At 71.9% G+C, this 55910-nt stretch carries 54 protein-coding genes (1 of these 54 only partly in view); 17 read left to right on the forward strand and 37 right to left on the reverse strand.

Annotated elements, in window-relative coordinates; translation table 11 throughout:
• A protein-coding gene (locus ACFFR3_RS38655; protein ID WP_364377687.1) for an AfsR/SARP family transcriptional regulator crosses the window boundary here: on the reverse strand, window positions 1-280 show its 5' portion. 2303 nt of this gene lie to the left of the window's left edge; the window shows 280 of its 2583 coding nt (coding positions 1-280); the start codon lies at window positions 278-280; the stop codon falls past the left edge of the window.
• A gap of 23 nt (window positions 281-303) precedes the next feature.
• Window positions 304-1008 carry a Mut7-C RNAse domain-containing protein gene (locus tag ACFFR3_RS38660; RefSeq protein ID WP_379484817.1) on the reverse strand — a complete coding sequence of 235 codons (705 nt, stop codon included), beginning with the start codon at window positions 1006-1008 and terminating at the stop codon, window positions 304-306.
• 39 nt (window positions 1009-1047) lie between these two features.
• Here ACFFR3_RS38660 and ACFFR3_RS38665 point away from each other — a divergent pair, with 39 nt between their 5' ends.
• Window positions 1048-1953 (forward strand): TAXI family TRAP transporter solute-binding subunit, encoded by a 906-nt coding sequence (locus tag ACFFR3_RS38665; RefSeq protein WP_345399175.1) that lies wholly within the window; start codon window positions 1048-1050, stop codon window positions 1951-1953.
• Between the two features lie 48 nt (window positions 1954-2001).
• Here the strand turns inward: ACFFR3_RS38665 and ACFFR3_RS38670 are convergent, their stop codons facing one another.
• The 6 genes from ACFFR3_RS38670 to ACFFR3_RS38695 all read right to left on the reverse strand — a co-directional run bounded on the left by ACFFR3_RS38670 (window position 2002) and on the right by ACFFR3_RS38695 (window position 9020).
• On the reverse strand, window positions 2002-3324 hold the full coding sequence (locus tag ACFFR3_RS38670; protein WP_364377683.1) for a sensor histidine kinase: 1323 nt from the start codon (window positions 3322-3324) through the stop codon (window positions 2002-2004).
• On the reverse strand, window positions 3321-3986 hold the full coding sequence (locus ACFFR3_RS38675) for a response regulator transcription factor (protein WP_364377682.1): 666 nt from the start codon (window positions 3984-3986) through the stop codon (window positions 3321-3323). Before ACFFR3_RS38675 ends, ACFFR3_RS38670 begins: the two co-directional genes overlap by 4 nt.
• Before the next feature lie 9 nt (window positions 3987-3995).
• On the reverse strand, window positions 3996-5306 hold the full coding sequence (locus ACFFR3_RS38680) for an MFS transporter (protein WP_364377680.1): 1311 nt from the start codon (window positions 5304-5306) through the stop codon (window positions 3996-3998).
• 231 nt (window positions 5307-5537) lie between these two features.
• Window positions 5538-7649 carry a glycoside hydrolase family 6 protein gene (locus tag ACFFR3_RS38685; protein ID WP_379484746.1) on the reverse strand — a complete coding sequence of 704 codons (2112 nt, stop codon included), beginning with the start codon at window positions 7647-7649 and terminating at the stop codon, window positions 5538-5540.
• Window positions 7650-7749: 100 nt separating this feature from the next.
• Entirely contained in the window at window positions 7750-8733 is a 984-nt protein-coding gene (locus ACFFR3_RS38690; protein WP_345399187.1) for a GNAT family N-acetyltransferase, read from the reverse strand.
• 41 nt (window positions 8734-8774) lie between these two features.
• On the reverse strand, window positions 8775-9020 hold the full coding sequence (locus tag ACFFR3_RS38695; RefSeq protein ID WP_345399190.1) for a DUF2630 family protein: 246 nt from the start codon (window positions 9018-9020) through the stop codon (window positions 8775-8777).
• A 38-nt stretch (window positions 9021-9058) separates the two neighbouring features.
• On the opposite strand from ACFFR3_RS38695, the gene ddaH (ACFFR3_RS38700) reads away from it, so the two are divergent.
• The 5 genes from ddaH (ACFFR3_RS38700) to ACFFR3_RS38720 all read left to right on the forward strand — a co-directional run bounded on the left by ddaH (ACFFR3_RS38700) (window position 9059) and on the right by ACFFR3_RS38720 (window position 16254).
• A complete protein-coding gene (gene ddaH, locus ACFFR3_RS38700) occupies window positions 9059-9805 on the forward strand; it encodes a dimethylargininase (protein WP_345399193.1) in 747 nt (248 codons plus the stop codon).
• A gap of 183 nt (window positions 9806-9988) precedes the next feature.
• Window positions 9989-11695 (forward strand): 2-isopropylmalate synthase, encoded by a 1707-nt coding sequence (leuA, locus tag ACFFR3_RS38705; protein ID WP_364377670.1) that lies wholly within the window; start codon window positions 9989-9991, stop codon window positions 11693-11695.
• 140 nt (window positions 11696-11835) lie between these two features.
• On the forward strand, window positions 11836-13212 hold the full coding sequence (locus ACFFR3_RS38710; RefSeq protein ID WP_379484747.1) for an MDR family MFS transporter: 1377 nt from the start codon (window positions 11836-11838) through the stop codon (window positions 13210-13212).
• Window positions 13209-15647, forward strand: coding sequence for a PEP/pyruvate-binding domain-containing protein (locus tag ACFFR3_RS38715; RefSeq protein ID WP_379484748.1), 2439 nt, complete (start codon window positions 13209-13211; stop codon window positions 15645-15647). Before ACFFR3_RS38710 ends, ACFFR3_RS38715 begins: the two co-directional genes overlap by 4 nt.
• A gap of 10 nt (window positions 15648-15657) precedes the next feature.
• A complete protein-coding gene (locus ACFFR3_RS38720) occupies window positions 15658-16254 on the forward strand; it encodes a TetR/AcrR family transcriptional regulator (protein ID WP_345399200.1) in 597 nt (198 codons plus the stop codon).
• Here the strand turns inward: ACFFR3_RS38720 and ACFFR3_RS38725 are convergent.
• The 3 genes from ACFFR3_RS38725 to ACFFR3_RS38735 all read right to left on the reverse strand — a co-directional run bounded on the left by ACFFR3_RS38725 (window position 16235) and on the right by ACFFR3_RS38735 (window position 18249).
• Window positions 16235-17086, reverse strand: coding sequence for a hypothetical protein (locus ACFFR3_RS38725; RefSeq protein WP_345399203.1), 852 nt, complete (start codon window positions 17084-17086; stop codon window positions 16235-16237). The genes ACFFR3_RS38720 and ACFFR3_RS38725 overlap by 20 nt on opposite strands.
• Window positions 17087-17184: 98 nt before the next feature.
• Window positions 17185-17508: a PadR family transcriptional regulator gene (locus ACFFR3_RS38730; protein WP_345399206.1), complete on the reverse strand. Its 324-nt coding sequence runs from the start codon at window positions 17506-17508 to the stop codon at window positions 17185-17187.
• A gap of 24 nt (window positions 17509-17532) precedes the next feature.
• The gene (locus ACFFR3_RS38735; RefSeq protein WP_379484749.1) at window positions 17533-18249 is read right to left on the reverse strand and encodes a TetR/AcrR family transcriptional regulator; all 717 of its coding nucleotides are present in this window, start codon (window positions 18247-18249) and stop codon (window positions 17533-17535) included.
• A 114-nt stretch (window positions 18250-18363) separates the two neighbouring features.
• Between ACFFR3_RS38735 and ACFFR3_RS38740 the strand changes: the two genes are divergently transcribed.
• From ACFFR3_RS38740 to ACFFR3_RS38750, 3 genes are read left to right on the forward strand one after another with little or no spacing between them, the layout of a single operon-like run.
• Window positions 18364-18717, forward strand: a complete 354-nt coding sequence (locus ACFFR3_RS38740) for a YrdB family protein (RefSeq protein WP_364377661.1) — start codon at window positions 18364-18366, stop codon at window positions 18715-18717.
• Between the two features lie 2 nt (window positions 18718-18719).
• A complete protein-coding gene (locus tag ACFFR3_RS38745) occupies window positions 18720-19631 on the forward strand; it encodes an NAD-dependent epimerase/dehydratase family protein (protein ID WP_345399215.1) in 912 nt (303 codons plus the stop codon).
• Window positions 19628-20515 (forward strand): Gfo/Idh/MocA family protein, encoded by an 888-nt coding sequence (locus ACFFR3_RS38750; protein WP_345399218.1) that lies wholly within the window; start codon window positions 19628-19630, stop codon window positions 20513-20515. Before ACFFR3_RS38745 ends, ACFFR3_RS38750 begins: the two co-directional genes overlap by 4 nt.
• Here the strand turns inward: ACFFR3_RS38750 and ACFFR3_RS38755 are convergent, their stop codons facing one another.
• From ACFFR3_RS38755 to ACFFR3_RS38770, 4 genes are read right to left on the reverse strand one after another with little or no spacing between them, the layout of a single operon-like run.
• On the reverse strand, window positions 20516-21337 hold the full coding sequence (locus ACFFR3_RS38755) for a trypsin-like serine peptidase (RefSeq protein ID WP_364377657.1): 822 nt from the start codon (window positions 21335-21337) through the stop codon (window positions 20516-20518). It abuts the gene before it with no gap.
• A 57-nt stretch (window positions 21338-21394) separates the two neighbouring features.
• A complete protein-coding gene (locus tag ACFFR3_RS38760; protein WP_379484750.1) occupies window positions 21395-22399 on the reverse strand; it encodes an acetamidase/formamidase family protein in 1005 nt (334 codons plus the stop codon).
• A complete protein-coding gene (locus ACFFR3_RS38765) occupies window positions 22396-23763 on the reverse strand; it encodes an APC family permease (RefSeq protein ID WP_364377653.1) in 1368 nt (455 codons plus the stop codon). Before ACFFR3_RS38765 ends, ACFFR3_RS38760 begins: the two co-directional genes overlap by 4 nt.
• 52 nt (window positions 23764-23815) lie before the next feature.
• Window positions 23816-24892 (reverse strand): substrate-binding domain-containing protein, encoded by a 1077-nt coding sequence (locus ACFFR3_RS38770; protein ID WP_364377651.1) that lies wholly within the window; start codon window positions 24890-24892, stop codon window positions 23816-23818.
• A 48-nt stretch (window positions 24893-24940) separates the two neighbouring features.
• Here ACFFR3_RS38770 and ACFFR3_RS38775 point away from each other — a divergent pair, with 48 nt between their 5' ends.
• Window positions 24941-25387 (forward strand): MarR family winged helix-turn-helix transcriptional regulator, encoded by a 447-nt coding sequence (locus tag ACFFR3_RS38775; RefSeq protein ID WP_345399239.1) that lies wholly within the window; start codon window positions 24941-24943, stop codon window positions 25385-25387.
• Between the two features lie 105 nt (window positions 25388-25492).
• On the opposite strand, the gene ACFFR3_RS38780 is transcribed toward ACFFR3_RS38775, so the two are convergent.
• Window positions 25493-25696 carry a hypothetical protein gene (locus tag ACFFR3_RS38780; RefSeq protein ID WP_364377649.1) on the reverse strand — a complete coding sequence of 68 codons (204 nt, stop codon included), beginning with the start codon at window positions 25694-25696 and terminating at the stop codon, window positions 25493-25495.
• A 75-nt stretch (window positions 25697-25771) separates the two neighbouring features.
• Complete coding sequence (locus ACFFR3_RS38785; RefSeq protein ID WP_364377647.1) at window positions 25772-27049, reverse strand: Glu/Leu/Phe/Val family dehydrogenase; 1278 nt, start codon at window positions 27047-27049, stop codon at window positions 25772-25774.
• A gap of 214 nt (window positions 27050-27263) precedes the next feature.
• Here ACFFR3_RS38785 and ACFFR3_RS38790 point away from each other — a divergent pair, with 214 nt between their 5' ends.
• Together ACFFR3_RS38790 and ACFFR3_RS38795 are read left to right on the forward strand one after the other, a co-directional pair.
• Entirely contained in the window at window positions 27264-28814 is a 1551-nt protein-coding gene (locus ACFFR3_RS38790; protein ID WP_364377645.1) for an alkaline phosphatase D family protein, read from the forward strand.
• A 16-nt stretch (window positions 28815-28830) separates the two neighbouring features.
• A complete protein-coding gene (locus ACFFR3_RS38795; RefSeq protein ID WP_364377643.1) occupies window positions 28831-29547 on the forward strand; it encodes a class I SAM-dependent methyltransferase in 717 nt (238 codons plus the stop codon).
• Window positions 29548-29587: 40 nt separating this feature from the next.
• Here ACFFR3_RS38795 and rocD read toward each other — a convergent pair whose 3' ends face one another.
• From rocD to ACFFR3_RS38810, 3 genes are all read right to left on the reverse strand, one after another.
• Window positions 29588-30805, reverse strand: a complete 1218-nt coding sequence (gene rocD, locus ACFFR3_RS38800) for an ornithine--oxo-acid transaminase (protein ID WP_345399254.1) — start codon at window positions 30803-30805, stop codon at window positions 29588-29590.
• 1 nt (window position 30806) lies between these two features.
• Entirely contained in the window at window positions 30807-31604 is a 798-nt protein-coding gene (ddaH, locus tag ACFFR3_RS38805) for a dimethylargininase (RefSeq protein WP_345399257.1), read from the reverse strand.
• A gap of 125 nt (window positions 31605-31729) precedes the next feature.
• Entirely contained in the window at window positions 31730-32215 is a 486-nt protein-coding gene (locus ACFFR3_RS38810) for an Lrp/AsnC family transcriptional regulator (protein WP_345399260.1), read from the reverse strand.
• A 92-nt stretch (window positions 32216-32307) separates the two neighbouring features.
• Here ACFFR3_RS38810 and ACFFR3_RS38815 point away from each other — a divergent pair, with 92 nt between their 5' ends.
• Window positions 32308-34662, forward strand: coding sequence for a GH1 family beta-glucosidase (locus tag ACFFR3_RS38815; protein ID WP_345399263.1), 2355 nt, complete (start codon window positions 32308-32310; stop codon window positions 34660-34662).
• On the opposite strand, the gene ACFFR3_RS38820 is transcribed toward ACFFR3_RS38815, so the two are convergent.
• Window positions 34659-35636, reverse strand: a complete 978-nt coding sequence (locus ACFFR3_RS38820) for an isopenicillin N synthase family dioxygenase (RefSeq protein ID WP_345399266.1) — start codon at window positions 35634-35636, stop codon at window positions 34659-34661. The two genes, ACFFR3_RS38815 and ACFFR3_RS38820, sit on opposite strands and share 4 nt — an antisense overlap.
• 99 nt (window positions 35637-35735) lie before the next feature.
• Here ACFFR3_RS38820 and ACFFR3_RS38825 point away from each other — a divergent pair, with 99 nt between their 5' ends.
• Window positions 35736-36920 (forward strand): hypothetical protein, encoded by a 1185-nt coding sequence (locus ACFFR3_RS38825; RefSeq protein WP_345399269.1) that lies wholly within the window; start codon window positions 35736-35738, stop codon window positions 36918-36920.
• Between the two features lie 39 nt (window positions 36921-36959).
• Here the strand turns inward: ACFFR3_RS38825 and ACFFR3_RS38830 are convergent, their stop codons facing one another.
• From ACFFR3_RS38830 to ACFFR3_RS38850, 5 genes are all read right to left on the reverse strand, one after another.
• The gene (locus tag ACFFR3_RS38830; protein ID WP_379484818.1) at window positions 36960-38360 is read right to left on the reverse strand and encodes a glycoside hydrolase family 16 protein; all 1401 of its coding nucleotides are present in this window, start codon (window positions 38358-38360) and stop codon (window positions 36960-36962) included.
• 151 nt (window positions 38361-38511) lie between these two features.
• Window positions 38512-39228, reverse strand: a complete 717-nt coding sequence (locus ACFFR3_RS38835; RefSeq protein WP_345399275.1) for a vWA domain-containing protein — start codon at window positions 39226-39228, stop codon at window positions 38512-38514.
• Window positions 39228-39974, reverse strand: a complete 747-nt coding sequence (locus ACFFR3_RS38840; protein WP_379484751.1) for a hypothetical protein — start codon at window positions 39972-39974, stop codon at window positions 39228-39230. Before ACFFR3_RS38840 ends, ACFFR3_RS38835 begins: the two co-directional genes overlap by 1 nt.
• 131 nt (window positions 39975-40105) lie before the next feature.
• A complete protein-coding gene (locus ACFFR3_RS38845) occupies window positions 40106-40825 on the reverse strand; it encodes a DUF5941 domain-containing protein (RefSeq protein ID WP_364377628.1) in 720 nt (239 codons plus the stop codon).
• Entirely contained in the window at window positions 40822-42378 is a 1557-nt protein-coding gene (locus ACFFR3_RS38850) for a CDP-alcohol phosphatidyltransferase family protein (RefSeq protein WP_364377626.1), read from the reverse strand. The genes ACFFR3_RS38845 and ACFFR3_RS38850 overlap by 4 nt, the downstream gene beginning before the upstream one ends.
• Window positions 42379-42529: 151 nt before the next feature.
• Here ACFFR3_RS38850 and recO point away from each other — a divergent pair, with 151 nt between their 5' ends.
• Window positions 42530-43264: a DNA repair protein RecO gene (gene recO, locus ACFFR3_RS38855; protein ID WP_345399287.1), complete on the forward strand. Its 735-nt coding sequence runs from the start codon at window positions 42530-42532 to the stop codon at window positions 43262-43264.
• Window positions 43207-44034 carry an isoprenyl transferase gene (locus ACFFR3_RS38860; RefSeq protein ID WP_364377623.1) on the forward strand — a complete coding sequence of 276 codons (828 nt, stop codon included), beginning with the start codon at window positions 43207-43209 and terminating at the stop codon, window positions 44032-44034. Before recO ends, ACFFR3_RS38860 begins: the two co-directional genes overlap by 58 nt.
• A 50-nt stretch (window positions 44035-44084) precedes the next feature.
• Here the strand turns inward: ACFFR3_RS38860 and ACFFR3_RS38865 are convergent, their stop codons facing one another.
• Together ACFFR3_RS38865 and ACFFR3_RS38870 are read right to left on the reverse strand one after the other, a co-directional pair.
• On the reverse strand, window positions 44085-44357 hold the full coding sequence (locus tag ACFFR3_RS38865; RefSeq protein WP_364377621.1) for a hypothetical protein: 273 nt from the start codon (window positions 44355-44357) through the stop codon (window positions 44085-44087).
• Window positions 44358-44433: 76 nt separating this feature from the next.
• Window positions 44434-44982: a CGNR zinc finger domain-containing protein gene (locus tag ACFFR3_RS38870; RefSeq protein WP_364377619.1), complete on the reverse strand. Its 549-nt coding sequence runs from the start codon at window positions 44980-44982 to the stop codon at window positions 44434-44436.
• 92 nt (window positions 44983-45074) lie between these two features.
• Here ACFFR3_RS38870 and ACFFR3_RS38875 point away from each other — a divergent pair, with 92 nt between their 5' ends.
• Window positions 45075-46064 (forward strand): DMT family transporter, encoded by a 990-nt coding sequence (locus ACFFR3_RS38875; protein WP_379484752.1) that lies wholly within the window; start codon window positions 45075-45077, stop codon window positions 46062-46064.
• On the opposite strand, the gene ACFFR3_RS38880 is transcribed toward ACFFR3_RS38875, so the two are convergent.
• From ACFFR3_RS38880 to ACFFR3_RS38920, 9 genes are all read right to left on the reverse strand, one after another.
• Window positions 46051-46440: a Fur family transcriptional regulator gene (locus ACFFR3_RS38880; RefSeq protein ID WP_345399302.1), complete on the reverse strand. Its 390-nt coding sequence runs from the start codon at window positions 46438-46440 to the stop codon at window positions 46051-46053. The genes ACFFR3_RS38875 and ACFFR3_RS38880 overlap by 14 nt on opposite strands.
• Window positions 46437-47309, reverse strand: a complete 873-nt coding sequence (locus tag ACFFR3_RS38885) for a metal ABC transporter permease (RefSeq protein ID WP_364377846.1) — start codon at window positions 47307-47309, stop codon at window positions 46437-46439. The genes ACFFR3_RS38880 and ACFFR3_RS38885 overlap by 4 nt, the downstream gene beginning before the upstream one ends.
• On the reverse strand, window positions 47309-48088 hold the full coding sequence (locus tag ACFFR3_RS38890) for a metal ABC transporter ATP-binding protein (protein WP_345409624.1): 780 nt from the start codon (window positions 48086-48088) through the stop codon (window positions 47309-47311). The genes ACFFR3_RS38885 and ACFFR3_RS38890 overlap by 1 nt, the downstream gene beginning before the upstream one ends.
• Window positions 48085-49014, reverse strand: coding sequence for a metal ABC transporter substrate-binding protein (locus tag ACFFR3_RS38895; protein WP_379484753.1), 930 nt, complete (start codon window positions 49012-49014; stop codon window positions 48085-48087). Before ACFFR3_RS38895 ends, ACFFR3_RS38890 begins: the two co-directional genes overlap by 4 nt.
• Before the next feature lie 315 nt (window positions 49015-49329).
• The gene (gene fdhD / locus ACFFR3_RS38900) at window positions 49330-50202 is read right to left on the reverse strand and encodes a formate dehydrogenase accessory sulfurtransferase FdhD (protein ID WP_345399304.1); all 873 of its coding nucleotides are present in this window, start codon (window positions 50200-50202) and stop codon (window positions 49330-49332) included.
• Window positions 50195-51037, reverse strand: coding sequence for a 2Fe-2S iron-sulfur cluster-binding protein (locus tag ACFFR3_RS38905; RefSeq protein ID WP_345399306.1), 843 nt, complete (start codon window positions 51035-51037; stop codon window positions 50195-50197). The genes fdhD and ACFFR3_RS38905 overlap by 8 nt, the downstream gene beginning before the upstream one ends.
• On the reverse strand, window positions 51034-52863 hold the full coding sequence (locus ACFFR3_RS38910) for an NAD(P)H-dependent oxidoreductase subunit E (protein ID WP_379484754.1): 1830 nt from the start codon (window positions 52861-52863) through the stop codon (window positions 51034-51036). Before ACFFR3_RS38910 ends, ACFFR3_RS38905 begins: the two co-directional genes overlap by 4 nt.
• A gap of 4 nt (window positions 52864-52867) precedes the next feature.
• On the reverse strand, window positions 52868-54769 hold the full coding sequence (locus tag ACFFR3_RS38915; protein WP_379484755.1) for a molybdopterin oxidoreductase family protein: 1902 nt from the start codon (window positions 54767-54769) through the stop codon (window positions 52868-52870).
• A 38-nt stretch (window positions 54770-54807) separates the two neighbouring features.
• Window positions 54808-55785, reverse strand: a complete 978-nt coding sequence (locus tag ACFFR3_RS38920; protein WP_364377606.1) for a 2-dehydropantoate 2-reductase — start codon at window positions 55783-55785, stop codon at window positions 54808-54810.
• Between the last annotated feature and the right edge of the window lie 125 nt (window positions 55786-55910).

A 55910-nucleotide genomic window follows, 5' to 3' on the forward strand; every position in this document is an offset into this window, starting at 1 on the left:
GGCCGTCGCCCAGCGCCAGCACGTACGAGCCGGACACGGTCGTGATCACGTCTTTGCCGATCAGCCGCCGCAGCTCGCCCACATAACCGCGGACCAGGGAGTCGGACCTGTCGCCGCCCTCGCTCGCCCATAACAGCCCGCGCAGCCGCTCGACCGTCAGCGGACGGCCCGCGTGCAGCAGGAACAGGGCGAGCAGGTCGCGGTGCTTGCGCACGGTCGGGGTGCGGTCGCGGCCCTCGGCGTCGAGCACCGCGAGCGGCCCCATGATGCGGAACTCCATGCGACCCTCCATCGTCGCCCGGCTCACGCGGACCAGGCGGTGGCCATGCGGACGATCTCCTCCAGGTGGCCGCTGTGCGCGCCGTGCCAGTAGACCTGGCCGCACGAGCCACAGCGGCCGTAGGCGTCGTAGGAGCGCCGGGTGCCCGCCTCCAGCAGCGGCTCCACCTCGTCCTTGGTCACCGGCCGCAGCACGCCGTTGCAGGCGGTGCAGCGCGTCCACGGGCGCAGCGGCGGCGCGAACCGCTCCAGCAGGTCGCGCAGCTGGTCGGACGGGGCCGAGCCGCGGATGTACGCGCCCAGCCAGAGAGCGCGGCGGCGCAGCAGGCCACGGTCCTGGGTGAGCAGCACCCGCCGCTCCTCGTTGGCCTGGACCACGAGCGCCGGGTCGTCCATGTCGTTGTGGTAGGCGGTGTCGACGCCGAGCAGCCGCAGCCGCCGCGCCAGCGTGCCGAGATGCACGTCGAGCAGGAACCTCGGCTCGCCTGGCAGCGGCTGCGGGCGCGGCACCGGGTGCACCTCCACCTCGTCGCCCGGCGCGAGCAGGTGGGACGGCGGGACGCCCCGGCCGCCCGCCAGCATCGGCCCCACCTCCGTCAGCGGCACGCCCAGCGACTCGACGTGGTGGCCGAGCGTGGCGGTGCCGTCGGGGGTGACCTCCTGCCACTCCTGGCGGCGGCTCGCGGGCAGGAACATCGTCAGATCTGGGGAGATGCGCAGGCGTGCGATCGTCACACGTCCATTCTCCGCCACCGGATAGCGTGAATCATGCCCGTTTCCCGACGCTCCTTCCTCGGCCTGGCGCTGCTCGCCGCCGGCTGCTCGGGCGGCGGCGTGGACCTGCCGGAGTTGCGGCTGGCCACGGGCCTGGCGGGCGGTCCCTACGGCGCGCTCGGCGACCGGCTCGCCGAGGAGCTGCGGCGTGACGGGCGGCGGGTTCGGGTGCTGCGCACCGCCGCCAGTGTGGAGAACCTCACGATGATGACCGACGGGCGGGCCGACGTGGGGTTCGCGCTGGCCGACAGCGCCGACGACGCCGTCCGCGTACGCCGGCAGCCCGTCTCCGCCCTGGCCCGCATGTACATGAACTACGTGCACCTGGTCGTCGCCAAGGACTCCGCGATCACCGGGCCGGGGCAGCTCGCCGGGCGGGCCGTGTCCATCGGGCTCGACGGCTCCGGCACCGCCGTCACCGCCGCCCGCGTGCTGGCCGTCGCCGGGCTGGAGACCCCGCCCCGCGTCTCCAGGCTCGGGCTCGACCCGTCGATCAAGGCGCTGCGTGACGGGCGGGTCGAGGCGTTCTTCTGGTCGGGCGGGGTGCCCACGCCCGCCCTTGAGGCGCTGCCCGACATCCGCCTGGTGCCGCTCGAGTCGCTGGTGCCGGAGCTGCGGCGCCGCTACGGGTCCGTCTACGAGCACGCGTCCGTGCCCGCCGGCGCGTACGGGGCCGTCAGGGCGGTGCCGACCGTGGGCACGCCCAGCTACCTGATGTGCCGCACCTCGCTGCCCGAGGACACCGCGTACACGATCACCGAGACGCTCTTCCTGGCCCGCGACCGGCTCCAGGCGCCGTCGGCACCCGGCGGGCGGCTGGACAGGCGCTACGCCATCGGCACCGGCGTCGTGAGCCTCCACCCGGGCGCCGCGCGCTACTACCGCTCGGTCTACGGCTGAGCAAGGTGCGGCGCTTGCGCTACGGCTGAGCAAGGTGCGGCGCTTGCGCTACGGCTGAGCAAGGCGGAGCTCCACGACCAGGCCGTGGGGGTCGGCGGGCAGCAGGTGCAGGGTGGCGCCGCAGGCCCTGGCCAGCTCGGCCGCGATGGCCAGCCCGAGCCCGCTGCCCGGCACGTTCGCGTGGGAGCCCGAGCGCCAGAAGCGGCCGAGCGCCTCCGCGCGCTCCCCCTCCCCGAGCCCTGGGCCGTCGTCGGCGACCCGCAGCACCCCGCCGTCGAGGGCGACGGTGACCGTGCCACCCGCGGGCACGAACTTCTGGGCGTTGTCGAGCGCGATGTCCGCGATCCTGGCCGCCGCCTCGGGAACGACCTTGCCGGAGACCTCGGTCACCAGCCGCACGCCCTTGGCCGCGTACACCTCGCGCCACGTCGCCAGGCGCGGCCCCAGCTCGATGTCCTTGCCGCCCACCCCCGCGCCCGCCTCCACCTTGGCCAGCGCCAGCAGGTCCGCCACCAGCAGCGACAGCCGGTCCAGCTCCGCCATCGCCTCGGCGTACTCGGCGGTGCCCTCGCGGCGCAGGTGCGGCTCCAGGTTCTCCAGCCGCAGCCCGAGCACCGTCAGCGGGGTGCGCAGCTCGTGCGAGGCGTCGGCCACGAACGCCCGCTGCCGCTCCATCGCGCCCGCCACCGCGTCGGCCATCGCGTTGAACCGCTCCTCCAGCCGCCGCAGCTCGGACGGGCCGATGCCGGGATGCGCCCGCGCGTCCAGCCGCCCCTGGGCGATCGCCTGCGTGGTGCGGTCGAGCTCGGTGACCGGGCGCAGGATCCAGCGGGCCAGCCGCCTGGCCGCAAGCACCGCGTACGAGACCGACGCCAGCGTGCCCAGCGCCAGCGCGCCCCACACCAGCGTCACGTCGCCGCGCGCCTGATCCGTGGGCGTCTGGAGCAGCACCACGCCCGACAGCTGCGCGTCGCGGCCGGCCGGCTCGGCCAGCAGCACCGTACCCGGGCCGAACGGGCTGATCGTCGGCAGGTCCTCCGTCGTACGGCCGGACAGCGCGAGCCGCAGCGCCTCGCCGTCGTCCACGGTGAAGTCGCCCGCCGTGAGCAGGGCCGTGCCGTCCCTGTCGCGGACGCGGACGGCGGCGCCATAGAGGGCGGCGTAGCGGTCGACCTCGGCGATCAGAGCCGTGTAGTCGTCCTCGCGAGCCGCCTGGTCGGCCAGCTCGGCGAAGCGGGTGGCGTCGGCGCGGCGGTCGAGCAGCAGCCGGTTGGTCCGGTGGGAGGCGTACGCCAGGCCCAGCGGCACCGCCAGCGCCGCCACCAGGAACACGATCAGCGTCGTGAACGTGCCGACCAGCCGGGCGTTCACGCCGTCGAGCCCAGCCGGTAACCCGTGCCGCGCAACGTCTCCACCAGGCCGGGCCGGCCCGTCTTCGCGCGCAGGTTGGCCACGTGCACGTCCAGCGAGCGGGACGCCGACAGCAGCGGATCGCCCCAGATCTCGTCCAGGATCTCCTCGCGGCCCCGCACCACGCCCGGCTCACGGGCCAGCATCGCCAGCAGGTCGAACTCGCGCCGCGTCAGCGTCACCGGCGCACCGGCCACCGTGACCTGGCGGCCCTCCAGATCGATGCGGACGTCGCCGACCCGCACCACCTCGTCGCGCGGCGGGCGCGGGCGGGTGCCCCGCCGCATCACCGCCTCCATGCGGGCCATCAGCTCCACCGTACGGAACGGCTTGACCAGGAAGTCGTCGGCCCCCGACCGCAGGCCGCGCAGCACCTCCCGCTCCTCCGTACGGGCCGTCACCACGATCAGCGGCACCGCCGAGACCCGCCGCAGCCTGCGCAGCACGTCGAGCCCGTCCATGTCGGGCAGGCCCAGGTCGAGCAGCACGAAGTCGACGCCCCCCGCCAGGCGGAGGGCGTCGACGGCCAGCCCCGCCCTGGTGACCTGATGGCCGTGCCGGGCGAGCGCCGTGGTCAGCGCGGAGGCGAGCCGATCGTCGTCCTCCACCAGGAGAACCCGCATGTGGCCAGGTTAGACGCGGGCGGGCACCGACTCGGCCGCCGCCTCGCTGCGGGACAGCGCGGCGTCCCTGGTCTCGCGCATGAACAGGTAGACGACGAGGGACACGGCGGCGCAGCCGGAGACGTACCAGTAGAAGCCCGACTCGATGCCGGCGTCCTTGAACCACAGCGCGACGTACTCGGCGGTGCCGCCGAACAGGGCGTTCGCGATCGCGTACGGGAGCGCGACGCCCAGGGCGCGCACGTGCGTCGGGAACAGCTCGGCCTTCACCACCGCGTTGATCGAGGTGTAGCCCGTGATGATGATCAGGCCGATCAGCGACAGCGCCAGCCCGCCGCCGAACCCGCTCACCTGGCCCAGCGCCGTCATCAGCGGCACCGTCCCGACCATCGACCCGATCCCGAACGTGATCAGCAGTGGCCTGCGCCCGATCCGGTCCGACAGTGACCCCGCGAGCGGCTGCAGGCACATGAACACGAACAGCGCGCAGAAGCTCACCAGCGTCGCCGTCTCCTTCGGCAGGCCCGCCGTGTTCGACAGGTACTTCGTGAGGTACGTCGTGTACGTGTAGTACGCCACCGTGCCGCCCATCGTCAGCGCGATGACCAGCAGCGCCTCCTTCTTGTGGGCCAGCAGCTGCGCGATCGTGCCCCGCCGGGCGGGTGCCGCCTCGCGCTCCTCCTCGTCGTACGCCTCCGTCTCCAGCAGGTTGCGCCGCAGCCAGAACACCACCGCCGCGGCCACCGCGCCCACCAGGAACGGGATCCGCCAGCCGTAGGAGTCGAGCGCCTCCTTGGACATCGTGTTCTGCAGGACGATCTGCAGGCCGAGGCCGACGAGCTGGCCCGCGGTCATCGAGACGTACTGGAAGCTCGACGCCATGCCGCGCCGGCCCTTCGGGGTCGCCTCGGTCAGGTACGTGGCGCTGGCCGCGTACTCGCCGCCCACCGACAGGCCCTGCAGCAGGCGGGCCACCACCAGCACCAGCGCACCGACGTAACCGACCGAGTCGTACGTGGGGGCGACCGCGATCAGCAGGGCGCTGGCCGACATCAGCGTGACGGTGAGCGTGAGCGCCGCCTTACGGCCCTTCCTGTCGGCGTAGCGGCCGAGCAGCCAGCCGCCCAGCGGGCGCATGAAGAAGCCGACGGCGAAGATGGCGGCCGTGTTGAGCAGCTTGGCCGTGGTGTCGCCCTCGGGGAAGAAGGACGCCGCGAAGTAGACGGCGAAGCTGCTGTAGACGAACCAGTCGTACCACTCGACGAGATTGCCGACAGATCCGCCGAGCACGGCCTTCCACGGCACGCGTGCCTTGCTCACGAAGAACCTCCTGGAGGGCTCTGGGGGGAGTGGGTGCTGGCCAGAGCCTTACGGCGGAAGGTTGTTCGGACAAGATGGCCGGGGCCAGATCTAACGTCCGCTTAACATGACTTCTTACCTGCGCTTAACCGGCCCGCAACACGGGCCGGGGCCTTGGAGGGGTGTGGGTGGCGGTGGCCCGCCACCGGGCCGGGGCTGGGGCTGTGAGGGGGGTGACGGCGGGTCGGGGTGTCAGTCGAGGGGCGGGTCGGCGTTCTTCGCCATCTCCAGGCCCAGCACGTCCCACCACTCGCCGGACGGCGGTGACACGACGCCGCGTTCCGGGTCCTTCTCGCCGTCCGTGCCGCGCGTGCACCGGCCGCCGGAGACGCCCGGCCTGGAGATCCACAGGTACGCGTCCACCAGCTCCTCGCCCGTCTCCGTGGTCGGGCGGGGGCCCACGCCGCGGCCCGGCGGGTTGCACCACGTCTGCGGGTCCTTATAGTGCTCGTCCGGCACCCAGGTCCCCTGGCCGTTCCTGCTGGTGTCCACCACGAAGTGCGGCATCGCCGCGGGGTCGGCGTCCGCGGCCTCAGGGCAGCCCGAGCCGCCCGACCTCACGCGGACGCCGATGCAGGCGGACAGCTCCTTGCCGTACGCGACGGTCGGCTCGGTGGCGGTGAAGGCGGCGGTGTTGAGGAAGAAGCCGTCGGCCCGCTCGACGCCCGCTCCGATCAGCCGCTCGGCCATGACCTCGGTGCCCGGCCAGTGCGCCTGGGCGCCGTCGAGGTAGACGGCCGTGCCGGGGTTCGACTTGAGCGTGGCCACGGCGGCGCGCAGGGCCTGGTAACGCGGCTCGGGGGAGCCGCCGGGGTCGCAGTTCTTGGTGCCGGGGATGCGGACCAGGCTGCCGGGTTCGAGGATCACCACCGCCTTGGACGGGCCGATCGTCCTGGCGATCCCCTCGATCCACTCCTGGTAGCCCTTGAGCTCGGTGTCGGCGGGCGGCCGGCAGTCGCTGCCCGGCAGGTCGTCGACCATGAAGACCGGCACCGCGCCCGCCTGCCCTGACGCCGTGACCGCCGCCGCCACCTTCGGCCTGACCCCAGGATCGGCGACCCGGATGGCGTGGGGGACCGCCGCCAGCCGGTCCATCAGTGCGGCGTCCTTCGGGCGGTCCTTGCGCCAGCGGCCGGCCTGCTCGCTCGCGAACGGCTCCTTCGGCGAGTAGAAGGCCACGGTCCCACCGGCCCGCAACGGGTTCCCCGCCCCGCCGCCACCGCCTCCCGGCGTGCTCTTCGCCGTGCCGCCCGTCGCGCCCGTCGTCCGGCTCGCGCCCGTGGCGGACGTCCTCCCGTCGGCACCTGGATCGCCCGACCCCCTGACCGCCATCGCCACCGAGAACCCGGCCACCGCCACGACCGCGACGGCCGCCGCCAGCACCCACTTCCGCTGCCCCGACGCCGCCGTGAGCGCTCCCTCGTTCTCGGGCACCCACCTGCCGGTCTCTTGGAGCGGCTCGGCGACCGGCGCACGGGAGCCGGCCACCTCCGGCCGGGCCGCGCTCTCCGGGCCGGTGCTCAGCCGGTCCATGAGGTCCTGCGCGGTGGGGCGCTCGGCGGGGTTCTTGGACAGCGCGGCGACCACCAGGTCGTGCAGCGGCCCGGGCAGCCCCGACAGCTCGGGCGGGTCGTTGATGACGCGCAGCAGCACGTCGGGAACGGATCCGGTGCCGAACGGCGAGACGCCGCTCGCCGCGTACGCGACCGTGCAGCCCCAGGAGAAGATGTCCGACGCGGGCCCCACGGTGACGCCCGACACCTGCTCGGGCGACATGTACGACGGCGTCCCCACGATGGCGCTGCTCATCTCGGAGTCCACGAGATGCGCGATGCCGAAGTCGATCACCTTGGGCCCGACCTGCGACAGCAGCACGTTCGACGGCTTGAGGTCGCGGTGCACGACCCCGGCCCCGTGGATGGCGCGCAGGGCCATCGCCATCGCGGCGGCGAGCCCGTCGAGCGCCGACCCCTTGAGCGGCCCCGACTCCTGCACGGCCGCGCCCAGGCTGGGGCCCTCGACGTATTCGGTGACGAGGTAGGCCACGTCGCCGAAGACGTCGGCGTCGAGCACGGGCGCCGTACAGAACCTGGCGACCCGCTGCGCGGCGGCCACCTCGCGGGCGAACCTGCGGCGGAAGCCGGCGTCGGCGTCCATCCTGGCGTGGATGACCTTGACCGCGACCCGGCCGCCGGGGCCCTCGCCGAGGTAGACGACCCCCATGCCGCCCTCGCCGAGCCGGCCCAGCAGGGTGTACGGCCCCACCTGCCGCGGATCTCCGTTCCTCAGCGACTCCAAGGTCATAATGCGTCAGGTTAGCCCCGGCGCGGCGGCCGGGGCCATGCTTATGCGATCTTCACAGCGATCGTCACAGCGATCTTCACAGCGATCTTCACAGCGATCTTCACAAGGGCAGCCGCCACTCGTGCCACTCGTCGAACAGCTCGAACCCCATGGCCTCGTTGATGGCCAGCATGTGGGCGTTGGAGACGGCGTTCCAGGTGATGATCCGGTCGAGGTGCGGCTCGTGCTCGCGCAGCCACAGCAGGTTGGCGACCTTGAGCAGCAGCCCGAGCCGGTGGCCGCGGTGCTCGCGCAGCACGGTGGTGTCGGCCTGGTGGCCCCAGCCGTTGTCGCGGGCGCTGTCGAGCAGGATGCGGGTGTAGCCGGCGGGGGCGCCGTCGGACGTGCGCCGGGCGATCGTGGTGTAGCTGGTGCGGCCGGTCAGCGGGATGGACTCCTCGCGCTGCCGCAGCCGCTCGACGGAGTGGACCTGGTCCTCGACGCCGGGGTCGCGCGGGGCGTCGTTCATGCCGCCCATCACCGCGGCCAGGTCGGGCAGCAGCTCGGGCCCGGCCGGGCCGATCCACTGCTCCAGGTGGTAGCCGGGCACCTCGGGACGCATGCGGCGCAGCGCGTCCCAGTCGGCGGCGCGCAGGTCGAGCGTGCGGCGGGCCTCGTTCATCGCCACCGTCATGCCGCGCGCGGCGGCGAAGCGGGCGGCCGTGCCGGTGGTGATCGTCTCGGTCAGCAGCAGTGTCCTGCCGTTCGCGCGCATCCGGTCGAGCGCGTGCGCGAACAGGGCGGTGCCGAGGCCGCGGCCCTGCGACTCGGGGCGCACGGCGAGCGGGAAGAGCCAGCCGATGTGCCGGTTGTCGGTCTCGTACAGCTCCAGTCCGTAGCCGCCCGCCACCTTGCCGCCGTCGGTCGCCGCCCACGCCTCGTAACGCTGGCCCGCCCCGCCCCTCCTGATCAGATGGGAGAACCAGGCCAGGCCGGGCTCAGGGCCGCGGTCGTCGCCGCTCGCCGCCTCGGCCGTGATGTACGCCTCGTGCAGGCCCTCGATGAGGCCGCCCGGCTGCTCCGGGTCGATCGGCTGGATGCGCATGGAACCAGGAGACCGCACGGCTCCGCCCCGAGGCGAACGATTTATTGCCGGTAGTTCTCCACCTCGCGGGGCGGCCTGGCGGTGGCGCCGTCGGGGTCCTCGCCCGCGCCGCGCCTGGCCCTGCGCTGCCTGAGCAGGTCCCAGCACTGGTCGAGCGCCGTCTCCAGCTCCTTGATGCGCGCCTGCTCCTCGTCGGTGGTCACCTGACCGGCCGTGAGCCTGCCGCGCAGCTCGTGCTCCTCGTCGACCAGGGCGCTGATCCTGGTCAGAATCTCGTCGTCACGCATGTCCAAGACTCTAGTCAGTGCGTGATAGAACACGCCCTATGTCAGGCATTGCGCTGGTAAGGAAGCCCGGTCCCCGCGTCGCCGAGGGCATCGTCACCCATCTCGCGCGCGAGCCGGTCGATCCCGAGCGGGCCGCCGTCCAGCACGACGCCTACGTCGCCGCGCTGGCCGAGGCGGGCTGGCGGCCGGTGTACGCGCCGCGCGCCGACGACCTGCCCGACGCGCCGTTCGTCGAGGACGCGGTGGTCGTGTCCGGCCGCCTCGCGGTGCTGACCAGGCCGGGCGCCGAGGAGCGGCGGCCCGAGGTGGAGTCGGTGGCGGAGGTGGTGCGCGGCCTGGGCCTGCCGTCCGTGCGCATCGCCCCGCCCGCCACCCTCGACGGCGGCGACGTGCTGCAGGTCGGCTCCACCGTGTACGTCGGCAGGTCGGCCCGCACCAACGACGAGGGCGTCGCGCAGCTCGCCGCCCTGCTGCCGGAGCGCAGCGTCGTGCCCGTCGAGCTCAAGGGCGTGCTGCACCTGAAGTCGGCCGTGACCGCGCTGCCCGACGGGACGCTCATCGGCGATCCGCGCCACGTGGACCTGCCGGGCCTGCTGGTGCCGGAGGAGGAGGCGGGCGCGCACGTGGTGCCGCTGGGCGGGAACCGGGTGCTGCTGTCCGCCGCGGCCCCTCAGACAGGGACGGTGCTCGAACAGCGCGGCTATATGGTGATGAAAGTGGATATTTCGGAATTTGAGCGGTTGGAAGGCTGCGTGACCTGCCTCAGCGTGCTCGTGGCGGACTGACGTTCTCAGGATGTGAGAACCTGCGCGGCCCACGGCGAGACGTCTGGTAGCGTGCATGGCATGCTGCGCGGGCTGCTTCTTAGCTGCCGCGGCGGGGGCCTGTAGAGGCCGGCTCCCTCGCCGCGGAGCCAGTCGTGCGCGTCGGCCGCTTTTCTTCCGAAGACCGACGAGGAGCACCGACTCATGACCGCTCAGCAGCCCAGCCGCATGCCCGTCCATCGTTATCAGCCGTTCGAGCCCATCCGGCTGACCGATCGCACCTGGCCCGACCAGGTCATCACCAAGGCGCCCCGCTGGTGCGCGGTCGACCTGCGCGACGGCAACCAGGCCCTGATCGACCCGATGGACTCCCACCGCAAGCTCCAGATGTTCGAGCTGCTCGTACGCATGGGCTACAAGGAGATCGAGGTCGGCTTCCCGGCGGCGTCGCAGACCGACTTCGACTTCATCCGCACGATCATCGAAGAGGGCCGCATCCCCGACGACGTGGTCATCCAGGTGCTGACGCAGGCCAGGCCCGAGCTGATCGAGCGCACCTTCGAGTCGATCGAGGGCGCCAAGCAGGCCATCGTCCACCTGTACAACTCGACCTCCACCCTCCAGCGCCGCGTCGTGTTCGGCCAGGACAAAGACGGCATCACCGCCATCGCGGTCGAGGGCGCCAAGCTGGTGAAGAAGCTCGCCGACGCCACCGACGTCGACGTCCGCTTCCAATACTCGCCCGAGTCGTTCACCGGCACCGAGCTCGAATACGCCGTCGAGGTGTGCGACGCCGTCAACGAGGTGTGGCAGCCCACCCCCGACCGCAAGGTCATCATCAACCTGCCCGCCACCGTCGAGATGGCCACCCCCAACGTCTACGCCGACCAGATCGAGTGGATGCACCGCAACCTCAAGCACCGCGACTCGATCGTGCTGTCGCTGCACCCGCACAACGATCGCGGCAGCGCCGTGGCCGCCGCCGAGCTGGGCTACATGGCGGGCGCCGACCGCATCGAGGGCTGCCTGTTCGGCAACGGCGAGCGCACCGGCAACGTCTGCCTGGTCACGCTCGGCATGAACCTGTTCTCCCAGGGCGTCGACCCCGAGATCGACTTCAGTGACATCGACGAGATCCGTCGCATCACCGAATACTGCAACCAGCTGCCCGTGCACCCGCGCCACCCGTGGGGCGGCGAGCTGGTCTACACCGCCTTCTCCGGCTCCCACCAGGACGCCATCAAGAAGGGCTTCGAGCACCTCGAGCGCGACGCGGCGGCGGCCGGCGTGCCGGTCGACGAGTTCACCTGGGCCGTCCCCTACCTGCCGATCGACCCCAAGGACATCGGGCGTTCCTACGAGGCCGTCATCCGGGTCAACAGCCAGTCCGGCAAGGGCGGCGTCGCGTACATCATGAAGGCCGACCACCAGCTCGACCTGCCGCGGCGGCTGCAGATCGAGTTCTCCAAGGTCGTGCAGGCGCGCACCGACAGCGAGGGCGGCGAGATCAGCCCGGCCGCGATGTACGACATCTTCCGCGACGAATACCTGCCCAATCCCGCCAACCGCTGGGGCCGGCTCAGCCTCATGGCCCACCGCCACCAGTCCACGGTCGACGACAAAGACCGCATCAGCGCCGACGTGCGGCTCGACGGGGAGATCCGCGAGATCGACGGCACCGGCAACGGCCCGATCTCGGCCTTCATCGACGCCATTGCCGGTGTCGGCATCCAGGTGCGCGTCCTCGACTACGTCGAGCACGCGATGACCGCCGGCAGCGACGCCAAGGCCGCCTCCTACCTGGAGTGCGAGGTGAACGGCCAGGTCCTGTGGGGCGTCGGCATCGACACCAACGTCACGACCGCCTCGCTCAAGGCCATCATCTCGGCCGTCAACCGCGCCTCCCGCTGACCTGCGAAAGCCCGAGCCCTCACGGCGGTGAGGACTCGGGCTTTTTCACGTCCTGGGAAATGACCGGATAGTGAACGTTGCGTTTCTTTGGGGTGGATCCTATGCTCGGTAGAGAACGAGACGTTCTCTAAGGAGCGGCCATGGGGCTCGTGCTGTCGGGGCTGATGCTGTGCATGCTGCTCGGCGCGCTCGATCAGACGATCATGGCGCCGGCGTTGCCCGCCGTGGCGGCCGGGCTGGGCGGGCTCGACCAGATGTCGGCCGTCGTCAGCGCCTACCTCGTGGCCGCGACCGTCGTCATGCCGGTCTACGGGAAGCTCGGCGATCGGTACGGGCGCAAGCCGGTCATGCAGGCGGCCATCGTGATCTTCGTCGCCGGGGCCGTGCTGTGTGCGCTGGCCACGTCGATGCCGCAGTTCATCGCCTTCCGGGCGGTTCAGGGCATCGGCGGTGGCGGGCTGATGATCGGGGCGCAGGCGATCATCGGGGAGGTGGTGAGCCCGCGCGAGCGGGGGCGCTACCTGGGGCTCATCGGCGCCGCGTACCTGGTGGCGGCCGTGGGCGGCCCGCTGATCGGCGGGTTCTTCATCGACCGGCTGAGCTGGCGGTGGATCTTCGTCATCTACCCGCCCCTGGGGCTGCTCGCGCTGATCGTCCTGACCGCCACGCTCAAGCTGCCGAGGCCCGTCGGCCGGGCGCCGCTCGACGTGGCGGGGGCCGTCACACTGGGCGTGGCCGTCGTGGGCGTCGTCCTGCTGGGGGAGAGCGGCAACCCCGCCTACCTCGGGCTGGCGGCGGCCGGCGTGGCCGGCTGGCTGCTCAGCGCCCGCTACGCGACCGACCCCATCCTGCCGCTGCGGCTGTTCAGGGACCGGGCGTTCGCGGTGCCCGTGGCGATCAGCTTCGTCGTCGGGTTCGCGTTGTTCGGCGCGACGTCGTACCTTCCCGCGTACGCGCAGATCGCGCTGCACACGAGCGCCACCCGCGCCGGGCTGATGGTGACCGCCCTCATGGCCGGCGTGCTGCTCACCACCATCGTCTCCGGCCGGCTCATCACCAGGACCGGCGTCTACAAGCCCTACCCCGTCGCGGGCACGATCCTCGCCGCGGCCGGGCTCGGGCTCATCGGGCTGGCCGGCGCCTCACCGGCCGGGCTCGTGGCGGCGATGGCGCTGACCGGGCTGGGGGTGGGGCTCGTCATGCAGGTGATGGTGACGGCCGCCCAGAACGCCGTCCCGTACGAGGACCTGGGCACCGCCACCTCGTCGGTCACGTTCCTGCGTCAGATCGGCGCCTCCGCCGGGGTCGCGCTGGTCGGCGCCCTGATCACGCTGCGGTCGGGCATCTCGGGGAGCAATCCGGCCACGCTGCCGGAAGGGATGCGCGAGACGTTCGCCGCCGCGGTGCCGCCGGTGTTCGCGGCCATGGCGCCGCTGTTCGTCGTCGCGTTCTTCCTGGCCCTGGCCCTGCCGGCGCGCCCGCTCCGCACCACCGCCTACGTCGAGGAGAGACAGTGAAACTGGTCGCACCCCTGAACGCCTTCGGGCGCGCCGACCTGGCCACGGCCGGGGGCAAGGGCGCCAACCTGGGTGAGCTCGTCAGGCACGGCCTTCCGGTGCCCGACGGGTTCGTGATCACGACGCACGCGTACGAGCTGGTCGCCCGCGGTCGTGACACCCGCGAGCACTTCGAGACCGTCGAACCCCCCGACGAGCTGCGGAAGGCCATCACCGAAGCGTACGCGCGGCTCGGCGGCGGGCCGGTGGCCGTGCGGTCGAGCGCGACCGCCGAGGACCTGCCGGGGGCGGCGTTCGCCGGTCAGCAGGACACCTTCCTCAACGTGGTCGGGGAGCAGGCGCTGCTCGACGCGGTACGCCGCTGCTGGGCATCCCTCTGGACCGACCGCGCCGTCGCCTACCGGGCCCGCCTGCGCCTGGACGACTCCGAGGTGCGGATCGCGGTCGTGGTGCAGCGGATGGTGGAGGCGGAGACGGCCGGGGTGATGTTCACCGCGAACCCGGTCACCGGTGACCGCACGCAACTGGTCGTCGACGCGGGCCGGGGGCTGGGGGAGGCGGTCGTGTCGGGGCTGGTCACCCCTGACCACTACGTGCTCCGGCCGTCGGGCGAGGTCGTGGACTTCAGGCCGGGCCGCGGCGAGGTCGTGGTCCGCAGCGCGGAAGGCGGCGGCGTCGTCCACGAGAGCCCGGCGGGGGCCGGTGGGCAGGGCGGTGGGCAGGGCGATGGGCAGGGCGGTGGGCAGGGCGGTGGGCTGGGTGCCCGGGCCGAGCGGGGGCCGGTTCCGGGCACCCCTGGATTGCTGACCGATGAGGTGCTGCGGGAGCTGGCCACGCTCGGGGGGCGGGTGGCCGAGGTGTTCGGGCGGCCGCAGGACATCGAGTGGGCTCATGTGGCGGGGCGGCTGCACCTGCTCCAGGCCCGGCCCATGACCGCGCTGCCGCCGCCTCCGCTGGGGCCGCTCGACGGCATCCAGCGCAAGACGGCCGAGATCCTCATGGAGTACCTGCCCGAGCGGCCGTACCCGATGGACATGTCCTCCTGGCTGCCCAACGGGCCTGCGGGGCAGATGAGCAAGGTGTTCGCCGCGTACGGCATCCGCAACCTCATCCACGAGGCGCTCCAGGAGGAGGACGGCGTCGTCTACCGGATCGTTCCCGTCAGGCCGGGCTTCGAGCGGAAGGTGCTGACGGCGCCGTTCCGCGCGCTGCGCAAGGCCAGGAGGTACGACCCCGCCCGCTGGACCGAGGACCCCCGCTTCCAGGCGTACCTGAAGGATGTCGAGAAGCTGCGCGCCCTCGACCTGGAGGAGCTGCCGTGGGAGGAGCTGCGGCGGGTGCCCAGGCAGGCGATGGACCTGGTGGGGCCGGTGGCCGACCTGCGGATCGACTACCTGCCTGGCGTCGGGCTGGCGCTGCTGCGGCTGATGCTGGGGCTGACGCTGCTCGGGCGCAGGAAGATGTTCGGCGAGCTGTTGCTGGGCGCGCCCACCCGCACCTCCGACGCCAACCGGGCGCTGGAGCGCCTGGCCGAGACGGCCCGCCGTACCGGGGCCCTGAAGGCGGAGCGGCCGCCCGCCGAGCTCGCCACGGAGGTCGCCCCGGAGTTCGCCGCGGAGCTGGCGGATTTCATGGCCGAGTACGGCCACCGCGAGACCGCGAGCCCCATCCTCATCACGCCGCCCACCTGGGCCGACGCCCCCGAGGTGGTGCTCGACCTGGTGCGGGTGCTGGCGGCGGCGCCGCCCAAGGAACGGGAGGAGCAGGCGGGGCCACCCGTGAGACCACGGTGGCTGGCTCGCCGGGTGGCGGCGGCCCGCGCGGGCATGGTCTTCCGCGAGGACAGCCACTTCTCGTTCATGATGCCGGCGCCGGTCATGCGCAGGGCGCTGGTGGAGATGGGCCGCAGGCTGGCGCAGGCGCGCCTGCTCGACCGCCCCGAGGACGTCTTCCACCTGCGGCTGGAGGAGCTGGAGTCGCTGCGCGGCACCGACGACCCGGCCGCCGCCCGGCTGCGCGACGTGGCCAGGCGGCGGGCGGCCAAGCGGGAGGAGCTGTCCGGGGTCAGGCTCATCGACCCGGCGGCCGTCCACCCCGTCACCGACCCCGGCCCCGCGCTGCTGACCGGCGCGGCGGCGGGCGGCGGCACGGCCACCGGGCCGGTCAAGGTGATCGCGAGCGTCGCCGAGTTCGGCCGGCTGGAGCCAGGCGACGTGCTGGTCTGCCCGTACACGAACCCGTCGTGGACGCCGTTGTTCCAGCGCGCGGCGGCGGTCGTCGTGGACACCGGCGGCGCCGCCTCGCACGCCGCCATCGTCGCGAGGGAGTACGGCATCCCGGCCGTCATGGGCACGGGACGCGGCACGTCGGTGCTGGAGGACGGCCTGCAGGTCACCGTCAACGGTGACACCGGCACCGTCACGGCCGCTCCCTAGAATGCCTGCCATGGTGACCGACCACCGCAAACAGCCGCGCCGCCGGGGCGAGGCCCTGAGCGCCGCGATCTTCCAGGCCACGCTCGACGAGCTGTCCGAGGTCGGTTACGCCGGACTGACCATGGAGGGGGTCGCGGAGCGGGCGAGGGCCAGCAAGGCCTCGCTCTACCGGCGCTGGCCCAGCCGCATCGAGCTGGTGATGGATGCGGTCTACCGGTCGCTGCCGTCGCCCGGCTCCGCGCCCGACACCGGCAACCTGCGCGACGACCTGGTGGCGCTGCTGACCACCACCTCCAACGCCCTGTCGGGCCCTGCGGGCGAGGCGATGCGCGGGCTGCTCGGCGAGGCGCTGCGCGGCGAGTCGCCGCTGGGCTCGATGCGGCGCAACACGCAGGGGAGGGGTCGGCGGCTGATGGAGGAGGTGGTGCAGAGGGCGATCGAGCGCGGCGAGGTGGACCCGTCCGACGTCACGCCGCGCCGCATCGACGCCGGTCACGCTCTGCTGCGCCACCACTTCCTGTTCGAGGGCCTGCCGTTCCCCGACGGCCTCGTGGTGCAGATCGTGGACGAGGTGCTCGTCCCGCTGCTCAAACCGTCGTCCCGCTGAGCGAGGGGATGTCCACGGCGCCCGTCCTGCCCCTGGCGAGGGTACGGCCCGCCACCAGAGCGGTCATGGAGACGCCGATCAGCGCGCCCGCGGCCACCGGCGTCACGAACGCCGGTGCCGCCTGGCCCAGCACGAGCAGCACGGCCACGGCGAGCCACGCGAGGCCGTTCATCAGCGCGGCGACGGCAAGGGACCGCCCTGCGGCGAGCACGGCCGGCCCGAACGCCGGAGCAGCCGAGGCGATCAGCGGCAGCGGCAGCACCAGCGCCATGAGGATCGGCACGAAGAACCCGCCCGTCATCGCCGTCCCGAGCGGCCCGACCGGCTGCCGGAGCAGGAGGACGGCCACCAGCGCGGCGGGGACGGCCAGCAGGCCCGCCGTCCGCAGCATCCGCCGCGCGGTGGCCCTGGCCGCCTGATCGTGGGAGGAGTGGACGCGGACGGCGGAGCCGAGCTGCCAGAGCGACAGCAGCGCCGTCACGCCCGCCGCGACGAAGAGCGACGTCGCCGTGCCGCGCAGCTGCTCGGCGATCGGGCCCGCGGCCGCCGCCCGCGCCCACACGCCGGGCAGCTCGCCGAGGCCGGGCCGCCACAGGAACCACAGCAGGAAGCCGCCCGTGACCAGCGACACCGCGAGCGGCACGCGCAACGGGCCCGCGCCGGGGATGCGCCGGTGGTGCAGCCAGGCGTCGGCCGCCCCGGCCAACAGATCCGCCACCGTGCGCGGGCGTACCGGCCGGGCGGTGACCAGGTCGCCCACCTCGTCGCCGTACCGCTCCCGCCACGCCTTCGGATAGAGACGCAGCGCCGCCTCAGCCAGCCACCGCAGCACACCGGCCCCCGTTTCCCCGCGCGGAGGAACGCCGCCTCCGCCGGTCGTGTTCGTCGAAGAGGAGCGTCCCCGCCTCGGGGGACGCGGGCGGGCAGGAGTCATGCCGGCCCCAGCGCCACGCGCGTGCTGCCGGCCCGCTCGATGCGGCGCAGCGTGGCGAGCTGCTCGCCGAGCGCGGCCCGGCCGCCGGGTGTGATCCGGTACGGCTTGCGCCGCTCGGCAGAGGCGACCGGCTCGATCCAGCCGCGCTCCTCCAGCCGCATCAGCGCGCCGTAGAGCGTGCCCGGCTCCAGTGAGGTGCCGGAGAACTCCTCGATGTCGCCGATCATCCGGTAGCCGTGTTTCTGCCCCTCCGCGAGGCTGATGAGCACCAGCAGCGCCACGTCCGTGAAGCGGCCGAGCTCCTGTGTCCTGCGAGCCATGTATTCAGTAAAACTTAGTAAGTCTCACTGAGCAAGCCCCAAGGTGCCCGCCGTCAGCCGCATGGCATGCTCGAAGGCGGCCTCCCGGTGCTCGATGGTGTTGTCGAACTGGCCGAACACCTCGAACGTGACCCAGCCGTACAACGTGCTCCACGCGGTGACCGCGCGCCAGACCACGGCGTCGGGCACCTCGGGCATCAGCTCGCGGATGGTCGCGGCGTCCCCCGCCAATTCCTGCGCCAATTCCTGCGCCGGCTCCTGCGGCGCCCCGCCGGAGGGCGGCCGGATCGCGCCGGCCCGCCAGGCGTCGGACACGAGGCGGCCCAGCACGACGACGTCGCGTACGCGGGCGTCGATCGTGGCCTGCGGCGCCTGGTAGCCGGGCACGGGGGAGCCGTAGATGAGCGCGAACTCGTGGGGGTGCGCCAGGGCCCAGCCGCGGACGGCGCGGCAGACCGCCAGCCATCGGCCGAGGTGGTCGTCGCGGGCCACTTCGGCCTCGCCGGTCTCGACGGCCTCGCCGAGCGCGTTGTAGCCGTCGATGATCAGCGCGGTGAGCAGGTCATCGCGGCTCGGGAAATAGCGGTAGATGGCCGACGACACCATGCCCATCTCGCGGGCGACGGCCCTCAGGGACAGGCCGCCGGCTCCCTCGGTGGCGAGCCTGCGCCGTGCGATGTCGGTGATCTCCTTGGTGAGCTCGGCCCTGACGCGTTCTCTTGCGGTGCGGCTGGCGGTCATGCCGAGCAGATTATCAGAGCGGTGCCAAAAAACGAGAGCACTGCTCTTGACGATTGGCGCTCTTTTGAGAGAGCATTGCTCTCGTAAGAGAACGCCGCCCCAGGAGGCCCCCCGATGTCGTCCCTCGCTAAAAGCGCCAACATGCTCCTGATGTTCCTCCTGGAGATGGGGGTGCTGTTCTCCGCCGGTTACTGGGGCTTCACCCTGAGCCCTAACTGGGGCGTGAAGCTCCTCGCCGGGCTCGGCGCGCCCGCGCTGTTCATCGCCGCGTGGGCGTTGTTCGGGGCGGGCGGCGGCGAGAACGCCGTCTACCCGCTGACCGGCCTGGCCCGCGCCGCGCTGGAGATCCTCTGGTTCGGCGGCGGCGCCCTGGCGCTCTACGCCTCGGGCCTGGTCACCCCGGCGCTCGTCTTCTTCGCGCTCTTCGTCGTCAACGCGGTTCTCCGCCTCATCTGGAACGAGGTCTGATCATGGGCAAGCACGTCGTCGTGGGCTCCGGCCAGGTCGGTACGCACCTGGCGAGGAAGCTCCTCTCGCGCGGCCACGAGGTCGTGGTCGTGACCCGCTCGGGCCGCGGCCCCGACGGGGCCGTCAAGGTGGCCGCCGACGTGGCCGACAAGGCCAGGCTCACCGAGCTCACCGAGGGCGCCGACGTCCTCTACAACTGCGTCAACCCCCGCTACGACCGCTGGCCGGTCGACTGGCCGCCGATGGCCGCCGCGTTCCTGGCCGCCGCCGAGGCCACCGGCGCCGTCTACGTGCTGCTGGGCAACCTCTACCCGTACGGGCCCGTCACCGGCCCCATGACCGAGGACCTGCCGCTCGCCTCCACTGACCCCAAGTTCCGGGTGCGGACCAAGATGTGGCAGGACGCGCTGGCCGCGCACGAGGCGGGCCGCATCAGGGCCACCGAGGTCCGCGCGTCCGACTTCTTCGGGCCCGGCGCCACCGACCAGTCCTACCTGGGCGACCGGTTCCTCAAGCCGCTGCGCGCGGGCAGGACGATCCCGCTGGTGTGGCCGGCCGACGTGCCGCACACGTGGTCGTACCTGCCGGACGTGGCGGAGGCGCTGATCACGGCCGGCGCGGACGAGCGGGCCTGGGGCCGCCCCTGGCACGTGCCGAGCGGGGAGCCGCTGACCTTCCGGCAGGTGGGGGAGCGCATGGCCGCGCTGCTCGGCAGGCCCGCGCCGCGCATGTTCCAGATCCCGTGGCCGGTGATCAGGGCGGCCGGGCCGTTCTCGTACATGATCGGCGAGCTGGCGCACGTCCGCTACCAGTTCACCGAGCCGTTCGTGATGGACTCGTCGGCCTTCCAGCGGGCGTTCGGCGTCGCGCCTACCCCGATCGACGAGGCGCTCAAGGCTACGCTCGACGCGTGAAGATTGCCATGATCGGGCTGGGCGACATCGCGGAGAAGGCCTACCTGCCCGTGCTCGCCGCGCAGCCCGCACTCGACCTGCACTTGTGCACCCGCAACCAGGCCCGCCTCGACCGGCTCGGCGACGCCTACCGCATCGCCGCCCGCTACACCGGCGTAGATGAGGTGATCAAGGCGGGGGTGCGGGCGGCGTTCGTGCACGCGGCCACCGAGGCGCACCCGGGGATCGTCGAGCCGCTGCTCGCGGCCGGGGTGCACGTCTACGTGGACAAGCCCATCGCCTACACGCTGGCCGACGCGGAGCGCCTGGTCCGGCTGGCCAGGGACGAGGACAGGTCGCTCATGGTGGGCTTCAACCGGCGTCACGCCCCCGGCTACGCCGAGCTGGTCGCCCATCCGCGCCGCCTGGTGCTGATGGAGAAGAACCGGCTCAACCATCCCGACACGCCGCGCCGGGCGATCTTCGACGACTTCATCCACGTGGCCGACACGCTCAGGTTCCTCGCGCTCGGCCAGGTCACCGACACCACGATCAGGACCCGCGTCCACGACGGGCTCATCGAGCACATCGTGCTCGAGCTGTCCGGCGACGGCTTCACCGCCATCGGCGTCATGAACAGGATGAGCGGCGCCAGCGAGGAGACCTGCGAGGTCATGGGCGACGGCACCAAGCGGCGGGTGGTCAACCTGGGCGACGTGATCGACTACGAGGGCGGCGAGCGGCTCGTCCGCAGGCCCGACTGGGTGCCGGTGGCCAGGCAGCGCGGCATCGAGCAGATCTGCCTGGAGTTCCTGGCCGCCGTACGCGAGGAGCGCCGCATCGACGCGGGCGACGCGCTGGCCACCCACGCCCTCTGCGAGCGGATCGTCGAGCACACCGGCTGATCAGTGGGGCCGCGCGAGCATCGTCTCGTCGGCCCTGGCGAACATGCGGCCGAAGACCTTGCCGCCCAGCCGGGTCAGCACGGTGTAGCCCTCGGCGTCGCGCAGCGGGCTCGATGACGACACCACGCCCGCGATCGCGCCGCCGTACAGCGCGGGGCCGCCGCTGCCGCCCGCGGTGGCGTGGCAGTTGTGGGTCACCATCAGCCCTGGGCCCTTGCGCACGGCCTCGACGGTGTCGCCGACGCACCGGTACAGCGTCGTGCCGGGGTAGCCCTTGCCCGCCGGGTAGCCGAGCAGTTCGAGGCCGCGCAGTTCGGTGCCGCGCGCGGTGGGCATCGCCTTCAGCCCGCGCCCGGTGACGGCCTCCAGCGGGCGCTTGCGGCGGGCGACGCCGACCAGCCCCACGTCGTACGGCAGCAGGTCCGGCGAGTACGGCCGCGAGCGCCACCTGGCCGGCACCCACGTGCGCACGACCGGCCAGACGCCCAGCTTCGGCCGCCCCCGGTCGAAGCCCGGCAGGAACGCGAGGTGTTCGAGCAGCCGCCCGTCGCGGTAGAGGCAGTGCGCCGCCGTCAGCACCAGGCTGCGGCTGCGCGAGCCGATCACCGTCCCCCCGCACAACACGTCGGTCTTGGCGACGGGGTCGCGGCCGAGCAGCACCCCCGTCAGCCGCCGCGCCCCCGTGTAGGGGCGCGGGACCGGCGCGTAGCCCAGGCGGTCACCATCGGGGGTGAGGACGCTGGAAGCGGGAACGTCGCGTTGGGACACCTCGGTGACGGCGGCTGGATCGAGCAGGACCAGGGACAGCACCAACCTGAGCACCCTCACACCCTATGGGGAAGATGATCAGTGCCCTGACCTGCGACATCAATGTTTACCCTAACTTGTGTACGCGGAACCCAGTGCCCGCAGCCGGGCGTGCACGTCCTCGTGGACGGAGGTCCGGCCGAGGTACGCCTTGGGCAGTTTGGCGACCATCGTGTAGTTGGTGTCGCAGACGTTCCCGACCGGCGCCTGCCCGGCCTGGCTGACGAGCTGGTAGGCGTCGAGCGTGTCGAGGCCGGTCAGCTCGGAGGTCCAGGTGACGAGGTCGTGCTGGCTGATGCGGTAGGCGTCCTCCAGCGGCCGGGCCGAGCCGGTGGACATCAGGTGCCGGTCGTCCTCCAGCCGCGGCCACGGCGTGGAGACGCCCTTGATCAGCTCGACCGCGACCACGGTGTTCATGGCCGACTCCACGGCGGTGCCGCACACCTCGCCGTGCCCCTGCAGGCCGTGGCCGTCGCCGACGGAGAACAGCCCGCCCTCCACGTTGACGCCGAGGTAGACGGTGACGCCCGCGCGCAGCTCGGGGGTGTCCATGTTGCCGCCGTGCGCGTCGGGGGTGATCGACATGCGGACCTCGTTCGCGCCCGGCGCCACGCCGACCGTGCCGTGCATGGGGTCGAGCGGCAGGTCCACGCTGAAGTCGCTGTTGCGGGCGTGGTAGACGGCCACGTTCCGCTCCAGGTCGATGTCGTAGCGCCAGACCCGCTCCTCCAGCGGCGGGTGCAGCATGGCCGTGGTGTGGGTCGCGGTCAGCGCGCCGAAGTGGGGGAACGTGGTGGAGACCGCCCAGTCCCTGGCCGGGGTGATCGAGACGAAGTGCAGCGCCAGCGTGTCGCCCGGCTCGGCGCCCTCGACGTGGAAGGGGCCTGTCACGGGGTTGAGGTAGGGGAACTCGCACACCTGGGACGGCAGGTCGTCCACGGTACGCACCCGGCCGCCGAAGCAGTCCTCGGTGTAGATCTCCAGGATCGTGCCCGGCCGTACCTTGCCGACGGCCGCGCGCCCCCCGAAGGTGTAGCTCAGCTCTTCCGGCGAGGGGTGGTAGGAGACGACGTTCACTTGACCTCCGTGGGAAGTTCGGGCCGGCGTCCCACCACGTAGGAGACGCCGATGACGACCAAGCCGATCGCGAGCCAGACGCCGCCGACCCACTGCGCGGCGACGTTCTGGTTGATGACGACGGCCACCAGCACCGCGAAGCCGATCGCGGGCGCGACGAGGTGCGCCCAGATGTTCCGGCTGCGCTTCTTGATCATGTAGTGGACGACCACGGCGACGTGGAGCATCAGAAACGCGCTCATCGCACCGAAGTTGACCAGGGAGGCGAGCTCCCCGATGCCATTGTCGCGCAGGCTCATGAAGACGCCGAGCGTGACCGACACGGCGGCGACGGCGAACGTCGCGTTGACCGGCACCCTGTGCTTGGGATGCACCTTCGCCAGGAAGGCGGGCAGCTGCCGGTCGCGGGCCATCGCGAACAGCAGCCGCGAGGTGGCGGCCTGGGCGACCAGCGAGTTGGCGAAGCCCCAGGCGATGGCGGTGGCGACGGCGGTGAGCACGGACAGCCAGGGCCCGCCGGCGAAGGCCGCCGTGTCGTAGAAGGCGTTGCCGGTGAGGTCGCCTTCGGCGATCAGCTGTTCCCTGTTCGGGGTGAGCAGGGCGGCCACCCACGTCTGCACCACGAACAGCACCGCGGCCACGCCCAGCGCGGCGACCATGGAACGGCCGAGCCTGCGCGCGTCCTCGCGGTTCTCCTCGGCGAGCGTCGAGATGCCGTCGAAGCCGAGGAACGACAGCACCGCCACCGACGCCGCGGCGAACACGACGGTCCAGGTGAAGGAGGAGGAGTCGAAGAGCGGGGTGAGCGCGCCCGCCTGCGCCTTGCCCTGGGCCAGCGCGACGCCGCCGACCACCAGGAAGATCGCCAGCACGGCCAGCTCGGCGACCAGCATGATCCGGGTGATCCTGGCCGTCATCTGGATGCCCAGGTAGTTGACGACGGTGTTGAGAAGCACGAACGCCACCAGCCACGCCCAGACGGGGACGGCCGGGACGAACGAGTTCATCGCCGTGCTCGCCACCAGATACAGCAGCGAGGGCACGAGCACGTAGTCCAGGAGGATCGCCCAGCCGGCGAAGAAGCCGACGGGGGCCGCGATGCCGCGCCCCGCGTAGGTGTAGACCGAGCCTGCCATCGGGAACGCCCTGGCCATCTGCGCGTACGACAGCGCGGTGAACGCCATCGCCACGAGCCCGATGACGTACGCCAGCGCCACCATGCCGTGCGAGATGGAGAAGACGTTGCCGAAGATGCCGAAGGGCGCGATCGGCACCATGAAGATCAGGCCATAGATCATCAGGTCGGCGAAACCCAGGGAACGCTGGAGTTCCTGGCGGTAGCCGAACTGCTCGACTGTGCTCATGCACGGCTCCTAGCTGCTAAGGGGGCGATTGGCACCTTAGAGCCAAAGCTTTCTACTGAAAAGATTTCTCCAGAAAGAAATCAAGGCCGTCGGCCCTGCCGAGGTGAACGGGGTGGCGCACCTGGTGGTCGAGCAGCGTCAGCGTGCCCCGCGCGCTGGTGATCGTGGTGCCGTCGGCCACCGCGTCCAGCGCGGGCACCGCCAGCGAGCCGGCCCGCGCGCACAGCGCCGCCAGCATCGCCACCGCCTCGTAGCAGCCGTGGCCGTGCGCGTTGAGCAGCGGCGCGTCCGCGCCGAACCGGGCCGCGTAGCGCTCGGCGAAGCCCTGACCGGCCTCCGTGGGCAGGTTGCGGAAGTAGCCCATCGAGGCGTACAGGCCGCCCGTGACGTCGCCGCCGATGCCCAGCAGGCCGTGCTCCTCCAGCGCCCCGCACAGCCGCACCGCGCTCAGCCCCGCCGCCGCGTACGCCCGGTTGAAGGCCACCAGGTCGCTGCCGATCAGCGTCAGCAGGATCGCGTCAGGCCGGGCGCCCGCCACCCGGTCCAGCCAGTGCACCGCCTGTCCGTACGCGACGAGGCTCTCGCCCACCACCGTGGCGCCCGCCGCGCGCAGCCGCCCGCGCGCCCTGGCGTGCACCAGGCGCGGCCAGATGTAGTCGTTGCCCAGCAGGTACCAGCGGCGGGCGTGGGAGGCGGTCAGCCGATCGATGCCGGGGACGAGCTGCCTGTCGGGGGTCTCGCCCAGGAAGTAGACGCCCGGCGCGCGGCCGCCGCCCTCGTACGGAGGCGCGTACACGAACGGCACCCGCCCCGCGATCGCCGCCACCACCGCCACCCGCACGTCGCTGGCGTGCGCCCCGGCCACGGCGGAGATCGTGCCGGACCGTACGAGACCGGCCACCTCGTCCGCGACCTGCGGCGCGGGCCGCCCGCCGTCGATGAGCACCAGCTCGACCGGCCGGCCCAGCATGCCGCCCCTGCCGTTGATCTCCTCGGCGGCCAGCACCGCGCAGTTGATCGCGCAGGGGCCCATCAGGCCGAGCACCCCCGACACGGGGACGACCAGCGCGATCCTGATCGCGTCGGAGGGGAGGAGCCGCGCTTCGAGAGGATCGACCGTCGCCGCCACGCCGACGAGTATCCTCCTCTACAACCCCCCGACGAAAGGACCCCTTCGATGACCACTCATGGGCTCGGGTCCTCACTCGCCTACTTGCTGAGCCGTGCGGAGCGCAGCGTCAACCGGGGGCTCGCGGCGGCGCTCGCCGGCGAGGGGGTCACCGTCGAGCAGTGGCGCATCATGCGGGCGCTGGCCGACGGGCGGGGCGAGTCGATGGGCGAGCTGGCCGAGGCGGTGCTGATGCCGCACCCCACGCTGACCAAGGCCGTCGACCGGCTCATCGACCGCGCGCTGGTCTATCGCGGCCCGGCCAAGGGCGACCGGCGGCGGGTGGCGGTGTTCGTCTCAGGGCGGGGGGCCGAGCTGCTGGCCCGCATCGACGGCGCCGTGGCCGAGCAGCAGGGGCTGATCGCGCTGGCGTTCGGCGCCGAGCGCACCGAGCAGCTCATGCGTGATTTGGAGAGCCTGGTCGCCGCCCTCGACCACGCCGAGCTGAAGGCCTGAGCAGGCAGGCGGGCCGCCGGCCGGGCCTTGAGCCCGCAGAACGCCGCCGCCCCGGGACCGCCCCGGCTCCCCGGATCGCCCCGGCCCCCCGGCCGCCTGAGGGCGTCAGCTGCCCTCGCGTTTCTTGGCGGAGTCGGCCCAGATGATCGCCACCACGCCGGCCGCCGCCACCCCCAGATAGCCCGGCAGCGGCAGGTCCACGAGCCGATGCAGGAAGCCCCAGTTGCTGTCGAACCACATCCGCCCGGCGAACCCGGCGAGCCCCTGGATGATGGCGATCACGCCGACGATGTTGACGATTCCTCTCATGCGTCAAGGCTCGCAACACGAGGCCCGCCCCGGCATCGAACCTTGGGCGGGCCTCCTGCTACTAAAGTCGCGCGCTCACGGGTAGAGGCCGCGCATCCGGTGCGCCTCGGCCACCCGGCTCACGCCGATGACGTGCGCCGCCTGCCTGAGCGTCAGCCCGCGCTCGGCGGCCAGCGCCGTCACCTCGTCGAAGGCGTTCAGCATCAGCTCGCGCAGCTTGAGCTCGATCTCGCCCGAGCTCCACGAGCACGCCTGCAGGTTCTGCACCCACTCCAGGTACGACACGATCACCCCGCCGGCGTTGGCGAGGATGTCCGGCACGACCGTGGTGCCGTTGGCCGCGAGTATCGCGTCGGCCTCGGGCGTGGTGGGGCCGTTGGCGCCCTCCACGACCAGGCGGGCGCGGATCCTGGGCGCGTTGGCCTCGGTGATGGCGCCTTCGAGCGCGGCCGGGACGAGCACGTCCACGTCCAGCTCGAACAGGTCGTCGTGGGCCATCGCGTCGGCCTGGGCGTACCCGCGCACGCCGCCGCTCTCGGCGACCCACGCGCGCAGCGCGGCGACGTCGATCCCGCGCCCGTCGTGGACGGCGCCGGTGATGTCGGAGACCGCCACGACCTTGCAGCCGGCGTCGGCGAGGTATTGGGCGGCGAGCGCGCCCACCTTGCCGAAGCCCTGCACGGCCACGGTCACGCCCTCGGGCGAGCGGCCGAGCGCGGCCAGCGCCGCGATCTGCACGCCGCGCGAGGTCGCGCCGCCGCGGCCGAGCGAGCCGCCCAGCGTCATGGGCTTGCCGGTGACCACCCCTGGCACCGAGTAGCCCGCGTTGACGCTGTAGGTGTCCATGATCCAGGCCATGGTCTGCTCGTCGGTGCCGACGTCGGGGGCCGGGATGTCCTTCTCCGGGCCGATCAGCGGCAGGATCTCGTTGACGTAGCGGCGGGTGAGCCGCTCCAGCTCGCGGGTGGTGAGCCCGGTCGGGTCCACGGCCACGCCGCCTTTGGCGCCGCCGTACGGGATGCCGACCAGTGCGCACTTCCACGTCATCCACATGGCGAGTGCGGTGACCTCGTGGATGTCGGTCGCCGGATGAAAGCGGATGCCGCCCTTGGCGGGCCCGCGCGAGACGTTGTGCTGGACCCGGAAGCCCTGGACGACGTCCAGGCTGCCGTCCTCGCGCCGCACGGGGACCGAGACGGTCAGCGAGCGGCGGGGCGTGGCCAGCATGGTGCGGAGCCCGTCGTCCAGGCCGAGGTGCGCGGCGGCCCGGTCGAGCTGGTGCAGGGCGGAGTCGAGGGCTTGACGGCCCGGGGTGATCAGGGCCGGCGTCGTTGACGGCACCATGATGCTCATGGAAGAAATTCCTCCTGTTATGTACGCCCTATAGCGGGAAAAGGCGCCATTGCCATTCCCTTTGGGCGTTGTTGTTACGATCATCCTAGAGCGGGTGGTTTGACCTTGCCTAGTTGTCGATGAGATCCAGGCCGGTGATCAGGATGCCGCGGTCGTGCCACTCTGGCAGGCTTACAAGCGCAGAGTGTGCCGAAACGTCGAATCGGGGGGTGACATGACCGCACTCGTGGTGGGGCCGATGCTCAGATACGTCGACTCCGTCAGCGCCTCGATCTGGGTGGAGACCGCCGAACCCTGCACGGTCGCCATCGAGGCGGACGGCAGGACTTACCGGTCGCCTACCTTCACCGTGCACGGTCACCACTACGCGATCGTGGATCTCGTTGAGTTGTCCCAGGATATCGCGTCGTACACGGTCAGTTGCGACGGGGAGCAGGTATGGCCACCGGCGGGTCGGCCGCCGAGCCGCATCCGGCTGCTGCCCGACGAGGGGGTGCGGCGGCTGGCGTTCGGCTCGTGCCGCACCAGCGTGCCCCACGACGCCTTCCACGTGCGTACGCACGGTGACGACGTGCTGCGCGCCTACGGCGAGCACCTCGCCCAGGCCGGCGAGGACGAGTGGCCCGATCTGCTGCTGCTCCTCGGCGACCAGGTCTACGCCGACAGCCCGTCGCCCGACATGCTGGCCTTCATCCGCTCCCGCAGGGACGACACCGAGCCCCAGGGGGAGATCGCCGACTTCGAGGAGTACGCCGAGCTCTACCGCCAGGCGTGGACCGAGACCGAGATCCGCTGGCTGCTGTCCACCGTGCCGACGGCGATGATCTTCGACGACCACGACCTGCGCGACGACTGGAACACCTCCCAGCCCTGGCGCGAGCAGATGGCCAAGACGCCGTGGTGGCAGCGCCGGGTCGTCGCCGGCCTCGGCGCCTACTGGGTCTACCAGCACCTCGGCAACCTCTCCCCGGCCGAGCGCGCCGAGGACCCGCTGCTGGCCAAGCTGATGGCCGGTGACGGGGGAGCGGCGCTCGACGCGTTCGCCGAGAAGGCCGACGCCGAGCCCGGCAGCAACCGCTGGAGCTACGCCCGCGACCTCGGCACCGCCCGGCTGATCATGGTCGACACCCGGTGCGCCAGGCAGCTCACCCCCGGCGACCGGCGCATGCTCGACGCCGAGGAGTGGGCGTGGCTGGAGGAGGAGGTGCGCAAGCCCGCCGAGCGGCTCATCATCGGCTCGTCGATCCCGTTCCTGCTGCCCGAGGGCGTCCACGGCGTCCAGAACTGGAACGAGGCCCTGGCCGACGGCAAGTGGGGGCCGCTCGTCCGCCGCTGGTCCGAGACGATCAGGCAGGCCATCGACCTGGAGCACTGGGCGGCCTTCCGCCGCTCGTTCGAGGACCTCGCCAAGCTGCTCATCGCGCTCGGCAAGCCGGCCTACATCCTGTCGGGCGACGTCCACTACTCCTACCTCGCCAAGGCCGACCGCGGGCAGGTCTTCCAGCTGGTCTGCTCGCCCATCCGCAACCCGCTCAGCCGGATGCTGCGCTGGGCCAACGTCTTCACCCAGTTCTCCGTCGCCACCCTGGTCGGCAGCCTGCTGGCGCGCCTGGCCGGCGTCCCCCGCCCGCCGTTCCGCTGGCGCATCACCAAGGGCCCCTGGTTCCAGAACGCGCTGGCCACGCTCGACCTGCCGAACACGGTCACCTGGTACGGCTCCACCGGCGAGGTCGTCGCACCCATCGAGACCACCGAGCTGCGCTGACTCTAAGCTCGTCCGCATGCTTGCTGATCCCTATGCCCCTGCCGTGCCGTTCTATGACCTCTTCCACGAGGACGGCCACGTGCCGGCGATCCGTGAGTCGCTGCCCCCGCTGCTCGCCGGAGTGCGGCGTGGCGTCATCGAGATCGGCGCGGGCACCGGCCTGATCACCGAGGTCATCGCCCGTGCCACGCCGGGTGAGATCTACGCCGTCGAGCCGTCGCCCGGCATGCGCTCGGTGCTGGTCAACCGGCTGGCCCACGACCCCGAGCTGCTGCGCCGGGTGACCGTGCTGCCGTGCGGCGGGCTGGACGTCAAGGTGGACGAGCCCGCCGAGGCGGTCGTGATGATCTCGGTGCTGCAGAGCTTCACCGCCGCCGAGCGGCCCGAGCTGTGGCGGGTGCTGGCCGGGCAACTGGACAGGGACGGGCGGCTGGTGTTCAACTGGCGGGACCGCGACCTGCCCAGGCCGGAGGCCGAGCCGGGAGTCATGGGGTCGTACATCGTGGGGCGGCACACGTACGAGGTGGCCGGGCAGGTGCTCGACGTCACCGGTGACAGCGTCACCTCGCGCTTCCGCTACCGGGTCAGGCAGGGCGACCTGCTCCTCAGCGAGGACGAGGTGGTGAGCACCGCCCACCGGCCGGCCGGTGCGGTGCTGGCGGCCGAGCTGAAGGAGGCGGGCTTCGTCCAGGACGACGCCCCCGACGGCATGCAGGTGTGGCGCGCCTCCTGAGCGCGCGTGAGGGCCGGAGGCGTGGCCTCCGGCCCCCGCGTCACCTGCTCTGGAGCTCGTAGACGGCGTCCACGAGCTGGTCGAGCGCCCAGTGGAGGTCGTCCTCCGCGACCACGATGGGCGGGGCCAGCCGGATCGTGGAGCCGTGGGTGTCCTTGGCCAGCACGCCGCGCTTCAGCAGCGCCTTCGACACCTCGCGCCCGGTGCCGACGTCGGGGTGGATGTCCACGCCCGCCCACAGCCCGCGCCCGCGCACCTCGATCACCGCGCCGTGGCCCACCAGCTCGCGCAGCCGGCCGAGCATCAGCTCGCCCAGCTTGGCGGCCCTGGCCTGGAACTCGCCGGTGTTGAGTATCTCGATCACGGCGTTGGCGACCGCGCAGGCCAGCGGGTTGCCGCCGAACGTGGAGCCGTGCTGGCCCGGATGGATGACGCCGAGCACGTCGCGGTTGGCCGCGATGGCCGACACCGGCACCACGCCGCCGCCTAGCGCCTTGCCCATGACGTAGATGTCGGGCACGACGCCCTCGTGGTCGCAGGCGAACGTGTGGCCGGTGCGCCCGAGCCCCGACTGGATCTCGTCGGCGATCAGCAGCACGCCCTCGGCCGAGCACAGCTCCCGCAGCTCGGTCAGGTAGCCGTCCGGCGGCACCAGCACCCCGGCCTCGCCCTGGATCGGCTCGACCAGCACGGCCACCGTCGCCGCGTCCATGGCCTCGCGGACCGCCTCGGCGGAGCCGTACGGGACGATGCGGAAGCCCGGCGTGTACGGGCCGAAGCCGTCGTGCGCGTCGGGATCGGTGGAGAAGCTGATGATCGTCGTCGTACGGCCGTGGAAGTTGCCGTCCATGACGATGATGTTGGCCTGGCCGGGCTCGACGCCCTTGACCTCGTAACCCCACTTGCGGGCCACCTTGATCGCGGTCTCGACGGCCTCGGCGCCGGTGTTCATGGGCAGGACCATGTCCTTGCCCGTCAGGTCGCCGAGCCCGGCGCAGAACTGCGCGAACTGGTCGTGGTAGAAGGCGCGGCTGGTCAGCGTGAGCCGCTCTAGCTGCTCGCGCGCCGCCTCGATGATCTTCGGGTGGCGGTGGCCGAAGTTCAGCGACGAGTAGCCGGACAGGCAGTCGAGGTAACGCTTGCCCTCGACGTCGGTGACCCACGCGCCGTCGGCCTCGTGGATGACGACGGGAAGTGGATGGTAGTTGTGCGCGCTGCGGCGCTCGCTTATCTCGATCAGCTCTGCGCTGGTGATCATGTCAGTTGTCCCCCCTGATCTCCAGTGTGCAGCACTTGGGGCCGCCACCCGCCTTGCGCAGCTCCGACAGGTCGACCGGGATCACCTCGTACCCGCGCCGCTTGAGTTCCAGCTGCAGGTCGGTCGCCTCGGCGTTGATGACCACGTTCGTGCCGTCGCTGACCGCGTTGAGGCCGAGCACCTCGGCGTCCTGCGCGGTCGCGAGCACCGCGTCGGGGAACATGCGGCGCAGCACCGCGAGGCTCCCGGGCGAGAACGCCTCGGGGTAGTAGGCCACGTTGTGCCCGTCGAGCGGGAACAGCGCCGTGTCCAGGTGGTAGAAGCGCGGGTCCACCAGCGTCAGCGAGACGACCGGCCGGCCGAGGTACTCCTGCGCCTCCTGGTGGGCCACCACGTCCGTGCGGAAGCCGGTGCCGGCCAGGATGACCTCGTCGAGGGTGAGGAAGTCGCCCTCGCCCTCGTTGACGTGCGCCGGCTCCATCACCGGGTAGCCGCGCTCGGCGAACCAGCGCAGGTAGGCGGGCCCCTCCGCGGCGCGCTGCGGGTAGGCGAAGCGGGCGCCGTAGACGCGGCCGCCCGCGACCAGCGCGCCGTTCGCGGCGAAGACCATGTCGGGCAGGCCGTCGATCGGCTCGATCAGGCTCACCTCGTGCCCGAGCTCCTCGTACGCCGACTTCAAGCCCTCCCACTGCCGGACCGCGATGTCACGGTCGGCGCCCGCCTCGGGATGCATCCACGGGTTGATGGCGTACTCGACCGCGAAGTAGTCCGGGCGGCACATGAGGAAGTGTTTGGGCATGCAACGCTCCATCGGCTCTCTAAGCAGGGAAAACTCCACGATGAGGAGATGAGGACAGCCTAAGAACGCCGATTCGGGCGGCCAAGGGCTTGACATTGCGCGTTCGCGCGAATCCGTTGCTTGTCTCAGCCCATCAAGGGCGATTCGTTGCGCGCCTCCGGCACCGAGGCGCCCGGCGGTGTGTCGATGAGCCGCGACAGCACGATCGCGCTCTTGGTCCGCACCACGAACGTCTCCGCCGCGATGCGCTCGATCACCCGCTCCACGTGCCGCACGTCGGTGGCCCTGATGTGCAGCAGCGCGTCGGCCTCGCCGGTGATCGTGGCCGCCGCCACCACTTCCGGGAACTTCGCCACCGCCAGCGCGATGTCCGACGGCTTGGTCTTGCCCTGGCAGAACAGCTCGACGTACGCCTCCGTCGTCCAGCCCAGCGCCTGCGGCGCCACCCGCGCGCTGAACCCGGTGATCGCCCCCGCCTGCCGCAACCGGTCGACCCTGCGCTTGACCGCCGAGGCGCTCAGCCCGACCCGGTGGCCGATCTCGGCGTAGGTCTGGCGGGCGTCGTCCACGAGCGCCGCGATGATGTCACGATCGAGCCGGTCCAGTTCCACGCGCTCTGTATACCTCCTGGCCAGGCTGGCGCGCGACGAGGGGGCGCGGGAGACTGGGCCGGCTGATCGTTGATTGGAAGGTATCCGCAGAAATGAGCACCGCAAGCTTCCCCGAGGGCTTCGAGTGGGGAGTGTCGACGTCGGCCTTCCAGATCGAGGGGGCCACGAACATCGACGGCCGAGGCCCGTCGATCTGGGACACCTTCTCCGTGGACCGGGTGGAGACATGCGACCACTACCACCGCTATCCGGAGGACGTCCGGTTGATGCGGGAGCTGGATCTCGGCTCCTACCGGTTCTCGATGAGCTGGCCGCGGATCTTCCCCGACGGCGGCGGCGAACCCAACGCGGCCGGGCTGGACTTCTACGACCGGCTGGTGGACGAGCTGGTCGGCGCCGGCATCAAGCCGTACGCGACGCTCTATCACTGGGATCTGCCGCAGGCGCTGGAGGATCGCGGCGGCTGGCCGTCGCGTGACACGGCGCTGCGCTTCGCCGACTACGCCGCCGCCGTGCACCAGCGGCTGGGCGACCGGGTGCGCACCTGGTTCACGCTGAACGAGCCGTGGGTGGCCGCCTTCCTCGGCCACGGCGCCGGCATCCACGCGCCCGGCCGCACGTCGGCCGCCGAGGCGTTCGCCGCCGCCCACCACATGTTGCTCGGCCACGGCCTGGCCGTGCGGGCGCTGCGCGAGGCGGGCGCCGCCGAGGTGGGCGTCGTGCTCAACATCTCGCCCGTCATGACGCCCGCCCAGGTGAGCGACCCCGGCCGGCGGGCGTCGGAGGAGGACGCGGCGGCCGTCGCCAGGATCGACACGCTGGTCAACCGGCAGTTCCTGGAGCCCGTGCTGCGCGGGGCGTACCCGGAGGAGCTGCTGCCGGTCATCGAGCGGCACGGCGGGCTCGGCCACGTCCACGACGGCGACCTGGAGATCATCGGGCAGCCCATCGACCTGCTCGGCGTCAACTACTACGCGCCGCTCGTCGTGCAGGCCCAGCCCAGCGAGCCCGCCGACCCCGCCTACCCGGGCAGCGACGGCGTGCTGTTCTGCACGGTGCCCACCGCCGTGACCGCCATGGGCTGGCCCATCGTGCCCGGCTGCCTGTCGCAGCTGCTGGGCCGGCTCACCCGCGAGTACCCCGGGCTCGAACTCATGATCACCGAGAACGGCGCCGACTTCGTCGACGTGGTGACCGGCGACGGCATCCACGACGTCGATCGCATCAGCTTCATCGAGGAGCACCTGCGCGCCCTGCGCGCCGCGCTCGACGCGGGCGCCAACGTACGCGGCTACCTCGCCTGGACGCTGCTCGACAACCTCGAATGGGTGGACGGCTACCAGCGCAAGTTCGGCCTCGTGCACGTCGACTTCGCCACCCAGCGGCGGCGCCTCAAGGACAGCGCCCTGTGGTACCGCGACGTCGTACGTCGCAACGGCCTGGCCGAGACCCCGCCCAAGCGCCCCACCCTGGAGACCGTGGCGGCCCGCGCCGGCGTCTCCCGCGCCACCGTCTCCCGCGTCGTCAACGGCGAGTCGTCGGTGAGCCCCGAGGTCAGGACCACCGTCATGCGGGCCGTCAACGAGCTCGGCTACGTGCCCAACCTGGCCGCCCGCAGCCTTGTCACCCGCAGGACCAATGCGGTCGCGCTCGTGCTGTCGGTGCCCAGGCAGGGCGGCGGCGACGCGCTGACTGCCGCCGTCGTCCAATACGTCACCAGCCTGCTCGAAGGCGCCGGCAAGCAGATCACGCTCATGCTCGCCGACACCGCCGAGAGCCACCGGCGCATCGTCGCCCACGTGGAGGCGCGGCTGGCCGACGGCGTCGTGCTGCTGCCGCCCGACCGGGCCGACACGCTGGCCGAGCGGCTGTCCCGCACCGGGGTGCCGGTCGTGCTGCTCGGCAAGCCGGAGATCGCGTCGCTGGTGCCGTACGTGGACGTGGACAACGCGGGCGGCGCGGCGGCGGCCACCGAGCACCTGCTGGAGCGGGGGCGGCGGCGCGTCGGCATGGTGTGCGGGCCGATGGACCTGGTGACCGTCCAGGACCGGCTGGCCGGGCACCGGGCGGCGCTGCGACGGGCGGGCCTGCAGCCGCACCTGGCGCCCGCCGACGACCTCACCAGGGCCGCGGGCGCCGATGCGATGCGGCGGCTGCTCGCCGACGACCCCGCGCTCGACGCCGTGTTCGCCGCCACCGACCAGCTCGCCATCGGCGCCATGCGGGCGCTGCGCGAGGCGGGGCGGCGGGTGCCGGACGACGTGGCGGTGGTGGGCTTCGACGACATCGACGCCGCCTCGGCCACCACGCCCGCGCTCACCACCGTCCGGGTGCCGGTCGCCGACCAGGCGCTGGCGCTGGCCCGGCTGCTGCTGTCGCGGCTGGAGGGCCGCCACACCACCTCGGTCGTGCTGCCCGCCCGGCTCGTCGTGCGCGGGTCGGCCTAGATCTGCCGCTCGAACAGCTCGGGGAAGACCTTCGACACCTTCGCCAGCAGGTACTCGCCGTACGTGCCGGTGAAGTCGACCTGGCCGTCCCAGCGGCGGCCCGGCGCGTACGGCAGGGGCGGCACCTCGCTGTCCCAGCCCGGGTCGAAGAAGAACGGGAAGCTGAGTCGCTCGTTGCCGCTGCGGTTGCGCACGCGGTGCGGCGTCGAGCGGTAGCGGCCGCCGGTGAGCTTGTCGAGCATGTCGCCGATGTTGCACACGAACGTGCCCTCCAGCGGCGGCGCCTCCACCCAGCCCGATCGCGTGTGCACCTGGAGGCCGCCGTTGGCGTCCTGGAGGAGGAGGGTGAGCAGGCCGTAGTCGGTGTGCTCGCCGACGCCCCACGTGTCGGCGTCGTCCGGCGGGCCAGGCGGGTAGTGGAAGATCCGGAACAGGATGGTCGGGTCGGCCGTGTAGCCCGTACGGAAGTAGCCCTCGTCCAGCCCCAGGCTGAGCGCGACGCCCGCCATGACCGCCTGCCCGACCTCCGTCATCCTGCCCAGGTAGTCCAGCACCGCCGCACGCAGCTCGGGCACCTGGGCGGGGAACAGGTTGGGGCCGTGCAGCGGGCGCGGCCCTGGCGGCTCCTCGGCGCCGAAGTAGACGCCCTCCTTCAGGTCGGGCCGGCCCGAGGTCAGCTCGCCGCCGACCGGGAAGAAGCCGCGCCAGGCCCGGCCGCCGCGCTCCATCGCGATCTCCTGCTTGACCTCGTCGGGCAGCGCGAAGAAACGCCTGGCGGCGGCGTCGAGCCGGTCGATCAGCTCGGCGGGCACGCCGTGACCGCGGATGTAGAAGAACCCGCTGTCGCGACAGGCCGCGCCGATCGCCTCGGCCACGGCCTCCTTGCCCGCTTCGTTGCCCGCTACGTTGCCCGCTTCCTTGCCGGGGCCTCCAGAGACGAGCGGGGACACGTCGATGATCGGCAAATCGCTCACGCGGCTCATTGTTCCCCCATTTCGCCCATCGGCGACGGCATCGAGGGCCCGGGATTTAGCATCGGAGTCAGCACCCCTCGTGCCCGCTGGGGAGGACCCATGCGTCCCATCCGCCGCAACCGCCGCGCCGGTTCCCGCGTGCCCGACCAGCCCGGCGACGAGGTCACCCGCATCGCGCCCGCCGTGGCGTACGAGGGCGACCTCTACCGCATGCCCGACTGGGCGCAGCGCCGCCGCGCAGAACGCGAGCTGGGCCGCGCCCACGCCGCCGACGGCCAGATCGACACGCTCACCCTGCAGACCGGCGGCGTGCCGCGCTTCCACGAGCTGGAGGACGAGCGGCTGGCCGAGCTGGCCGCCATCGAGGAGCGCACGGAGCAGGAGATCCAGCGGGCGCGGGCCGAGTTCGAGGGGCAGAAGATCCGCCTCGCGGAGTCGCAGCGGACCTTCGGCGAGGCCAGGCAGGCCCTGGACGAGACCCGGCGCCAGGTCGCCGAGCTGGAGCAGCCCAGCCGCCGCCCCGGCGACGGCCGGCCCAGCTCGATCGCGATCTCCGGCAGCCGCTGGCCGGTCGTCCGCCGCTGGCTGCCCGCCGCGCTCCTGCTGCTGCTCCTGCTGATCGTCGAGGTTCCGATCCTCTACCAGGTCATCCTGAGCTGGGGCGACAGCGTCGCGATGACCGCGCTGCTCGCCGCGGGCGCCGCCCTGATCATGCTGGTGGCCCCCCACATGTACGGCCGCGCGTTCCGTTCCTGGCAGGAGCACGGAAGCCCGGCCAAGGGCCGCTGGCTGCTCGTCCTCGCCGCGCTCGTGTGGCTCGGCCTCATCGTCGCCGTCGCCGTGCTGCGCCGCGACGCGCTCGTCCGGCCGCTGGTCGTGGACGGCGAGCAGATCGGGCCTGCCTCGGAGGGCGTCGCGTCGTTGCCCACCATGACCCTGCTGCTGGCCCTGCTGGTGGCCACCGCGCTCATCGCCGCCGACCTCGGCCGCCGCATGCACAACCCCAACGACCGGCGGCTGTGGGAGCTGCGGGCCAAGCGCGACGCCGAGGCCGCGGCGTGCGCCGCCGCGCAGGCCGCCTACCAGCGGGACGCGAGTTACGCCGAGAGCATCGCCCAATACCTGCAAGGGGCCGAGCGGCGGCGGGATGGGCGGTTACGCCGGCTCGACAGCGGCTTCGACAGCCTGGCCACGGCGTACCTGGGCGGCGTCGTGGAGGGGCTGCGGGACCCGGAGGCGGCGAGCTGGGCAGAACGGATCATCGCCCGCCGCCGCACCGCCTGACGGCCGCTGGGGCCCTTCCCGGGGCCCCAGCGGCTGCGGTCAGGACGTCGAGAACGTGAGCCAGTTGACGTTGACGAAGTCGGCCGGCTGCCCGGAGGAGAAGGTCAGGTACACGGTGTGCGTGCCCGTCACCCCCGAGATGTTGGCGGGGATCGTCCGCCAGCTCTGCCAGCCGCCCGTGTTGGCCAGGGCGAAGTCACCGATGGGCGGCGCCGTGGGGCTGTCCAGCCTGACCTGGACGAGCCCGCTCACCCCCGCCGCCGCGCCCGACGCCACCCTGGCCTTGAACTGGGTGGCGGGCGTCGAGCCGAACTTCACGCCGTCGTAGCGCAGCCAGTCGCCGTTGGCGATGGCGCCGACGTTCTGGCCGCCGCCCGAGTCGGTGGTGGTCTCCACGATCGTGCCCGACTGGGCCGAGTAGCGCTCGGCCTGGATGGTCGAGCGGGCGTCGACGTCGCCGGGCGGGTCGGTCGGCGGGTCGGTCGGGTCGGTGCCGCCGCCACCGCTCTGCCAGACCGCCACGTAGTCGACCACCATCGGCCGGCCCGGCACGGTGGCCGCGGTCGGCGTCTGGCCGCCGAGCGCGTTCGGGAACGCGCCGCCCATCGCCACGTTGAGCAGCAGGAAGTAGCCGGCGTGGCCGGTCATGTTGTTCCACGTGGTCGCGTCGAACCTGGACTGGCTCAGGCTGTGGAACAGCTGGCCGTCCACGTACCAGCGGAGCTGGTTGGGTGAGACGCTGCGGTCCCACTCGAAGCGGAAGGTGTGGAAGGCCGACTGGCAGGTCGAGCCGGGGCAGGCGCGGCTGGCGCTCAGGCCGTTGGTCTCCTCGCAGGGGCCGCCGGGGTTGACGCCGCAGTGGAGCACGCCCCAGACGGAGTTGAGCCCGTTGACGTTCTCCATGATGTCGAACTCGCCGATGGCCGGCCAGTTCCAGTAGTTACCCCGGTACGGGGCCCCGAGCGCCCAGAACGCCGGCCAGTAGCCGAGGGCGGCCTGACCGGTCACGTTCGGCATCTGCAGGCGGCTCTCGATGCGCAGGATGCGGCCGTCGGCGGGCTTGAAGTCGGCGCGCCTGGTCTCGATGCGGGCGGAGGTCCACTCGCCCGACGAGCTGCGCAGCGGGGTGATGCGCAGGTTGCCTGAGCCGTCGAGGCTGAGGTTGGCGGTGCTGTCGGTGTAGCGCTGGATCTCGCCCGTTCCCCAGTTGCCGGGGCCGCCAGGGTAGCCGTGGCCGGTGTCGATGATCCAGTTGCTGGAGGAGGGAAGGGTGCTGGCCGGGCCGTTGAAGTCGTCCGCCCAGACCAGCGACCAGCCGGACGGGGTGGCGGGGACGGAGGCCGATGCGCTGGTGGCCACCTGGACGAGCAGGCCGCCGAGTGCGGCCAGCGCCGCGGCGACCGCCGCCAGGCGGCGCCTGTGCCTGTTCACACGGGTCATCATCGCTCCATGGGGGGTGCGGAGGGACGTGAGAGAGCGCTCTCTCCGCAGTGTGGACGCTGGGCTTACCTGCTGTCAACATTCCGCACGCCCTTCCTGACTCCCTTGTGAAAAGCGCCTGGGCTGACGTGCGGAGAGCGCTCTCGCAGGCTCAAAGCAGGTCGACCGTGGCCGCGCCCGCCGCCTCGAACGACTCCCGCCAGAACCCCTCCAGCAGCGGGAACCGGTCGGGGCTCGACGTCTTCGCGCGCAGGAAGCCGTGCACCACCACCGAGTATCCGGACATGTCGGGCAGCAGCCCGCCGTCCCGCAGCTCCTTGATCTTCTGCTGGCGGCCGTCCTCGCTCAGGTTCAGGCGGTTGACGTCCAGCTCGCCCCGGTTGTCGATCAGGTCGCTGAACACGATGACCTGGTGCGGCCGGTCCGGCTGCCGCCGCGCGTCGAGCTGCTTGACCAGGTAACGGAGGGCGCCCAGCACGTCGGAGCCATCGCCCTCCGTGGGGCAGTCGAACAGCGCCACCGCCCTCGGCAGCACCTCCCGCATCCTGTGCTGCCTGACCCGCTCCTCCACCACCGGGTTGTCGTTGGGGTTCTCCGCCCGGGTGGCCGCCAGGGAGACCGGGCCCTGGCGGCACGTGCTGCTCTCCGAGCTGCCGGTCACCGCCGCGAACCCGATCCAGTCGCACCCGCCGGCGAAGGCGGGGAGCTTCGAGGTGACGTCGTTCCTGGACGTGGCGGGGTCGGCGTACGTGGTGGAGTCCACGATCGCCCCGCACACCGCGCGGGGCTCCGTCCCGCACCCCGCCACCACCCCACCCGCCAGCACCAGCCCGCTGAGCGCGGCCACCGCCCTCCGCACTCCCGCCATCAGCCACTGTCCTCAGGGGTCTCGGGCGGGGGAGTCAGCTCGGGGGGCGGGACCCCGGCGTGCCAGGCCTCGATGCGCTCCTCGACCTCGCGCAGGATCCGCCCGATCTCCTCGCGCCCCGCCACCGCCGCCTCCCCGGCCCCGGTCATGGCGACGACCTCGCCCTTCCACAGGGGCGGGATCTCCTCCTTGCGCGGATGAGCGCGTAACACCCCGCTCTTGTACGCCGCGATCAGCAGCTCGGCCCTGGCGTGCACCGCCTCCACCTCGTGGTCCCGCTCGATCAGCGCGCTCTCCCACTCCTGCGTGAGGTGCTCGATGCGGGCGCGGGCCCGCTGCACGGCGGCCTCCGACCCCTCGACGACCGCGCGCCGCCGCGCCTCCTCCCGCCGCGCCCTGGCCTCGGCGATCGAGATGAACGGGTCGGGGTCGTCGGGCGCCGGCAGGGCGTGCCCGTTGGGCGGCGGCGGCCGGGTGCCGGACCTGCCCAGCTCGCGCAGGATCGTCTCCCGCTCGCCCAGCGCTCGCTCCAGCAGCGCCGTACGCGTGGCCGCCAGCCGCCGGTCCACCAGCGTGACCTCCTCGCGGGCCTGAGCCCTGACCTCGGAGACGTACGCGGGCTGGAACTCCGGGTCGGTGAACTCGCCGAGAGGGTGCAGGCGCGCGTCCCGCATCCCGCGGCGGCGCGCCTCCTCCCGCTCGGCCGGCGGATCGTGCCGCCTGAACAGCCGTGGCAAGAACGCCATCCGCCTCTCCCAGGCCCGAGGTGCTCCTCAACCCAGCCTAAGTGGCCGAAAGGCCCGCGTGACAGGAAAAAGCCGCGGCGCCGCACCCGTGGGGTACGGCGCCGCGGCGGGAGCTGCGGTCGGGCGTCGGGTCAGCCCTTCTCCGCCTCTCCCGTGGCCTGCTCGAGGGCGTCTTCAGGGGAGGCCTCCAGGTCCTGCTCAGCGTCGGCACTGGCCTGGGCGGACGCCTTGTCCAGGCGCACCCAGCTCGTCACGCTCTCGACGGCGAACAGCACGAACAGGTACGCCGTCAGCACCGCGAGCACCGGCGTCACCGCGCCGAACGCCGCACCGACACCGATGATGGCCAGCCGCAGCTCCCAGCCGAGACCGGCGCGGAAGACCCAGGCGGGCGGCCAGATGCTCTGCCGGGTGCGGTAGACGGTGTCGTAGGTGTGGTAGCCGACGACGTAGACCAGCACGAACAGCAGCCACTTCGGCGCGTCCGCGGCCAGGCCGATCGCGATGATGGTGAAGAACTCGGCGCCGCGCACCAGCGGCGGGGTGAGCCAGTCGAAGCGGCCCAGGTGGTCGCGCGACGTCGTGGGCAGCACGAGCAGCAGCACGACGGCCACGGGCAGCAGGAGGATGGGGCCCGGCTCCAGCAGCCCGGCGACCGTGATGGCGACCACGGCGAGCAGGGCGACGAGCGTGGTGGGCACGGGTGGCAGGCCGGCCCCGATCCGGGTGGACAGGGCGTGGGCGAGCGGGCCGTCGTCCCGATAGGCGACGAGCCGGGCGGTCTGGATGCGGCGGCGCTCCTCGTCGGGATCCGGCGTGGGGGTGGCCATGGCCTGCGGGTGGGTGATCATACGAGCGACCTCATGAGGCGTCCGGTGAGGGTGTAGGCGGCGGCGACGCAACCCCAGATCACCAGCGTGATGAAGGTGATCCGGGCGTCGAAGAGGGCGGCGGTGATCGCGATGGCCGCGAAACGCTCGCCGATGGGGAAGACGATCATCTTACGCGCCCAGTGGACAGCGCGGTACTTGCCCGCCTTCGTCCACATCTTGAGCATGCCTCGGACACCCTGGCTCCGCTCCACCTTACGGGTGCTGAGCGCCTGCCGCAGCTCGCGGTCGTCGGCGGAGTCGAGGGGGATCGAGGGGAGGGGGGACGGCGGCTTGCGGCGGCGGGCGGCGCCGAAGGAGAAGTCGAGCAGGTGGCGTACGGACTGCAGGCCGATCGCCGCGAGCGCGAGAATCCAGATCTCGTCGCCGTGGCCGGAGACCACCCAGCCGATGGCCAGGCCGGCGAAGACGACGTATTCCTTGAACCGGTCGAACGTGGCGTCCAGCCATGCCCCCAGCACGCCGAACTTGCGGGCGTAACGGGCGACCTGGCCGTCGACGCAGTCGAAGACGAAGGCGAAGTAGATCAGCACGCCGCCCGCCACCATCCAGGGCCGGTCGCCGGTCGCGAAACAGGCGGCGGCCGCCACGCCGAGCGCGATGGAGATCAGCGTGACCTGGTTGGGGGTCAGGCCGCGCCGGGCGGCCCAGCGGGCGATGTAGCGGGAGTAGGTGGAGACGAAGTACGTGGTGAAGAAGCCGTCGGCGCCCTTGACCGCGTTGTTGAGCCTGGAGCGGTCTTCGTCCATGCCGGCCATCTCGGCGCCGGCCTCGTTGATCTCCTCCTGGGTGGTGACCCGGCGGTAGAACAGGTCGCGGCGGCCGCGGATGCCGACCGACACGCCGTTGCGTACGAGGCCGAAGACGATGAGCTGCATCAGGTCGTCGTCGGCACCGAAGCGGTGCGCCATGTCGGCGAGCTCGCGGCACGTCTGCGCGAGCACCGGCGCGTTGCGCGCGCTGATGTGCAGCGGGCCGAGCACCACGCCGTTGGGCCTGGTCACCGCGTGGTTGGCGGTGCCGACCGAGACGACGCGCGACTTGCCGATGCGCACCCGCACCGGCAGCCCTTCGACGCGGTTGAGCCCGATCTCCGGCTCGGCCTCGTCGATGGGGATGCGGTCTCCGGGACCCTCGTCCTCGGTGACGGGCTCCTCCGGCCCGGTCTCCTCCTGGCCGTTGTCCTCCGTCACCCCCGTACGCGGCTCTTTCGCGACGAGCGCCAGCGCACCGCGCTTGGACTTGGTGATCTGGTAGATCAGCTCGTCGTGGACGACAGAGTTCTCCGGGATGAGGAACAGGCTCTCCGTTGCTGACTCGGCGACGTCGGCCACGGCGCGCAGAGCGGCGGCCACATCGCCCGTCTGGACCGTCGCGAAACGCGGGTCCATTGATGAGAGCTGGCCGCGCAGGCGCTCGGCGACGGTGGGATTACCGGGCAGCGCGGCCAGCCTCAGGCCGGTCGGAGAGATGTCGGGGCCGGGCGAAGCACCCAGCAGGACCACGCGGGTCATGACTCCCTTTCGAGGCGGTAGCGGGGGGTTGAACAACGGGTAATGCGGGGACAGGCGTCAAAGTCTAGTGAGAGTGACGCAAAGTCGCGTCACCAGAGCATGACCGTAACGTCTCGTCCGTCGGTATACAGGTCGGCCGTAAGATGTGCGAGTGAGTCTCTACCGTGACGAAGGCGTGGTTCTACGCACTCAGAAGCTCGGTGAGGCCGACCGCATCGTCACCATCCTGGCCAAGCGCACCGGCAAGATCCGCGCGGTGGCGAAGGGGGTCCGTCGCACGACCTCACGCTTCGGGGCAAGGCTGGAGCCGTTCACGCACGTCGACCTGCAGCTTCACACCGGACGCACGCTCGACGTCATCACCCAGGCGGAGACGATCAGACCCTACGGAGAGGCGCTGGCCGTCGACTACCCCCGCTACACCGCCGGCAGCGCGATGCTCGAGACCGCCGACCGGCTGACGCAGGGGGAGAAGGAGCCGGCGCTGCGGCAGTTCCTGCTGCTCGTGGGCGGGTTGCGCACCCTCGCCGACCGCGGGCACGAGGCCCGGCTGGTGCTCGACGCCTACTTCCTGCGCTCCCTGGCCGTGGCCGGCTACGCGCCCGCCCTCGACGCGTGCGCCAAATGCCAGGCGCCCGCGATCAGGGCGTTCGCCATCGTCGCAGGTGGCGTGGTGTGCGGAGGCTGCAAGCCGGCCGGCGCCGTGGTGCCCGCCGGTGAGACCATCGGGCTCATGACGGCGCTGCTGCGCGGCGACTGGGCCACCGCCGACGCTTCGGAGTCACGCCATCGCAGCGAGTGCAGCGGCCTGGTCGCCGCCTATCTGCAATGGCACCTCGAACACGGAATACGCTCTCTCCGACACGTCGAAAGGGAGCCCGCGTGAACGTACGACCACCGTCCCCGCACCCGTCGGGGGCGACCCCGCCGCCCATTCCGCGAGAGCTGGTGCCCCAGCACGTCGCCATCATCATGGACGGCAACGGCCGCTGGGCCAAGGCCCGTGGACTGCCCCGCACCGAAGGCCACAAGGCGGGCGAATCCTCGCTCTTCGACGTCATCGAAGGGGCCCTTGAGCTGGGCATCCCCTACCTGAGCGCCTACGCGTTCTCCACCGAGAACTGGAAGCGCTCGCCCGACGAGGTGCGCTTCCTCATGGGCTTCAACCGCGACGTCATCAGGCGGCGGCGCGACGAGCTGCACGCCATGGGCGTACGCGTGCGGTGGGCCGGCCGGCCGGGCCGGCTGTGGAAGAGCGTCATCTCGGAGCTCCAGGCCGCCGAGGAGATGACGACGGCCAACCGCAAGCTCACATTGCAATTCTGTGTCAATTACGGCGGGCAGGCCGAGATCGTCGACGCGGCACTGAAGCTGGCCGCCGACATCGCCGCCGGCCGCGTCAAGCCCGGCAAGGTCAATGAGAAGGTCTTCGCCCGCTACCTCGACGAGCCGGAGATCCCGCCGGTCGACCTGTTCATACGGTCGTCGGGCGAGCAGCGCTTCTCCAACTTCCTGCTCTGGCAGTCGGCCTACGCCGAGATGGTCTTCCTCGACCGCCTCTGGCCCGACTTCGACCGCCGCGACCTGTGGGAAGCCTGCGAAATCTTCGCCAAGCGCGATCGCCGCTACGGCGGCGCCCTCCCCAACCCGGTCTGACCTCGGAGCCCTTGAGGGCGGCCTTCCGTCCCGCCGCCCTCCAGACGAGCTCAGGCCCGCCGATCACAGCTGCGCCTGATTCGGCGGCACACGCGGGCTCCTGCCACGGCTCTCATGAGGTGGAGAGGACGGTTCTCGGAGGGCTGGCGCCGATGGCCGGTGGCGCCGGATGGGGTGACGCGAGCCCCGGCGGTGCGGGCCGAGGTGGCGGGGGTGGGCTGGGCCACGCCGGGCAGCCAGTCGACGGACACGCCGCACAGGTCGGCGATGCGCGCGAGGTCGAGCGAGGTGAACCTGCGGACGCCCGACGACGACTTGGACACCTTCGGGGCGTCCAGCCCCGCTTTCCAGGCGCAACGAGCGGCTCGTTCGCGGGTTCGAGCGTGGTTCGAGTACGGGTCAGGCGCGGCGGCGGGCGCGGTAGGCGGCTACGTGCATGCGGTTGCCGCAGGTGCGGCTGTCGCAGTAGACGCGGGAGCGGTTGCGGGACTCGTCGACGAAGACGCGGTCGCAGTCGGGGGCCGAGCAGGTGCGCAGGCGTTCGGCCTCGCCTTCGACCAGCAGGTGCGCCAGGGCGACGCCGCAGTCGGCGGCCACGTGTTCGGCGAGGCTGGCGTCGGCGGCGAAGTAGTGGACGTGCAGCGGGTGGCCGTCGTGCTCGGTGAGGCGGGGCGTGATGCGGGTCTCGGCGAGCAGGGCGTTGAGGGTGCGTACGGCCGTGGGCTGGTCGGGGGCGGTGAAGACACGGTGGAACGCCTCCCGCACCATGCGGACCTGGCCGAGGTCGCGGGCGGTGATCTTGTCGATGCCGCTGACTTGGCGTGACTCCACGAACGCCTGGAGGTCGTCCAGGCCGGCCAGTCCTTCGTCGCCTCCGGTGGAAGGCGAGGTGTTGACCAGCTCGACGACGGTGGCCAATGCATGCACCATGTCATGGCCAAACGGCATGTTGACTCCTGTCCGCGCCGGGATCTAGCGTGGTCGCAGCGTATCTCCTATACGGGACTTCGGGGGTTTCGGTGAGCGCACATCGCCGTATCGTGCTGATCGCGATCGCCGGAGCGCTCATCATCTCCACCTCGGCCCCCTTGGTCCGGCTGTCCGAGGTGTCGCCCGCCACCTCGGCGGTGTTCCGCTGCGCGTACGCCGTACCTCCGCTGCTGTTCCTCGCCTGGCGCGAACGGCGCAGGCTGGGGCCCCTGCCGCGCAGGGCGTTGCCCGCGGCGTGGGCGGCGGGCGTGGCGTTCGCGTTCGACCTGCTGTTCTGGCACCACGCGATCGACTACGTGGGGGCGGGCCTCGCGACCGTGCTGGGCAACCTGCAGGTGTTCCTGGTGGCGTTCGCGGCGTGGGGGCTGTTCGGTGAGCGGCCGTCCACCCGCCTCATGCTCGGTACGCCGGTCGTCTTCACCGGCGTCGTGCTGATCTCCGGGGTGTTCGACAGCGCCGCCTACGGCAGCGACCCGCTCAAGGGGGTGCTGGCGGGGCTGGCGACGTCCGTGTCGTACGCCGTGTTCCTGCTGCTGATGAAGGGCGGCGGGGGCGATCGCGCGGCCGGGCCGCTGGCGCACGCGACCGTGGTGGCCACCGTCGTCATGGCGGTGCTGAGCCCGCTGTTCGGCGGCGCCGACCTGGTGCCCACCTGGCCGGGTCACTGGTGGCTGCTGCTGCTCGCGCTGGGGCCGCAGGTGCTCGGGTGGTCGCTGATCACGTACTCGCTGCCGCGCCAGCCCGCCGCGCTGACCGCGCTGCTGCTGCTCATCCAGCCCATGACGACGGTGGCGATCGGCGCGCTCGCGCTGGGCGAGCGGCCGTCGGTGGTGCAGCTCGCCGGGTGCGCGGTGATCGTGCTGGGCGTCCTGTACGGCTCCCGCCGCACCCCGTCACCCGAGCAGGCCGGGGAACCGGGTCAAGCGACCGGGCGGCCGGGTGCGGACGCGGTACGGGAACCGGACGCGAGGCCGGAACCGGACGCGGTGCCGGTGCGGGCGGCCGAGGAGCCGGGCGCGGGGCCGGTCAGCTCGACCTGACCGCCGTCGAGCAGCCCGCGCAGGTGCCGAACACCTCGACCGTGTGCGTGATCTCGGTGAAGCCGTGCTCGCTGCCCACCATCTCCGCCCACCGCTCGACGGCGGGCCCCGCCACCTCGACCGTGCGCCCGCAGCGGCGGCACACCAGATGGTGGTGGTGGGTGTCGGTGGCGCAGGCGCGGTAGACGGACTCGCCGTCGTCGGTGCGCAGCACGTCGACCTGGCCGCCGTCGGCCAGGGCCTGGAGCGCGCGGTAGACGGTCGTCAGCCCGATCTTGGCGCCGTGCAGGCGCATCTCGGCATAGACGTCCTGCGCGCTGCGGAACCCCTCGCTCCTGCGCAGGGTGTCATGCACGGCATCGCGCCTCGTCGTCATGCGACCTCCTCGATGCGCAGCTTTGGCCGCTCGCTCAATGTCGACTCCTGGGTACGCCCTCGACGTACGAATTTACCGACCCCGAGCGCCAGGACGAAGCCGGCGAGCGCAAGAAGCACGATCGCGGCCCCCGGCGGCACCTTGGCGGAGTAGGTGGAGGCGAGCAGGCCGCCCACGGAGGCGAGCACCCCGAACAGCATGGCCAGCCCCATCGTGGTACGGAACCCGCGGGTGAGCTGCTGGCTGGTGGCCACGGGGATCACCATGAGGGCGCTGACGAGCAGCAGGCCGACCACGCGCATGGCGATGACCACGGTGAGCGCGGCGGTGACGGCGATGAGCAGGCTCAGGAACCGTACGGGCAGGCCGCTGGCCTTGGCCATCTCCTCGTCCTGGCAGAGCACGAACAGCTCCCTGCCGAAGATCAGGACGACCGCGAGCACGGCCACGGCGAGCGCGGCGACCACCCAGATGTCCTCGACGGTGACGCTGGCGATGGCGCCGAACAGGTAGGAGTTGAGCTTGGCGTTGCTGCCGCCGGGCGCGATGGCCATGAGCATGACGCCGCCCGCGATGCCGCCGTAGAACATCAGCGCCAGCGCCACGTCGCCGCTGGTGCGCCCGCGCGCCCTGACCAGCTCGATGGCCACGGCGCCGGCGATGGACACGAGAACGGCGGTGAGCACGGGCGCGCTGCCGGTCAGGAACCCCAGCGCGACGCCGGTCAGCGCGATGTGGCCGACGCCGTCGCCGAGCAGCGCCAGCCTGCGCTGCACGATGAACGTGCCCACGGCGGGCGCGCAGAGCCCGACCAGCAGCGCCGCGATGAGCGCGAGCTGGAAGAGCTGTTCCTGCAGAAGTTCGAAGATCACCTTGGTTCCCCTTGCCACCCGGTCAGCGGGCCGCCGACGGGTTCGGCGGCGTGCGGGTGCTGGTGCTCGTGTCCCGGCCGCGCGCACTCGCCCTCGGGCCGGGGCGGCCGCCCGTCGTGGGCGACGCGGCCCTCGCGGATCACCACGCCGCGCGTGATGATCGGCTCCAGCGGGCCCAGCTCGTGGGCCACCAGGACGACCGTCTTGCCCTCGCGGACCAGCCCGCCCAGGGTGTCGGCGAGCAGCTGCTGGGTGTCGGCGTCCACGCCGGCGGTGGGTTCGTCCATCACGTACGTGTCGGGCTCCCCGGCCAGCGCGCGGGCGATGAGCACCCGCTGCTGCTGGCCCCCCGACAGCGACTGGACGGGGTCGCCGGCCCGGTCGGCCAGGCGCACGGCCTCGAGGGCGCTCGCCACGGCCGCCTTGTCGGCCGCGCTGGTCCTGCGCAGGCGGCGCTGCCTGGCGACGCGGCCGGAGGCGACCACCTCGCGGACGGTCGCGGGCACGCCGCCGCCCACCTGGAGGCGCTGCGGCACGTAGCCGATGCGCCACCAGTCGCGGAACCTGGCCGGCGGGGTGCCGTACATCAAGGTCGTGCCGCCGGTCAGCGGCGTGAGGCCGAGCAGCGCGCGGACCAGCGTCGACTTGCCCGAGCCGTTGGCGCCGAGCAGGGCCACGACCTCCCCGGGACAGACGGTCAGGTCGATCCCTCGAAGGACGGGCTTGCCATCGAAGGTGACCCGGCCGCCGGTCATCGCGAAGGCCGTTTCCGTCATGACGTACACCCCAGTGCTGTTTGTAGGGTTTTGAGGTTATCGCGCATGGCTGAGACGTAGTCGCCCGAGGGCTTGCTCTCCAGCGGGTCGAGCACCGCCGTCTTGGCGCCGACCTGGCTCGCCAGCACCTCGGCCACCTTCGGGCTGACCAGGGACTCGGTGAAGATGGTGGTGACGCCCTCCGCCTTGGCCAGCTTGCCGACCTCCGACAGGCGGGTGGGGGAAGGCTCGGTCTCGGGGTCGAGCGTGATGCCGACCTGCTTGAGCCCGTAGCGGTCGGCGAGGTAGCCGAACGCCTCGTGCGCGGTCACCATCGTCTTGGTGCGGCACGCGCCGAGGCCCTTGGCGAACTCCTGGTCGAGGGTGCCCAGCGTGGCGGCCGTCTTGGCGGCGCGGTCCTTGTAGCCCTGGGCGTGCGCGGGGTCGGCGGTGGCGAGCCGCTCGCCGAGCTTGGTGGCGACGGTGGCCAGGCGGGCGGGGTCGAGCCAGATGTGCGGGTCGTACGCGACCTCGTGGTCGTGCTCTTCCCCGGCGTGCTCCTCCTCGTGCTCACCCGCGGGGATCGTCTGGACGGCCGTGGCGGCGTCGAAGCTCGTCTCCGGGTCCACGGCGTCGTCCACGGCGGGCTGGATGCCCTTGATGTAGACGGTGAGTGCGGCGTTCTTCAGCTGGGTGACCTGCTGGATGCCCAGCTCCAGGTCGTGCGGCTCGACGCCGGGGGCGGTCAGCACGCTCACCTGGGTGTCGGATGCTCCGATCTGCTCGCTCAGCCACTGCAGGGGGTAGAAGGCGGCGATCACTTCGGGCTTGCCGCCCTCGGACCCGGCGGAGGTGTCCGCCGTACCGGAACCGCAGGCAGTGGTGGTGAGCAGCGCGGCTGTGGCCAGCAGGCCGACAGTCCACGACCGGGAAAATCCTGACATCATGTGAGTCAGTATGCGCCAAAATGAAAATGGTTGTCAAAATCCCCCGAGTCAGGACGCTTCAGGGGGTGACGGCCTGGCCGGCGCCATCCGGCGACTTTCCCACCGCACGTGGTGCGGTCCCTTTGAGAAGGAAGGGAAGTGACCCCGCGAGGGAGCCGCCGTCGCCTGGAGGAGCGGCGGGAGCGGAGCGACCAGAGCGGGGGAAGGCGGCGGCGTCAGGGGCGACCGAGCCCGCCGCACGGAGTGCGGCAATTAGACAGGTGGGATGCCGGACGGCGGCGCTGGGGGCCCGGCGCCGCCGTCGGCATCCCGTCATCACCTCGGTGATCGTGCGTCGGCAGAGCCGTTGCCGGCGCCCGAGGTGACGCTTGTACGGGCGCTCAGCCGGCGTTCACCCGTGTAGACGTTCATCGAGTTCCCGCGCAGGAACCCGATGAGCGTCAGTCCCTCGTCGGCGGCCAGCTCGACGGCGAGCGAGGACGGCGCCGAGACCGCGGCGAGCACCGGTATCCCGCCCATGACGGCCTTCTGCACCAGCTCGAACGACGCCCGCCCCGACACCATGAGGACGGTGCCGCGCAGCGGCAGCCGCCCTTCGCGCAGCGCCCAGCCGAGCAGCTTGTCGACGGCGTTGTGCCGGCCGACGTCCTCGCGTACGCACAGCGGCTCACCGTCGGCCGTGAACAGGCCGGCCGCGTGCAGGCCCCCGGTCCTGTCGAAGACCCGCTGGGCGGCGCGCAGCCGGTCCGGCAGGGCAGCGACAGTCGACTGCGCCAGCTCGACCGGGTCGTCTCCCGCGCTCCAGCGAGCCACTGTGCGTACGGCCTCCAGCGACGCCTTCCCGCAGACGCCGCACGAGGAGGTGGTGTAGAAGTTGCGCGGCTCAGGCTCGGGCACGCCGGGGGCGAGCCGTACGTCGAGGACGTTGTAGGTGTTCTGCCCTTCGACGGTGGCCCCGGCGCAGTAGCGGATGGTGGAGATGTCGCCCGGCGACCCCACGGCACCCTCGCTGACGAGGAACCCGGCCGCCAGGTCGAAGTCGTCGCCCGGCGTGCGCATGGTGACGGTCAGCGGGGTGCCGTTGAGCCGGATCTCCAGCGGCTCCTCGGCGGCCAGCGCGTCGACCTTGCGCACGCGGGCGGCGTCCTTCACCCGCAGGATGCGCTTCTTGACGGTGACCCTAGACATATCCGTACCCGAAGCGTCCCTTGACGCAGAGGTTGCCCTTCGTGACGGGGTTGTCGTGCGGCGAGGTCACCTTGACGATCTTGTTGTCCTGGACGTGCAGGGTGAGGTTGCAGCCGACGCCGCAGTAGCTGCAGACGGTGGTGGTCTCGGCCTGGCGGGACTCGTCCCAGGTGCCGTCGGCGCGCATGTCGTACTCGGTCTTGAACGACAGCGCCCCGGTGGGGCAGACCTCGACGCAGTTGCCGCAGTAGACGCAGGCCGAGTCGGTGAGCGGGGCGTCGAACTCGGTGGAGATCTCGGCGTCGAAGCCGCGCCCGGCGACGGAGATGGCGAAGGAGTTCTGCCACTGGTCGCCGCAGGCGTCCACGCACTTGTAGCAGAGGATGCATTTGCTGTAGTCGCGGACGTAGAGGTCGTTGTCCACCTTGGCGGGCTGCTCGACGGTGGCGGCCTCGTCGCCGAACCTGGCGGGGTCGGCGCCGTACTCCTCGGTCCACTCGGCGGCGCGCGGCGTGGTGGACAGGTCGACCGACGAGCCGAGCAGTTCGAGCACGACCTTGCGGCTCTGGCGGGCCCGCTCGGTGTCGGTGCCGACCTTCATGTTCGGCTCGGCCTTCCTGGAGCAGGCGGGCGCCAGCGTCCTGGCGCCCTCCACCTCCACGACGCAGACCCGGCAGGCGTTCTTCGGGGTGAGCGTGTCGCCGTAGCAGAGGGTGGGCACGTCCTTGCCCGCCGCCTGGCAGGCGTCGAGGATCGTGGAGCCCTCCGGCACCCGTACGGTCTCGCCGTCGATCTCGACGTCGATGAGCCGGCGGGGCGGCTGGAGCGGGATCATTTGAACACTCCCAGACGGTCGATGGCCGATTCGACGGCGTTCCAGGCGGTCTGCCCGAGGCCGCAGATGGAGGCGTCGCGCATGGTCTGCCCGACCTCGCGCAGCAGCACCAGGTCGGGGTCGTCGTCCCGGCGCGGCTCGTTCGGATCGACGCGGCGGGTGAGGCGGTGCAGTGCCTCCTCCTGCCGTACGGTGCCGACCCGGCAGGGCACGCACTGCCCGCAGGACTCGTCGCGGAAGAACTCCGCGATGCGCAGCAGCAGCGCCTTGAGGTCGACGGAGTCGTCGATGACGAGCACCACGCCGGAGCCGAGGGTGGCGCCGGCGTTCCTGGTGCCCTCGAAGGTGAGCGGGATGTCGAGGTCGGTGACGAACGCCCCGGCGGCGCCGCCGAGCAGCACGGCCCTGGTGGTGCCGGTGGTGCCGGCCAGGTCGAGCAGCTCGCGCAGGGTGGCGCCGAAGGTCAGCTCGTACACGCCGGGCCGTTCGACCGCGCCGGAGACGCAGAACAGCTTGGGCTCGGCCGCCGCGTACGCCGGCGCGCCGCGCTCCAGGATCGGCAGCACGTTGACCAGCGTCTCGACGTTGTTGACCACGGTCGGCTTGCCGAACAGCCCCTTCTCCACGGGGAAGGGCGGTTTGCTGCGCGGCTCGCCGCGCCGCCCCTCGATGGAGTTGAAGATCGCGGTCTCCTCGCCGCAGATGTACGCCCCCGCGCCTCTGCGCAGCTCGATGTCGAACGACAGCCCCTTGCCGAGGATGTCGTCGCCGAGCAGCCCACGGGAGCGGGCGGTGGTGATGGCGTGCTGGAGCCGCGCGGTCGCCCTCGGGTACTCGCCCCTGATGTAGAGGTAGCCCTTGGTGCAGCCGGTGGCGTACGCGGCGACGGTCATCGCCTCGATGAGCGCGTACGGGTCGCCCTCCATCACGACCCGGTCCTTGAACGTGCCCGGCTCGCTCTCGTCGGCGTTGCACACGAGGTAGTGGGGGTGGTCGGGCTGGCGCGCGGTGGCCTCCCACTTGCGGCCGGTGGGGAAGGCGGCGCCGCCCCTGCCGACCAGGCCCGACTCCAGCACCTCGCGGATCACCCCGGTCGGCCCGAGCTCGAAGGCGCGGCGCAGCGCGGTGTAGCCGCCGGCCGCCCGGTAGTCGTCGAGGCTGGCCGGATCGACCTGCCCGACGCGGCGCAGCAGCACCAGGCCGGGGTCGCCGGACTGCGGCACGGCCTCCTTGACGGGCGTCTCGCCGGCGACGTGCACGGCGGGCGCATGGCCGTTGGTGCCGGGCGTGGTGCCGGTGATGGTGGTAATCGTGTCGGGGGTGGCGGGGGCGTACACCTCGGCCCGGTGCGGCACGCCGGCCTCCAGGGCGAGCGCGGCGGGGGCTCGCTCGCACAGGCCGAGGCAGGGGCTCTCCTGCCAGTCCTTGCCGGGCGGGCCGAAGCGCTCGCGTACGCGGTCGCACACGGCCTTGGAGTCCTTGGCCTGGCAGGCCAGGTCGGTGCAGACGTGCAGCACCCGCTTGGGCCGCTCCTCGACGGAGAGCAGCGAGTAGAACGTGGCCACGCCGTACGCCTCGGCCGGCGGCACGTTGAGCCGGCGGCAGATGTAGTCGAGCGCGCCCTCGCTGATCCACCCGACACGGTCGTTGACCGCGTGCAGGGCGGGCAGCAACTGGTCGCGCGCCTCCTCGGCGCGGACGGCCATGCGCAGGTCGGCCTCGGTACGGCTGCCGCCGGTCCACGCGGAGGCGGGCGGGCCGAGCAGGTCGTCGACCGCCGCGCGCTCCTCGTCGGTGGGCTTGGCGTCGCGGAATCTCAGATCCATGTGGTCACCCGGCCTTGACGAGCTTCTCGACCCTGACCGCGGCAGCTTTGAACTCCGCCGTCCCCGAGATCGGGTCCGTGGCCTCGATCGTCAGGGAGTTGGTGTCGACCTCGTCGGGGAAATGGAACGTCATGAACACCAGCCCGGGTCTCAGCCCAGGGTCGATGTGGACGGGCGCGACCACCGAGGCCCGCCGGGAGGTGATCCGCACCTCCTCGCCGGCCACGACGCCGAGCTTCTCGGCGTCCTCGGGGCACAGCTCGATCGTCTCGCCGCGACGCAGCGGCGAGGCGAACCCGGAGGACTGCACGCCCGTGTTGTAGGAGTCGAGCCGCCGCCCGGTCGTCAGCCGCAGCGGGTACTCCTCGTCCACCAGGTCCACCGGCGGCGAGTGGCGCAGCAGGGCGAACGGCGCCGGCATGCCCCGCTTGACCGGGTCGCTCTCCCACAGCCGGCCGTGCAGGTAGGGCGGCTCCAGGGAGTCCTCCGACGGGCACGGCCACTGGATGCCCTGCAACTCGGCCAGCCGCTGGTAGGACATGCCGGCGTGCTGGGGCGACAGTGATCGCAGCTCGTTCCAGACCTCCTCGGCGTCGTCGTAGTGCCAGTCGTGACCGAGCCTGCGGGCGATCTCGCAGACGATCCAGATGTCGTCGCGGGCCTCGCCCGGCGGCTCCAGGGCCTTGCGCACCCGCTGGACCCGGCGCTCGCTGTTGGTGAACGTGCCGTCGGCCTCGCACCAGGCGGCGCTGGCCGGCAGCACCACGTCGGCCATCTGCGCGGTCTTGGTGAGGAAGATGTCCTGGACGACCAGGTGATCGAGCATGGACAGGCGCTTGATGCAGGAGAGCGAGTCGGCCTCGGACTGCACCGGGTTCTCGCCGATCATGTAGCAGGTGGTGAGCTTGCCCTCGCCCATCGCCTCCAGCATCTCGGTGAGGTTGTAGCCGTAGCGGGGCTGGATGGCGCGGCCCCAGGCGCTCTCGAAGCGCTGCCTGGTGCCGGGGTCGAGGATGTCCTGGAAGCCGGGCAGGCGGTTGGGGATGGCGCCCATGTCACCGCCGCCCTGCACGTTGTTCTGGCCGCGCAGCGGCGACAGGCCGGAGCCGTAGCGGCCGACGTGGCCGGTGAGCAGGGCCAGGTTGATCAGCGCCCGGACGTTGTCGGTCGCGTTGTGGTGCTCGGTGATGCCGAGCGTCCAGCAGAGCTGGGCGCGGTCGGCGCGGGCGTAGGCGTGGGCCAGCTCGCGGATCGCCGTGGCCGGCACGCCGGTCACCTGCTCGGCCGCCGACAGCGTCCAGGGCTCGACGGACTCCTTGAACTCCTCGAAGCCCACGGTGGCCCGCTCGATGAACGCCTCGTTGTGCAGCCCCGCGTGGATGATCTCGCGGGCGACCGCGTGCGCGAGGGGGATGTCGGTGCCGACGTTGAGCCCGAGCCAGAGGTCGGCCCACTGGGCGGTGCCGGTGCGGCGCGGATCGACGGCGAACATCTTGGCGCCGTTGTGGATGCCCTTGAGCACGTGCTGGAAGAAGATGGGGTGGGCGTTCCTGGCCGCGGAACCCCACATCACTATCACGTCGGTGTCCTCCACCTCCTGGTAGGAGGAGGTGCCGCCACCGCTGCCGAACACCGCCGACAGGCCGGCCACGCTGGGGGCGTGGCAGGTGCGGTTGCAGGAGTCCACGTTGTTGGTTCCGACGACCACCCGGGTGAACTTCTGCCCGACGTAGTTCATCTCGTTGGTGGAGCGGGCGCACGACAACATCGCGAAGCTGTCGGGCCCGTGTCGTTCTATGTTGCGGCGGAAGCCCTCCGCTGCTCGCTCCAGCGCCTCCTCCCACGACGCCTTGCGCAGCACGCCGTTTTCGCGTACCAGTGGATGGGTCAGGCGGTCATAGCTCATGATCCCTCCATTCAGTATACAATCTACGGTATTCCGGGCTATACCGCACGGACAAGGTTCGCGTTCAGCAGGTCGCTCACCGCGTGGATCGCCCTCAGCGTCGGCACCTCCGCTCCGGTCAGATCGGCCAGCTCGACCACCGCCGCCAGCAGCACGTCGAGCTCCAGCGGCTTGCCCTTCTCCAGGTCCTGGAGCGTGGACGTCTTGTGCTCGCCCGCCTTCTCCGCCCCGCGCAGGCGGCGCTCTATCGAGATGCCCGGATCGCAGCCCACCCGGCGGGCCACCTCCACGGTCTCCCGCATCATGGCGACGACCAGCTCCCTGGCGCCGTCGTGGCGGCAGATGCCGGCCATCGTCGCGCGGGCCAGCGCGCTGATCGGATTGAAGGCGATGTTGCCCATCAGCTTGATCCACACGTCTCTGCGCAGGTCGCGCTCGACCGGGCACTTCAGCCCGCCCTCGACGGCGGCTTCGCTGAAGGCGCGGCAGCGCTCCGACAGCCGGCCGTCGGGCTCGCCGATGGAGAAGCGGGTGCCCTCCAGGTGGCGGATCACGCCGGGCTCCTCGATCTCCGTCGCGGCGTAGACCACGCAGCCGATGGCGCGGTGCAGGGGCAGCGCGGCCGTCACCGCGCCGCCGGGATCGACGCTCTCGATGCGGTAGCCCTCGTACGGGCCCTTGAGCCCGTGGAAGTACCACCACGGGATGCCGTTCTGCGCGGCGATGATGCTGGTCGTCTCGTGCAGGAGCGGCCGGATCATGGGGCCGGCGGCGGCGTAGCTGTTCGCCTTGAGGCCCAGGAAGACGTGGTCCACCGGGCCGACCTCGGCGGGATCGTCGGTGGCATGGGGATGGGCGGTGAAGTCGCCCCTGGGGGTGAGCACCCGCACACCGGCACGGCGTATCGCCTCGAGGTGCGCGCCTCTCGCGATGAGGTGCACCTCGACTCCCGCCTTGTGGAGTGCGGCCCCCACGTACGCGCCGATGGCGCCGGCGCCAAGAACAGCGACCTTCATGCTTGCGCTCCGTTCTTGCGTCGGATTGTAAGCACGGAGCCCCGTAGCTGCGGCAGTCGCTTGAAGGCGACCCGGCCGTAAGTACGGGGCCCCGTGCTCGCGGCGGGATCGCTGGACACTCCCCA

It is taken from the genome of Nonomuraea salmonea, assembly GCF_042428605.1.
Taxonomy (GTDB): domain Bacteria; phylum Actinomycetota; class Actinomycetes; order Streptosporangiales; family Streptosporangiaceae; genus Nonomuraea; species Nonomuraea salmonea.

Coding starts and splice junctions, on each gene's coding strand:
- ACFFR3_RS38735 (WP_379484749.1), bottom strand. CDS start 18,249: ATGACCGCCAGCCGCACCGCAAGAGAACGCGTCAGGGCCGAGCTCACC.
- ACFFR3_RS38665 (WP_345399175.1), top strand. CDS start 1,048: ATGCCCGTTTCCCGACGCTCCTTCCTCGGCCTGGCGCTGCTCGCCGCC.
- ACFFR3_RS38675 (WP_364377682.1), bottom strand. CDS start 3,986: ATGCGGGTTCTCCTGGTGGAGGACGACGATCGGCTCGCCTCCGCGCTG.
- ACFFR3_RS38890 (WP_345409624.1), bottom strand. CDS start 48,088: ATGACGGAAACGGCCTTCGCGATGACCGGCGGCCGGGTCACCTTCGAT.
- ACFFR3_RS38795 (WP_364377643.1), top strand. CDS start 28,831: ATGCTTGCTGATCCCTATGCCCCTGCCGTGCCGTTCTATGACCTCTTC.
- ACFFR3_RS38690 (WP_345399187.1), bottom strand. CDS start 8,733: ATGCGCATCCAGCCGATCGACCCGGAGCAGCCGGGCGGCCTCATCGAG.
- ACFFR3_RS38905 (WP_345399306.1), bottom strand. CDS start 51,037: ATGATCCCGCTCCAGCCGCCCCGCCGGCTCATCGACGTCGAGATCGAC.
- ACFFR3_RS38845 (WP_364377628.1), bottom strand. CDS start 40,825: ATGATCACCCACCCGCAGGCCATGGCCACCCCCACGCCGGATCCCGAC.
- ddaH (WP_345399193.1), top strand. CDS start 9,059: ATGTCAGGCATTGCGCTGGTAAGGAAGCCCGGTCCCCGCGTCGCCGAG.
- ACFFR3_RS38790 (WP_364377645.1), top strand. CDS start 27,264: ATGACCGCACTCGTGGTGGGGCCGATGCTCAGATACGTCGACTCCGTC.
- ACFFR3_RS38880 (WP_345399302.1), bottom strand. CDS start 46,440: ATGACGACGAGGCGCGATGCCGTGCATGACACCCTGCGCAGGAGCGAG.
- rocD (WP_345399254.1), bottom strand. CDS start 30,805: ATGATCACCAGCGCAGAGCTGATCGAGATAAGCGAGCGCCGCAGCGCG.
- ACFFR3_RS38840 (WP_379484751.1), bottom strand. CDS start 39,974: ATGGCGTTCTTGCCACGGCTGTTCAGGCGGCACGATCCGCCGGCCGAG.
- ACFFR3_RS38765 (WP_364377653.1), bottom strand. CDS start 23,763: ATGAGCACAGTCGAGCAGTTCGGCTACCGCCAGGAACTCCAGCGTTCC.
- ACFFR3_RS38720 (WP_345399200.1), top strand. CDS start 15,658: ATGGTGACCGACCACCGCAAACAGCCGCGCCGCCGGGGCGAGGCCCTG.
- ACFFR3_RS38825 (WP_345399269.1), top strand. CDS start 35,736: ATGCGTCCCATCCGCCGCAACCGCCGCGCCGGTTCCCGCGTGCCCGAC.
- ACFFR3_RS38695 (WP_345399190.1), bottom strand. CDS start 9,020: ATGCGTGACGACGAGATTCTGACCAGGATCAGCGCCCTGGTCGACGAG.
- ACFFR3_RS38860 (WP_364377623.1), top strand. CDS start 43,207: ATGGCACCTCGAACACGGAATACGCTCTCTCCGACACGTCGAAAGGGA.
- ACFFR3_RS38710 (WP_379484747.1), top strand. CDS start 11,836: ATGGGGCTCGTGCTGTCGGGGCTGATGCTGTGCATGCTGCTCGGCGCG.
- ACFFR3_RS38830 (WP_379484818.1), bottom strand. CDS start 38,360: ATGACCCGTGTGAACAGGCACAGGCGCCGCCTGGCGGCGGTCGCCGCG.
- ddaH (WP_345399257.1), bottom strand. CDS start 31,604: ATGCCCAAACACTTCCTCATGTGCCGCCCGGACTACTTCGCGGTCGAG.
- ACFFR3_RS38920 (WP_364377606.1), bottom strand. CDS start 55,785: ATGAAGGTCGCTGTTCTTGGCGCCGGCGCCATCGGCGCGTACGTGGGG.
- ACFFR3_RS38870 (WP_364377619.1), bottom strand. CDS start 44,982: ATGCCGTTTGGCCATGACATGGTGCATGCATTGGCCACCGTCGTCGAG.
- ACFFR3_RS38685 (WP_379484746.1), bottom strand. CDS start 7,649: ATGACCTTGGAGTCGCTGAGGAACGGAGATCCGCGGCAGGTGGGGCCG.
- ACFFR3_RS38745 (WP_345399215.1), top strand. CDS start 18,720: ATGGGCAAGCACGTCGTCGTGGGCTCCGGCCAGGTCGGTACGCACCTG.
- ACFFR3_RS38915 (WP_379484755.1), bottom strand. CDS start 54,769: ATGAGCTATGACCGCCTGACCCATCCACTGGTACGCGAAAACGGCGTG.
- ACFFR3_RS38775 (WP_345399239.1), top strand. CDS start 24,941: ATGACCACTCATGGGCTCGGGTCCTCACTCGCCTACTTGCTGAGCCGT.
- ACFFR3_RS38895 (WP_379484753.1), bottom strand. CDS start 49,014: ATGATGTCAGGATTTTCCCGGTCGTGGACTGTCGGCCTGCTGGCCACA.
- ACFFR3_RS38850 (WP_364377626.1), bottom strand. CDS start 42,378: ATGACCCGCGTGGTCCTGCTGGGTGCTTCGCCCGGCCCCGACATCTCT.
- ACFFR3_RS38910 (WP_379484754.1), bottom strand. CDS start 52,863: ATGGATCTGAGATTCCGCGACGCCAAGCCCACCGACGAGGAGCGCGCG.
- ACFFR3_RS38835 (WP_345399275.1), bottom strand. CDS start 39,228: ATGGCGGGAGTGCGGAGGGCGGTGGCCGCGCTCAGCGGGCTGGTGCTG.
- fdhD (WP_345399304.1), bottom strand. CDS start 50,202: ATGTCTAGGGTCACCGTCAAGAAGCGCATCCTGCGGGTGAAGGACGCC.
- ACFFR3_RS38740 (WP_364377661.1), top strand. CDS start 18,364: ATGTCGTCCCTCGCTAAAAGCGCCAACATGCTCCTGATGTTCCTCCTG.
- leuA (WP_364377670.1), top strand. CDS start 9,989: ATGACCGCTCAGCAGCCCAGCCGCATGCCCGTCCATCGTTATCAGCCG.
- ACFFR3_RS38730 (WP_345399206.1), bottom strand. CDS start 17,508: ATGGCTCGCAGGACACAGGAGCTCGGCCGCTTCACGGACGTGGCGCTG.
- ACFFR3_RS38815 (WP_345399263.1), top strand. CDS start 32,308: ATGAGCACCGCAAGCTTCCCCGAGGGCTTCGAGTGGGGAGTGTCGACG.
- ACFFR3_RS38780 (WP_364377649.1), bottom strand. CDS start 25,696: ATGAGAGGAATCGTCAACATCGTCGGCGTGATCGCCATCATCCAGGGG.
- ACFFR3_RS38785 (WP_364377647.1), bottom strand. CDS start 27,049: ATGAGCATCATGGTGCCGTCAACGACGCCGGCCCTGATCACCCCGGGC.